Below are 47956 nucleotides of genomic sequence, written 5' to 3'. Positions count from 1 at the left end.
CCGGCGGGGCCGAGGCGGACACCCTGTCCGGCGGGGCCGGCGACGACGCCATGGCCGGCGGCGAAGGCAACGACTCGATCGACGGCGGGGCCGGCGACGACACCGGTCTCGGCGGCGGCGGCGACGACACCGTGGCCGGCGGCGAGGGCAACGACGCGCTCTCGGGCGGCGACGGCAATGACGCCTTGTCCGGCGGTTCGGGCACCGACACCCTGGTCGGCGGCGGCGGCGACGACGCGCTGGCCGGCGGCGACGGCGGCGACGCCCTGTCGGGCGGCGAGGGCGACGATTCGGTGGCCGGCGGCGACGGCGACGATACCCTGGCCGGTGGCGCCGGGTCGGACGCGCTGTCCGGCGGAGCCGGCAACGATCAGGTCGCCGGCGGCGACGGCGCCGACGCGGTTTCCGGTGGAGCCGGTGCCGACACGCTCTCCGGCGGCGGCGGCGACGACAGCGTCGGCGGCGGCAGCGAGGACGACGTCCTCTCGGGCGGGGCCGGCAACGACGCGCTCAGCGGCGGCGACGGCAACGACCTGCTGTCCGGCGGTGCCGACGCCGATACCCTGTCCGGCGGTGCCGGGCTCGACACCCTGTACGGCGGCGACGGCCAGGATGCCCTGTCCGGCGGCGACGCCGACGACGTGCTGTCCGGCGGTGCCGACGCCGACTCGCTGTCCGGCGGGTCCGGCGACGACACGCTGATCGGCGGTGGCGGCAACGACTCCCTGTCCGGCGGTGACGGGGCGGATTCGGTGGTCGGCAGCGACGGCGAGGACGTGCTGGTCGGCGGCGCCGGGACAGACACCCTGGTCGGCGGTGCCGGGAACGACACCTTCGCGGCCGGCTCGCTGGCCGACCTCGACGGCGACACCATCGCCGACTACGCCGCCGGCGACGTGGTCCAGGTCGACGACCTGGATAGCGGGACCGCCGCGGTCACCCTCAGCCGGGCCAACGGCACGACGACGGTCTCGATCGACTCGGACGGCGACGGCAATGCCGACGCCAGCTTCGACCTGACCGGGCTGTACACCTCCTACACCATGGACGAGGGATCGGTCGTCGGTTCGGCCGAGCTGGTGTTCCACGCCCCGCAGGGCCTGTCGGTCGAGGCCATGGGCACCGTCGACCTGAACAACGACGGCAATCTCGAACAGGTCTGGAAGATCACCAACCCGAACGGCGAGTCCGTCGAGGTGACGCTCGACCTGGCGGGCGTCGACGATCCGCAGGACGCGACCGTCACGGCCGCCAGCGGCACCACCTACCACTGGACCGAGGCCGAGAGCGGGACGCTGCAGATCAGCTGGTCGTGGGACGGCGGAACCACGGTCGACACCGGCAGCGCCGAGGCCTCCGGCGACGCCGCCGACCTGGACGCGCTGCGGGCCGCCGGCTTCGTCAACCCGTACGATCCGACGGACGGCGCCGACACCCTGCTCGGCACCGCCGACGCCGACAGCATCGCCGCCCTCGGCGGCGACGACCTGGTCTCGGCCAAGGCCGGAGACGACGCGGTGGACGGCGGGGCCGGCAACGACACGCTGTCCGGCGGCCTCGGCAACGACAGCCTGTCGGGCGGGCTCGGCAGCGACGTGATGTACGGCCAGGACGGCAACGACCTGGCGATCGGCGGGGCCGGCGACGACACCCTGGTGGGCGGCGACGGCGACGACCTGCTGCGCGGCGGGCTCGATGCCGACGCCCTGTCGGGTGGGGCCGGCAACGACACGCTGTCCGGCGGCGACGGCACCGACCAGCTGCTCGGCGGCGCGGGCAACGACGTGCTGTCCGGCGGCGCCGGCGTCGACACGCTGTCCGGCGGCGTCGGCGACGACACCATCTGGGCGGCGGTCGGCGACGGCCCGATCGACGGCGGCGAGGGCAACGACGTCCTGGTGGTGCTCCAGGGCACCGACCTCGACGGCCTGAGCCACACCGGGTTCGAGACCGCCTGGTTCGTCGACGACTCCGGCAACGTGGTCAGCACCCAGGACCTGACCGGGCCGCCGCAGCTGTTCGGGCCGACCTTCCTGTTCCGTTCGGCCTCCTCGGGCGCCGTGCAGGCCATGCAGATCGACGGCCCCGAGGCCGCCCAGTTCGGCGACGAGCAGGCCCTCGGCTCGGCCTGGCAGCTCGCCGGCAAGGGCGATGTCGACGGCGACGGCACCGACGACTACATGTGGCGGAACACCGACACCGGCGATTTCGCGGTCTGGTCGGCCGACGGGACCGGCCCGGTCGAGCTCGGCAACATCCATTCGATCGAGAGCAAGTACGGGCTGGCCGCCTTCGAGGACTTCAACGGCGACGGCACCGACGACTACCTGTGGCGCGACGAGGGCACCGGCAGCATCGCGGTGTGGACCACCGGCGGCCTGGACGACCTCGCCAAGGGCAACCTGCTCGGGATCGACAACACCTGGCAGATCGCCGCGGTCGACCAGTTCGGCAGCGGCGGCCAGGACATCCTGTGGCGCAACACCGAGACCGGCAACATCGCCATCTGGGAGATGAACGGCATCGACGAGCCGACCCGCGGCAACGTCCTCGGCATCTCCTCGGACTGGGCGCTCAACACCACCGCCGACTTCGACGGCGACGGCGACGCCGACATCCTGTGGCGCAACCAGAACGACGGCTCGCTGGCGATCTGGTCGTCCGAGGGCGGCGGCGAGGTGACCCGCGGCAACGTCATGGGCCTCGGCACCGACTGGGAGGTGGCGGCGGTCGACGACTTCGGCGGCGACGGCAAAGCCGACCTGCTGCTGCGCAACACCAACGACGGCCTGCTGGCGGTCTGGCAGATGGACGGCACCAACGAGCCGGTCCGCGGGATGGCGCACGGCGTCTCGTCGGACTGGTCGATCGCCGCGGTCGACGACTTCGACGGCGACGGCAACGCCGACATCCTGTGGCGCAACGAGCAGGCCGGCGTCATGTCGGTGTGGGAGATGAACGGCGACTCGCCGGAGCAGCGCTACGACTTCGGGTTCGACGGCAACCTGGAGATCCTGGCGATCCGCGAGCTGAACGGCGACGGCGACATGGGCATCCTGGCACAGGCCCCCTCCGGCGACATCGGGGTGTTCATGTTCAACGACGGCGACGTCCCCGACTTCACCCACATCGGCAACATGCCGACGGACTGGGATCTGCTCTAGGCTTCGCCCTTCGGCTGCGCTCCGGAGGGGGATCCCGTGTCCGACCCGCACCAACCGGTCTTCGTCAACGGCCGCTTCCTGGCGCAGCGCCAGACCGGCGTGCAGCGTGCCGCCGCCGAGCTGGTGCGGGCGCTCGACGGTGTGCTGGCCGGAGCCGGCCCGGCGGCACCGCCGGTCGTCGTCCTGGCGCCGCCGGGCGCCGAGACCGACCGGGTCCCCCTGCAGCGCATCGAAGTCCGGCAGGTCGGCCGCTGGTCCGGGTATCCGTGGGAGCAGTGGGACCTGCCGCGGGCGGCAAGCGGGCATCTGCTGATCAATTTCGGCAACGTCGCGCCGCTCCTGCACCGCCGCAACGCCATCCTGATCCACGACGCCTCGGTGTTCGACCGGCCCGACGCCTATGGCTGGCGGTTCCGAGCCGCCATGCGGGCCATGCTGCCGCTGCTGGCGCGCCGGGCCGAGGCGCTGTTCACGGTCTCCGCGTTCTCCGCCGAGCGGCTGGCCCGGCACGGCATCGCCAACCGCCGCGGCTACACGCTGCTGCCGGCCGGCACCGAGCACATGGCCCGCATCCGGCCCGACGCCGGCGCGCTGGCCCGGTACCGCCTCGAACCCGGGCGCTACGTGCTGTTCCTCGGTTCGCTGCATCCGAACAAGAACCTCGCCGGTGCCCTGGAGACGATCCGGCGGGTCGGCGACCCCGGGCTCCGGCTGGCGGTGGTCGGCGCCACCGATGCCCGGGTGTTCACCCCGGACGGGCGACCGGTGGCCGACCCGGGCGACCGTGCGCGGTTCCTGGGCGCGGTCGACGACGCCGCCATGGCGGCGCTGTACGCCGGCGCGCTCTGCCTGCTGTTCCCGTCCTTCTACGAAGGATTCGGCCTGCCGCCGCTGGAGGCGATGGCGCTCGACTGCCCGGTGATCGCCAGCAACCGCGCCTCGATCCCGGAGGTCTGCGACCACGCCGCCTGGCTGATCGATCCGACCGACTGCGCCGGCATGGCCGCCGCGATCGACCGCCTGGCGAACGACCCGGGCGCGCGGGCCCGCCTGATCGAGCGCGGGCGCCAGCGGGTCCGGCACTTCACCTGGCGGGCGTCGGCGCAGCGCCTGGCGGCGACCCTCGGTATCGTCGGCCCGCCCGCCAGCCCTTCCAGCGATTGACCAGCTGGCCGAGATAGTAGCGGGCACGCCCGATCCGGCCGACGAGGGCGAACGCCACCATCGCCGCCAGCGGCTTCAGGACGTGCGGCGCCAGCTCCGCCAGGGTGTAGTCGTTGACCCCCATCACGTAGCCGAGGCCGCGGGCATAGGACGCACCCTTGGCCAGCACCACGGCCGCGTCGCGCTCGAACTTGTTGGGGTGGCCGAACACGATGTCCGGGCGATAGCCGGCACGGCAGCCCAGTGCGAGCCCGCGCAGCAGCAGGTCCTGGCCCTCGCCGGCGCCCCACGGCGCGCCGCTGCCGACGCCGATGCTCTCGCGGAAGCCGCCGACCCGGTCGAAGAACCGGCGGCGGAACACCATGGTCGCCTCGGCGCCGACCCGCCAGACATTGCCGCGGGTCGCGTCCAGCGGCCGGTCGGGCCAGCGCCCCATGGACGGGCGGCCGTGCTCGTCGACGATCCGGCCGGCGATCACGTCGACCGCCGGTTCCTCGGCCATCCGACGGCGGATCGCGTCGAGCTGCCCCGGCGTCGCCCAGCCGTCGTCGTCGGGGAACCAGATCGCCTCGCGACGGGCGTGGGCGAGCCCGACATTGCGGGCATGCGACGCGCCCTTCGCCGCGGCCCGCACCCGCTCCGGCCGCAGGTCGGCGGCCGCCGCCAGCACCGGGCCGAGCCGGTCGTCCGGATTCTGGTCGACCACGACCAGCTCGTCCGCGGCGGTCAGCTGCGGCCGCAGCGAGTCGAGCAGCCGGCCGACCTCCTCGACCCGGCCGACGGTCGGCACCACGATCGACAGCGCCACGGTCGGCGGGGCCACGGTCGGCGGGGCCGCACTCATGGCCGCGGCTTCCACAGCAGCAGCGCGGCGCGTTGCAGGGCCTCCTCGACCACCGACCGGACCAGGGCCGGCGCGAACATGCCCGAGCCCGGCCCGCAGCGCAGCCGCAGCCGGCGCCGGGCGATCACCAGATAGGCGAGGTTGCTGCCGGCCGTGACCAGGGCGGCGCCGATCGCCGCGCCCTCGACACCGCCCAACAGGATTCCCACCGGCACCGTCGCCGACAGCCCGACCGCGCTGGCCGCCTGCACCGCCGTCAGCGGCCGCTCCAGCCCAGTCATCCGCAGCACCGCGCTGACCGAACCGGCCAGCACCGTCGTCGTCTGACCCAAGGTCAGGATGACCAGGACCGCCCAGCCCGACTGGAACTCCGGGCCGTACAGGCCGAGCAGCAGCCAGCCGCCGCCGGCGATCGCCAGGGCGATCGGCATGCCGCTCGCGAACGACACCAGGCTGCCGCGCGCCATCAGGTCCTGCAGGCCGCGGTGGTCCCGGTCGGCGTACCGGCGGGCCACCATCGGCTCCAGGGTCAGGCGCACCGCGTCGACCACGAAGGTGACCAGCACCGCCAGGCGCTGCGCCGTCAGGTAGATCGCCGCCGCCCGCAGGTCCAGCAGCGCCCCGACCAGCACCACGTCGCCGCGCGCAATCCAGTAGCCGAGCGCCTCGGCGAGCACCATCGGGCGGGCGATCCGGTACCAGTCCGTCCGGTCGTCGCGCTGGCGGATCGGCACCACGTCGCCGACCAGCCGCCCGATCCGCCAGGAGTCGATGGCGGCGATCACCGCAAGCCCGCCGACGAACCCGGCGAGCGCGGATTCCACCGACAGCCAGCCGCCGGCCGCCAGCGCCGCCGCCGTGACCCCGGGGATCAGCGACCGCAGGATGTTGAAGCCCAGGAATCCCGCCAGCACCCGGTCGAGCGCCCGCAGGGTCTCGCGGTGCAGGTCCATGGTGCCGTACAGCGCCAGTCCGAGCGCCACGATCGCCACGACGCTCCACGGCACCCCGGTGCCCAGTCCCAGGGCCGCCTCGAACACCATCGCGACCAGCAGGACCGCCGGAACCGATGCCAGGGCGATGGTACGGCGCGCCTCCCCCAGCAGGCCGAGCAACGCCCCCGGCCGACCCTGGTGCCAATAGATCGAGCCGTAGCGAAGCATCGCGCTGTTCAGGCCGAAGCAGGTGAGCGGACCGGCGATCGTCAGCACCGTCACCGCGTACATCACCAGCCCGTACTCGTCGGCCGACAGCAGTCGGGCCAGCAAGACCGTGTAGAGCAGCCAGAGAGCGGTTCCCGCGACTTTCATGAAAGTCACGGCAACCATGTCGTTCAACATGACGGATCCGCCCGTCCAGCATCCTCGATCATCACGGCGAACGTAGCACCGACCCTGTGCGTCGGGTATACAGTTGCAATTCGCCGCAAATTACAGTGACAGCGACGCCGATGCTTTCGATCCTCAAGGCCTGGACTGTCGCGGCGCTGTATCCCCTGGCCCGGGCGCTGCTCGGCGGCCGGCCGAGGCGGTTCCGCGCCAACGGCGTGTGGATGCGGATCGACGTCGGCAACGCCCCGATGAGCCTGCTGCGCGCCTTCGGGCTGTACGAGCTCCGCAAGACCGCCGAGATCGAGCGCCGGCTGTCGACCGGCGACGTGTTCGTCGACATCGGGTCGAGCGAGGGCGACTTCGCGCTGATCGCGGCCCGCATCGTCGGCCCGACCGGCGCGGTGCACGCCTTCGAGCCGGAACCCGGCAATGTCGGGATCATCCGCGACAACGTCGCCCTCAACCGTTTCGACTGGATAACGGTTCATGCGGTCGCCCTGTCCGACCGCGACGGCCAGGCCGACCTGTTCCGCTCCGACGTCACCGGCTGGCACTCGCTGCTCGGCGGGCTCGAACACCGCGACCGCGACGTGGTGCGGGTCCCGGTGGCCCGGCTGGACAGCCTTGCCCTGCCGCGCATCGACATGGTCAAGATCGACGTGGAGGGCGCCGAGGCGGCGGTGCTGGCGGGCGCGCGCGAGAGCATCGCCCGCCACCGGCCGGTGATCCTGCTCGACACCCACCCGTCGCTCGGCGCCGACGTCGCGGCGCTGCGGGCGTTCGCCGACGCGCTCGGCTACGACGTGTTCGATTCCGACCGCCACGACTCCCGGCTGCGGCCGGACGGCATCCCGGACGAGGACGCCGACCTGGTGCTGGTGCCGCGCGCGGTCGCGCCGAAGGGGGCCGCGCCGAAGGGGGCCGCGCCGATGGGGGCCGCGCCGATGGGGGCCGCGTCGTGAGCGACCGGTCGGGCGCGCTGGTCCTCGGCGGGGCGGGATTCATCGGCAGCCACCTGCTGGCCGACCTCGCGGCCCGGGGCGTACGGCCGCTGATCTCGGTCGACCTGGTCGCGCCCGAACGCCCGGTTGCCGGCGTCGACTACCGCATCGGCGACGTACGCCGGCCGATCGCCGGGCTGGTGACCGAGCTGGTGGCGACCCTGTACAACCTGGCGGCGGTGCACCGCACCCCCGGCCACCCTGACCACGCCTACTACGAGACGAACGTCGCGGGGGCGGTGAACGCCTGCCGACTGGCGGCCCAGCGCGGCATCCCGCGGATCGTGTTCACCAGCAGCATCTCGGTCTACGGCACCCGGGAGGAGGCGTGCGACGAGAGCACGGCGCTGCAGCCGAGCTCGGCCTACGGCCGCTCGAAGGCGCTGGCCGAGCTGGTCCACGAGGGCTGGCTCGAGGCCGAGCCGGGATCCCGCCGCCTGGTGGTCCTGCGGCCGGCCGTGGTGTTCGGCCGCGGCGAGCACGGCAACTTCGACCGCCTGCTGCGCCAGCTCGGGCGGCGCGGCTTCGTGTTTCCCGGCCGTCGCGACACCGTCAAGGGCTGCGGCTACGTCAAGGAGCTGGTCCGGGTGATGGCGTTCTGCCTGGCCCGCGACGAGCCGCTGTACCGCGCCAACTTCGCCTACCCCGAGCCCTATACCATCGAGACCATCGCCCGGACCCTGGCGGAAGAGGCCGGGCTGCCGGTACCGCGGCTGACCGCGCCGACCGGCCTGGTGATGACGGCGGCCTTCGGGCTGGAGGTCCTCGCCGCACTCGGTCTGCGTACCGGCATCAACCGCGACCGGGTCCGCAAGCTGCTGGTCAGCACCCATATCCACCCGGCCCGCCTGGTCGCCGACGGCTATCGTTTCGAAACCGATCTCCGCTCGGGTATCCGGGCCTGGCTGGCCGACCGGGACACCCGCTGAGGGCGCCGCGGCGGGTCAGGTCCGCGTTCGCCCGCCGCGCACCGCCACCGGGGCCAGCGGGTGCGCGCTGCGGGCCGTGATCGGCGCCGTCGCCACCGCGCGGTGCCGCACCATGAACACGATCAGGGCGACCGTGAAGATCAGGGTCGGAAAGTACTTCGACGACCCCCAGTAGAACAGCCGCAGGATTTCGTAGACCCCGATCATCCAGGTCGGGTGCAGCAGCATGTACTGGAACTTGCCCTGGGTGTAGCCGTCGTAGATCCGCCCGCTGAGCACGCCGAGAAAGAACCACATCAGGATGCCGAACACCGATCCGAAATCCTGCATCGGCGCGAACACCCCGGAGGTGTTGTTGAACTCCTCGGTCGCGTAGCGGAACGCGTACTCCCAGAACGTCGCCTCCTCGACCTCGACCCACGGAAACAGCGGGAACCGGTAGAACCAGTGCATCGTGTAGGTGCCGTCGAAGGTCGGCGGATACAGCGCGGTCAAACCGGCGCCGTTGTTCAGGGCGGTCAGGTAGTAGCCCCAGATCCGCGACAGCACGAAGTCGGTGTAGCTGTCGTAGTAGTAGCGGTAGTAGGTCCACGACCGGACATACTCGGTCGCCGCGAACAGGGCGATGATGCCGACGATGCCGAGGATCGGCGCCAGGCTCAGCCAGGCCCGCCAGCGCAGCCCGACGGTGCCGAACCAGACGATCCCGATCGGCAGGACCACCTCGATGATCGCCAGGCGCTCGGAGTTGATGACCGCCCGCATGAGCACCGCCAGAAACACCATCGCGGCGAAGGTATGGTCGAACCAGTCGAGCGGGCGATCGGCGATCTTCGACTTGAGCGCATAGAGCGCCGCGAACAGGGCAGCGAGGTTGCTTACCGAGGTGATGCCGGGCACCTGCAGGGTGCGTTCCTTGAGGAGCGCGAACACCGATGCCTTGCCGCTCAGGAACGCGAACACCAGGCCGGGATCGGCGAGCACCGGCAGCACCAGCGCGAAGTTGCCGGAGAACGCGATGAGACCGATCACCAGCATGGCCCGCCGGTAGTGCGAGTGCAGAATCCGTGACGGCGGGGAACTGCGGATCCGCTGGCGCTGCGCGCTGCGGCTGACGTAGCCGACGACGCCGCAGCCGGCCGAGAACGCCAGCAGACCGGCCAGCGCCAGCAGCAGCTGGTCGCCGGTGAAGAACTGCCGGGCCTGCTCGAATTCGAGATAGGTGCTGCGCGGCATGGCGGCGACGATCACGCAGATCGGCACCATCAACAGCAGCGATACCCAGCCCGGGCTGGCCCACCAGTAGGTTCGCACGCGCGCTCCCGGTCGTCGCGGTCAGCGATTGCTCAGGGCGGTATTGTCGACGACCGCTACAGCGTGGTCCAGGCCGGATCCAGCTGGCCGATCAGCGTGACCTCGGGCACCGCGCCGTCGGCCATGGCGATGCTGACGAAGCTGCCGTCGGCCGCCCGCATGAGGATGTCCTCGGTCGCGTCGCCGTTCAGGTGGCCGATCTTGACGATCTCCCAGTCGGCCTCCATGCCGAAGTCGTAGCGGGCCTGCGTGTCGGCGCCGTTCATCTCCCACACCGAGGCGGTGTTGGTGACGTTGTTCCGCCACAGCACGTCGGCCTTGCCGTCGCCGTTGAAGTCCTCGACCGCGGCGACCTGCCAGTCCGCCGAGATGCCGCCGAAGGTCGGGCCGTAGGTCGGCGTGCCGCCGTCCATCTGCCAGACCGTGAACTGGCCGTCCTGGGCGTTGCGCAGCAGCAGGTCGTCCTTGCCGTCGCCGCCGACATCGGCCACGCCGGCAACCGTCCAGGCGCTGTCCAGGCCGTGGACGTCGCCCCGGGTCGAGCCGCCGAGGTCGTTGCCGGTCCACACCGCCAGGCTGCCGGTCCCGGTCTGGCGCCACAGGATGTCGCTGCCGCCGTCGCCGTCGAAATCGCCGAGCTTCTCGATCTGCCAGCTGTTGTCGATGCCCTGGACGACGCCGCGGGTGGCGTTGCCGGCGGCGTCGAAGCTCCACAGCGCGATCGCCCCGGTGTCGCCGTTGCGCAGCAGCAGGTCGGCCCCGCCGTCGGCGTTGAAGTCGGCGGTGTCCGCGACCGCCCAGCCGGCCTCGCCGAGGAACTGCACCGGCCCGCGGCCGGTCGCGTCGGTCCAGACCGCGATCGCGTCGAGCGTGCTGTTGGTCCACAGGATGCCGGCCTTGCCGTCGCCGTCGAAGTCGGCCAGCGCGCCGACCTGCCAGTCGGTGGTGATCCCCTGCACCGCCCCCATGGTGATGCCGGTCTCGCCGAACTCCCAGATCGCGATCGAGCCGGTGCTGGTGTTGCGCAGCAGCACGTCGTCGACACCGTCGCCGTCGAAGTCGGCCGCGCCGGCGGACTGCCAGTCGGAGGCCAGCCCGGTGACGTCGACGCTGGCCATCGGCACCCCGGCCTCGAACTTCATGGCCTGCACGACGCCGTCGGGGTGGACGAAGCCGATCACCGCACTGGTCGGCAGCGGCTGCACGGTCAGGTCGCGGGTCTCGACCACGGTCCCGTTGCCGTCGACGAACCAGGCGGTCTCGAAGCCGCTGTGGCTCAGCGCGTCGAGGTCGGTGCCCTGGGCCACCACCAGCACGTCGTTGCCGGAGCCGCCGGCAAGCGCGCCGTCCATGGTATCGGCGTAGACCGTGTCGTCGCCGTCGCCGCCGGAGAGCACGTCCGGGCCGTAGCCGCCGGACAGCAAGTCGTTGCCGGCGCCGCCGACCAGGGTGTCGGGGCCGTCGCCGCCCGACAGGGTGTCGTTGCCGGCGCCGCCGGACAGCAGGTCGTCGCCGCCGAGGCCGGACACCAGGTCGTCGCCGCCGAGCGCCGCGATGACGTCGCCGAGCGCCGTGCCGACCAGGGTGTCGGCGAACTCGGTCGGGGTGTTCGGCACCACCAGGGCGAGCTGGACCGTGACGCCGCCGAGGCCGTCGTCGACCAGGGTCGCCTCGTTGTAGCTGCCGTTCACCGTGAACACCGCATCGGCGTTGCCGTCGCCGTCGGCGTCGACCGAGACCGTGGTGACGCCGCCCGACTCGGACACCGAGATCCGCGCGACCGCGGCCGAGATCCCCTGGATCGCCAGCACGTCGCTCGGCCCGAGGTCGGCGATGGTGTCGCCGTTCAGGTCGGCGACGGTGCCGGTGATGGTGTCGATGCCGTTGCCGCCGAGCAGGGTGTCGGCACCGGCGCCGCCGACCAGCAGGTCGTTGCCGTCGCCGCCCGACAACAAGTCGTTTCCGGCACCGCCGGACAGGGTGTCGTTGCCGGCGAGGCCCGCGACCACGTCGTCGCCGGCCAGGGCCGCGATGCTGTCATCGCCGGCGCTGCCGGTGACGGTATCGGCGTACTCGGTCGGCCCGCCGTGCGGCCCCGGCAGCAGCTCGCCGCCCGGCTGGTCGCCGCTGACCAGTCGGATGTTGTCGATCAGCGCGCCGTAGCTGTCGGAGGTGCCGTCGGCGTCGGCCCCCAGGAACGAGATGGTGTGGGTTCCGACCCCGAGCTCGAGGGTGAACCAGTCGCTCTGCCAGGCATGGGCGGCGTCGGTCTGGGTGTAGACCGTTTCGCCATCGATCTGGATAGAGAACTGGCTGGTCGCCGCGGTCTGACCCTGGAACGCGCGGGCCGCGAAGTCGAAGGACAGGGCGTGGGTGCCGGCCGTGAAGACCGTGAAGGACTGGCTGACCTTGGCGTTGGTGTAGCCGCCCGCACCGCCCTTCTCGGCGTGGCTGTCGAGTTCCAGCACCTGGTTGCTCGACGACCAGCCCGCGGGAAGGGCCGGTGCGCCGCCCTGCACGCCGCGCTGGATCTCGATGGGCGCGATCCCCGGGGTGCCGGCGTCGAGGTCCTCGGCACTCCAGCCGGCGATCTGGGTGAAGGTGCCCCAGCTGCCGTGGTTGAAGCCGGACACGTCCTCGAAGTCGGCGTTGATCAGCAGGTTGTCGCCGGCCGCCGGCGCGGTGACGCCGTCGACCACCAGCACTTCGATGCCGGAGACGTCGAGGCCGTCCAGGTCGTCGATGTCGTCGAGATACAGGGTGTCCTGGCCCTCGCCGCCGGCGATGCGCGCGCTGCCGCCGTCGTCGTCGTCGTGGTCGTCGTCGTCGTCGTCGTCGTCGTGATCTTGCCGGCCGCCGTCGAAGTAGATGGCGTCGTCGCCGGCGCCGCCGGACAGGGTGTCGGTCCGGCCGCCATACAGGGTGTCGCTGCCGGCGCCGCCGGCCAGCGAGTCGTCGCCCGACCCGCCGCTCAGCAGGTCGTCGCCGTCGCCGCCCTCGAGGGTGTCGTCGCCGCGTCCGCCGAGCAGGCTGTCCGCCCCGTCGGCGCCGTCGAGCCGGTCGTCGCCGTTGTTGCCGGCCAGCAGGTCGTCGCCGCCCTCGCCGTGCAGCGTGTCGTCGCCGTTGTTGCCGGACAGCGTGTCGTCACCGCCGCCGCCATAGACCAGGTCGGCGCCGTTCAGGGCGTCGATGGCGTCGGCGCCGGCGGTCCCGGTGATGGTGTCGTCGTGGTTGGTCGGGCCGCCGAACTGCAGGTCGGTCAGCAGCTCGCGGGCCGGCTGGTCGCCCTGAACCAGCTCGATGTTGTCCAGCAGCGCCCCGTGGCGGTCCTCGGTCCCCTCGCCGACCAGCGAGATGGTGTGGGTGCCGACGCCGAGCTGCAGGGTCAGCCAGTCGCTGGTCCAGCCGACCTCGGGGCTGAGGTTCGAGTATACCGTTTCGCCATCGATCCGGATCGAGAACCCGCTGCTCGCGCTGGGGTCGGAGCCGTAGTCCCGGGCCGTGAAGTCGAACGACAGCGCGTAGGTGTCGGCGTCGAACACCGTGAAGGTCTGGCTGACCACCGCGTTGTTGTTGCCGACCGGTTGGCCGCCCACCTCGGGCCCGGAGTCGAGCTCGATGACGTTGTTGGTCGACGACCAGCCGTCCGGCGATTCCGGCGCGCCGTTGATCCGGCCGTGCTGGATCTCGATCGGCGGGGTGCCGGCGACCGCGGGATCGGGATCCTCGGCGGTCCAGCCCTCGATCGACTGGAACATCGTCCACACGCTGTTGGTATTCAGCGGGCCGGTGCTCTCGAAGCCGCCGTTGATCAGCAGGTTGGTGCCGGCCGCCGGCGCCGTGACGCCGTCGATCACCAGGTGCTCGATGCCGTCGAAGTCGACCCCGTCGAGGTCCTCCGGCGAGCCCAGGTACAGGGTGTCGTCGCCGTCGCCGCCGACCACCGTGTCGCCGGCACCGCCGTACAGCGCGTCGTTCCCGGCACCGCCGGACAGGATGTCGTTGCCGGCGCCGCCCGACAGCACGTCGTTGCCGCCGCCGCCGAGCAGGGTGTCGTCGCCGATGCCGCCGGACAGGGTGTCGTCGCCCGCCGTGCCGGTCCGCGCGACGCCGGCGCCGGCGTTGGTCAGGAAGATGTCGGCCGCCCGGCCGTCGCCGGCGACGATCTCGGCGCTGTCGTAGGTGCCGTCGACCGTCAGGGTGGCGTCGGCGATGCCGTCGCCGTTGTTGTCGATCGCGACCGTGCTCAGGCCGTTCGCCGTGGTCACCGTCACCTGGGCGCGGCTGCCCAGGGAGTCGACATGGATGGCGTCGCCGTCGCCGTAGTCGGCGATGTGGTCGCCGTCGAGGTGCGCCAGCCGGCCGGAGAACCGGTCGGCACCGTCGCCACCGGCCAGGGTGTCGGCCCCGGCGCCGCCCGACAGGGTGTCGTTGCCGGCACCGCCCGACAGCCGGTCGGCACCGGTGCGGCCCTGCAGCACGTCGTCGCCGGCGCCGCCGACCAGGGTGTCAGCGTCGGCCGCGCCCAACAGGGAGTCCGCGCCGTCGCCGCCGGACAGCGCGTCATTGCCGCCGCCGCCGATCAGGGTGTCGTTGCCGCTGCCGCCCGACAGGGTGTCGGCGTCGCGGCCGCCGCGCAGCAGGTCGTCGCCGGCGCCGCCCGACAGCGCGTCGTTGCCGGCGATGCCGACCAGGGTGTCGTTGCCGTCGCCGCCCACCAGCAGGTCGGCGCCGCTGCCGCCGCGCAGCGAGTCGTCGCCGTCGCCGCCCGACAGCACGTCGTCGCCGCCATGGCCGAGCAGGGTGTCGTTGCCGGAGCCGCCATACAGCGAGTCGCTGTCGCCGCCGCCGCGCAACAGGTCGTTGCCGGCACCGCCGCTCAGCGTGTCGTTGCCGCCGCCGCCATGCAGGGTGTCGTCGCCGGCCCCACCGAGCGCCAGGTCGCCGTCGCGGCCGCCGACGATCGAGTCGTCGCCATCGGCGCCGTCGAGCAGGTCGTTGCCGCCGCCGCCGACCAGGGTGTCGTTGCCGACCCCGCCCGACAGGATGTCGTCGTCGCGGCCGCCGCGCAGCAGGTCGTCGCCGCTGCCGCCGTACACCGTGTCGTTGCCGGCGATGCCGTGGACCGTGTCGTTGCCGTCGCCGCCGACGATCAGGTCGGCGCCGCTGCCGCCGCGGATCGAATCGTTGCCGAGCCCGCCCGACAGGGTGTCGTCGCCGCCGTAGCCGTACAGGCTGTCGTCGCCGTCGCCGCCGTGCAGGGTGTCGGCGTCCTGGCCGCCCTTCAGCACGTCGTTGCCGAGGCCGCCCGAGAGCAGGTCGGCGCCGCCATTGCCGGCCAGGGTGTCGTCGCCGACCCCGCCCGACAGGGTATCGGCGTCGGCGCCGCCGGCCAGCGAATCGTCGCCCTCGGCGCCGCGCAGCACGTCGTTGCCGCCGCCGCCGACCAGGGTGTCGTTGCCGAGGCCACCGGACAGGGTGTCGGTGTCGCGGCCGCCGCGCAGGACGTCGTCACCGGCGCCGCCGTACAGCGCGTCGCCGCCGGCAATGCCGATCAGGGTATCGTTGCCGTCGCCGCCGACGATCAGGTCGGCGCCGCTGCCGCCGCGCACCGAGTCGTCGCCGGCGCCGCCCGACAGGATGTCGTTGCCGCCGCCGCCGATCAGGGTGTCGCCGCCGGTGCCGCCCAGCAGGGTGTCGTCGTCCGCGCCGCCCTGCAGCACGTCGGCGCCGTCGCCACCCGACAGCACGTCGTTGCCGCCGCCGCCGCGCAGGGTGTCGTTGCCGGCGCCGCCGGAAAGCGTGTCAGCATCGTTATGACCACGCAACGAGTCGTCCCCGGCGCCGCCGTACAGCAGGTCGGTGCCGCCGCCGCCGACCAGGGTGTCGTTGCCGTCGCCGCCGGACAGGGTGTCGGCATCGGCGCCGCCGTTCAGGACGTCGTTGCCCTCGGCCCCGAGCAGCAGGTCGGCACCGGTCGCGCCGACCAGGGTGTCGTCGCCGCTCTGGCCGTACAGGGTGTCGTCCTGGCCGCCGCCCCGCACCGAGTCGTTGCCGGCACCGCCGGACAGCACGTCGACGCCGCCGCCGCCCTGCAGGGTGTCGTCGCCGGCCCCGCCGTACAACGCGTCGTCGGCGGCCGAGCCGACCAGTTTGTCGCTGCCGGCACCGCCCGACAGGGTGTCGGAGTCGCCGCCGCCGACCAGGGTGTCGTCGCCATCGCCGCCGACCAGCGAATCGGCGCCGCGGTCGCCGCGCAGCGAGTCGTCGCCGGCGCCGCCCGACAGCAGGTCGCCATCGTTCCCGCCCCGCAACGTATCGTTCCCGACACCACCGGACAGCTGGTCGACCCCGCTGTGGCCGAGCAGGGAGTCGTCGCCCTCGCCGCCGATCAGCGTGTCGGCACCGTCCTGGCCGAACAGGGTGTCGTTGCCGGTCATGCCGTCGACCAGGTCGTCGCCCGCCTTGGCCGAGACCAGGTCGTCGCCGCCGAGCGCCGAGATGGTGTCGGCGTCGCCGGTGCCGACCAGGGTGTCGTCGAACTCGGTGGCGCCGAACGGATGGGCGAACGGGTTGACGAAGCCGTCGGCCTCGAGGGCGGCCAGATCCGCCGGGTCGGCACTGGCGGTCGCGGTCACGCTGCGCGCGCCGTCCGGCCCGGTCCAGCTCACCTCCAGAGTGCCGGTGTCGGCCTCGGTCCAGACATAGGTGCCGCCCGGCACCGCGGTGACCGGGCCTTCCTGGCTGTCGGTCGCGTTCAGAAGGTCGACGGTGGCGTCGACGTCGCCGTCGGTCGGGTTGACGATCTTCCAGATCTGCTCGAGGTCGCCGTCGCCGTCCAGGTCGGCGGTGCCCATGGCCAGCAGCTGCAGCGGCGGCGACGTGTCGAGGGTCAGCGTGACCGAGCCGTCGCCGGCGTCGGTCAGGTCGCCGGCGGCGTAGGTGCCGGCCACCGTGAAGGTCGCCTCGGCGTTGCCGTCGCCGTCGGCGTCGATCGCCACCGTCGAGGTGCCGCCGGCCGCCGTCACCGACACCGTCGCGGTGTTGGCGTCGAGGCCGCCGATCTTGATCGTTTCGCCCTGTTGATAATCGGCGATGCTGTCGCCGTCGAGGTCGCCCACCGAAGCCGCGTGGAACTCGTCGGCACCGTCGCCGCCGGACAGGGTATCGGCCCCGGCACCACCACTGAGGACGTCGTTGCCGACGCCGCCGTACAGCTGGTCGGCATCGGCGCCGCCGGCGAGCGTGTCGCTGCCGTTGCCGCCCGACAGCAGGTCCGCCCCGGTGCCGCCGGCCAGCGCGTCGTCGTCTTCGCCGCCGAACAGGACGTCGGCGCCGTCGCCGCCCGAGAGATCGTCGGCGCCCAGGCCGCCGGACAGGGTGTCGTCGCCGGCACCGCCCTGCAGGCTGTCGGCATCCTCGCCGCCCAACAGCGCGTCGTCGCCGGCGCCGCCGTCGATCGAGTCGGCGCCGAGCGCCCCGGACAGCAGGTCGTTGCCGGCCCCGCCGGACAGCGTGTCGGTGCCGGCCCCGCCGCGCAGGGTATCCGCGTCGGCGCCGCCGGCGAGCGCGTCGTTGCCGTCGCCGCCCGACAGCAGGTCCGCCCCGGTGCCGCCGATCAGCGCATCGTCGTCGGCGCCGCCGGCCAGGGTGTCGGCCCCGTCGCCGCCCGACAGGGTGTCGCTGCCGGCCATGCCGGAGACCACGTCGTCGCCGGCCAGCGCCGACACCAGGTCGTCGCCGGCGAGCGCCGAGATGGTGTCGTCGTTCGCAGTGCCGGTCAGGGTGTCGGCGAACTCGGTCGGGATCGCCTTCTCGCTCAGCACGATCTCGGTGGCGCCGCCGCTCGACACCAACTGGGCGCCCAGGAAGCTGCCGGTCACCGTGAACGTTGCGTCGGCGTTTCCATCCCCGTCGGCGTCGACCGTGACCGTGGTCACGCCGCCGGAGACCGCGGTGCCCACGACCGCGCTCTCGCCCAGCGGCGCGCCAATCCGGATCACGTCGCCGGCGGCGTAGTCGGCGATGCTGTCGCCGTCGAGATCCGAGACCGTCGCTGCCTCGAAGGTGTCGTTGCCGGCCCCGCCGACCAGGGTGTCCGCGCCGGCCCCGCCGGTCAGGGCATCGTCGCCGGCCCCGCCGGAGAGCCGGTCGGCATCGGCGCCGCCGGCGAGCGCGTCGTTGCCGTCGCCGCCCGACAGCTGGTCCGCCCCGGTGCCGCCGATCAGCGCATCGTCGTCGGCGCCGCCGGCTAAGGTGTCGGCCCCGTCGCCGCCCGACAGGGTGTCGCTGCCGGCCATGCCGGAGACCAAATCGTCGCCGGCCAGCGCCGACACCAGGTCGTCGCCGGCGAGCGCCGAGATGGTGTCGTCGTTCGCGGTGCCGGTCAGGGTGTCGGCGAACTCGGTCGGGATCGCCTTCTCGCTCAGCACGATCTCGGTGGCACCGCCGCTCGACACCAACTGGGCGCCCAGGAAGCTGCCGGTCACCGTGAACGTTGCGTCTGCGGAACCATCCCCGTCGGCGTCGACCGTGACGGTGGTCACGCCGCCGGAGACCGCGGTGCCCACGACCGCGCTCTCGCCCAGCGGCGCGCCGATCCGGATCACGTCGCCGGCGGCGTAGTCGGCGATGCTGTCGCCGTCCAGCTCGCCGAGATTGGCGGCGTGGAAGGTGTCGGCGCCGTCGCCGCCGGCCAGGGTGTCCGCGCCGGCCCCGCCGCGCAGCAGGTCGTTGCCGGCGCCGCCGGACAGCAGGTCGTTGCCGCTGAGCCCGCTGATGGTGTCGTCGTCGGCGCCGCCGTACAGGCTGTCGGCGCCGTCGCCGCCCGACAGGGTGTCGGATCCGGCCCCGCCGGAAACCACGTCGTCGCCCTTGCCGCCCCAGGCCCAGTCGTTGCCGTCGCCACCGACCACCAGGTCGGCGCCGCTGCCGCCGATCACCGTGTCGTCGCCGGTGCCGCCCGACAGGGTGTCGCTGCCGTCGCCGCCGGACAGGCCGTCATTGCCGGCGCCGCCCAGCACCGCGTCATCGCCGGCACCGCCGTACAGCCTGTCGGCGTCGGCCCCGCCCGACAGCGCGTCGTTGCCCTCACCGCCCGACAGGGTGTCGGCCCCGGCACCGCCGGACAGGGTGTCGTTGCCGGCCATGCCGGAGACCACGTCGTCGCCGGCCAGCGCCGACACCAGGTCGTCGCCGCCGAGTGCCGCGATCGTGTCGGCGTCCGGCGTGCCGAGCAGCGTATCGGCGAACTCGGTCGGGATCGCGGCCTCGCTGAGCACGATCTCGGTGGCGCCGCCCGCGGTCGAGAGCTGGGCGCCCAGGAAGCTGCCCGCGACGGTGAACGTCGCGTCGGCGTTACCGTCCCCGTCGGCGTCGACCGTGACCGTGGTCAAGCCGCCCGCGACCGAGGTCGCGACCGTGGCGCTCTCGCCCAGCGGCGCGCCGATCCGGATCACGTCGCCGTCGGTGTAGTCGGCCAGGCTGTCGCCGTTCAGCTCGTCCAGCGTCGCCGCCTGGAAGGTGTCGCTGCCGGCGCCGCCGGCCAGGGTGTCCGCCCCGGCGCCGCCCGACAGCAGGTCCGACCCGTCGCCGCCGCTCAGCACGTCGGCGCCGGTGCCGCCCAGCAGCACGTCGTTGTCGGCCCCGCCAGCGAGCGTGTCCGCCCCGTCGCCGCCCGACAGCGTGTCGTCGCCCGCCATGCCGGAGACCAGGTCGTCGCCCGCCAGCCCCGACACCAGGTCGTTGCCGCCAAGCGCCGAGATCGTGTCGGCGTCCGGCGTGCCCACCACCGTGTCGTCGAACTCGGTCGGCCCCGGCGGCACGTCGCTCAGCACCAGCTGCGCCACCCCGCCGTCGTCGGTCAGCTCGGCGCCGCCGACATAGGTCCCGGCGACCTGGAACGACACCTCCGCCGTCCCGTCGCCATCCACGTCCAGCGCCACCACCGTGTTGCCGTCGACCTCGGTCAACGTCACCGTCGCCACGTTGGCGTCGACCCCCTCGATCCGGATCGCCTCGCCGGCCGTGTAGTCGGCGTAAACGTCGCCGTCGATCTGGTGGTACTCGGTCACCTGGTAGGTGTCGGTCCCGGCACCGCCGTACAGCGTGTCCGCAGCCCCGCCGCCGTACACCACGTCGTCGCCGTCGCCGGCGCTGACCACGTCGCCGCCCTCGCCGCCCGACAGCACGTCGTTGCCGGCGCCGCCGCTCAGCGTGTCCTCGCCGAACCCGCCATACAGCGAGTCCGCGTCCGCCCCGCCGTCCAGGACGTCGTTGCCCTCGCCGCCGGTCAGCGCGTCCGACCCGCCCTCGCCCGCCAGCGTGTCGTTGCCGGCCCAGCCGCCGAGCGTGTCGTCGCCGGCGCCGCCCGCCAGAACGTCGTCGCCGGTCACCCCGCCCAGAACGTCGTTGCCGTCGCCGCCCGACAGGGTGTCGTCGCCGTCGCCGCCGTCCAGCGTGTCCGCCCCGGCGCCGCCGACCAGCAGGTCGTTGCCCTCGGCGCCCAGCGCCAGGTCGTTGCCCTCGCCGCCCGACAGCGCGTCGTCGTCAAGGCTGCCGTACAGCGTGTCGTCGCCGGCCGAGCCGCTCAGCGTGTCGTTGCCCGCACTGCCCGACAGCGCGTCGTTGCCCAGGCCGCCCGTCACAACGTCGTCGCCGAAACCGGCGAACACCACGTCGTCGCCCGCCAGCGCGTCGATCGTGTCGTTCCCCGACGTCCCCGTCAGCGTGTCCGCGAACTCAGTCGGGCCGACCGGGGCGGTGCCCAGGGTCAGGTCGGTGACGCCGCCGGCGGTCGACAGCGCCGCCGCGGTGAAGCTGCCGGCGACCGTGAAGGTCGCGTCGGGATTGCCGTCGCCGTCGGAATCGATGGTGACCGTGGTCACGCCGCCGGCGACCGAGGTCGACACCGTCGCGCCCTCGCCCAGCGGGGTCTCGATCCGGATGACGTCGCCGTCGCCGTAGTCCTCGATGGTGTCGCCGTCGAGATCGGCGACCGAGCCGGCCGCGAAGGTGTCGTTGCCGGCGCCGCCGTGCAGGGTGTCGGTCCCGGCGCCGCCGACCAGGCGGTCGTCGCTGCCGCCGCCGGACAGCACGTCGTCGCCGGCCATCCCGCTGAGGGAATCGGCGCCCGGGCCGCCGTACAGGGTGTCGTTGCCGTTGCCGCCCGACAGGTCGTCGGCGCCGGCACCGCCCGACAGCACGTCGTTGCCGTCACCGCCGGACAGCGCGTCGTTGCCGTCACCGCCGGACAGGCTGTCGCTGCCGGTGCCGCCGACCAGGGTATCGTTCCCGCTTCCGCCGTACAGCGCGTCGTCCCCGTCGCCGCCGACCAGGGTGTCGTCGCCGCCCTCGCCGGACAGGCTGTCGTTGCCGGCGCCGCCCGACAGCAGGTCGTTGCCGTCGCCGCCGCCGATGACGTCGTCGCCGCCCTGGCCGCCGATGGTGTCGTCGCCGGCGGTACCGGTCAGCGTATCGGCGTTGTCGGTCGGAATCGCGGTCTCGCTGAGCACGATCTCGGTCTCGCCGCCCGGCGTGGCGACCAACTCGGCACCGAGGAAGCTGCCGGCGACCGTGAACGTTGCGTTTGCGGAACCATCCCCGTCGGAGTCGAGCGTGACGGTCGTCACGCCACCCGCGACCGACGTCGAGATGGTCGCGTTGGCGCCCAGCGACCCGCCGATCCGGATGACGTCGCCGTCCGCGTAGTCGGCGAAGTCGTCGCCGTCCAGGTCCCCGACGTTCAGCGCCATGAAGGTGTCGCTACCGGCACCGCCGGCCAGGGTGTCCGCCCCGGCCCCGCCGGTCAGCAGGTCGTTGCCGGCGCCGCCGCTCAGAACGTCGTTGCCCTGGCCGCCCGACAGAACGTCGATGCCGGCACCGCCCTGCAGCGTGTCGTCGCCGGCACCGCCGACCAGCACGTCCGACCCGTCGCCGCCGCTCAGCACGTCGGCGCCGGTGCCGCCCAGCAGCACGTCGTTGTCGGCCCCGCCAGCGAGCGTGTCCGCCCCGTCGCCGCCCGACAGCGTGTCGTCGCCCGCCATGCCGGAGACCAGGTCGTCGCCCGCCAGCCCCGACACCAGGTCGTTGCCGCCAAGCGCCGAGATCGTGTCGGCGTCCGGCGTGCCCACCACCGTGTCGTCGAACTCGGTCGGCCCCGGCGGCACGTCGCTCAGCACCAGCTGCGCCACCCCGCCGTCGTCGGTCAGCTCGGCGCCGCCGACATAGGTCCCGGCGACCTGGAACGACACCTCCGCCGTCCCGTCGCCATCCACGTCCAGCGCCACCACCGTGTTGCCGTCGACCTCGGTCAACGTCACCGTCGCCACGTTGGCGTCGACCCCCTCGATCCGGATCGCCTCGCCGGCCGTGTAGTCGGCGTAAACGTCGCCGTCGATCTGGTGGTACTCGGTCACCTGGTAGGTGTCGGTCCCGGCACCGCCGTACAGCGTGTCCGCAGCCCCGCCGCCGTACACCACGTCGTCGCCGTCGCCGGCGCTGACCACGTCGCCGCCCTCGCCGCCCGACAGCACGTCGTTGCCGGCGCCGCCGCTCAGCGTGTCCTCGCCGAACCCGCCATACAGCGAGTCCGCGTCCGCCCCGCCGTCCAGGACGTCGTTGCCCTCGCCGCCGGTCAGCGCGTCCGACCCGCCCTCGCCCGCCAACGTGTCGTTGCCGGCCCAGCCGCCGAGCGTGTCGTCGCCGGCGCCGCCCGCCAGAACGTCGTCGCCGGTCACCCCGCCGAGCACGTCGTTGCCGTCGCCGCCCGACAGGGTGTCGTTGCCGTCGCCGCCGTCCAGCGTGTCGCCACCGGCACCGCCGACCAGCAGGTCGTCGCCCTCGGCGCCCAGCGCCAGGTCGTTGCCCTCGCCGCCCGACAGCGCGTCGTCGTCAAGGCTGCCGTACAGCGTGTCGTCGCCGGCCGAGCCGCTCAGCGTGTCGTTGCCCGCACTGCCCGACAGCGCGTCGTTGCCCAGGCCGCCCGTCACAACGTCGTCGCCGAAACCGGCGAACACCACGTCGTCGCCCGCCAGCGCGTCGATCGTGTCGTTCCCCGACGTCCCCGTCAGCGTGTCCGCAAACTCAGTCGGGCCGGTGGTGCTGCCGACCGGGCCGATGATCTCGACCACTCCCGGCGCCGCCGGATCGGCGCTCGACGTGGCGCTGGCAGTCTCCACGGTGGACCCGCCGTCCATCGACCAGCTGATCTCGAGGGTGCCGCTGTCGGCCTCGGTCCAGTGGTAGGTGTCGCCCTGCGCGACCAGCAGGGTGGTCTCCTGCGGGTCGCTGGCGCCGACCAGGTCGACCGCCACTTCGACGGACTCGCCGTTCGGGTTGGTGATCTTCCAGATCTGCTCGAGGTTGCCGTCGTTGTTCAGGTCGGCGGTGCCCATCGCCTCGACCGACAGCGCCAGCGTCGATTCGAAGGTGAAATGGGCGGCGCCGTCGGCCGCCTGCTCGATCGAGGCGCCGGAGAACAGGCCGGTCAGGTCGAAGCTGGCGTCGCCGGTCCCGTCGCCGTCGGTGTCGACGGTGACCGTGGTGGTGCCGTCGGCGCGGGTCAGGGTGATCGAGGCGGCCTGCGCGTCGACGCCACCGACCTCGACGACGTCGCCGGCGGCGTAGTCCTCGATGGTGTCGCCGTCGATATCCGCCACCGAGCCGGCCGCGAAGGTGTCGTTGCCGAGGCCCCCGGCCAGGGTGTCGGCGCCGGCACCGCCGATGATCACGTCGTCGCCGTCGCTGCCGACCACGGAATCCTGGCCGTCGCCGCCGTCGAGCGAGTCGTTGCCGCCGCCGCCGATCAGGGTGTCGTTGCCGCTGCCGCCCGACAGGGTGTCGGCATCGCCCTCGCCGTACAGGGCGTCGTCGTCGGTACCGCCGTCGAGCGAGTCCTCGCCGGCACCGCCGTACAGCGTGTCGAAGCCGGCCCCGCCGCTCAGCGAGTCGAGGCCGTCGCCGCCAGACAGCAGGTCGTTGCCGTCGCCGCCGGACAGGGTGTCGTTGCCGATTCCGCCGGCCAGGCTGTCGTCCTCGGTGCCGCCCGACGCCTGATCGTCGCCGGCGCCGCCCGAGACCGTGTCGCTGCCGCTGCCGCCGACCAGGGTGTCGCCGTCGTCGCCGCCGGAGATCTGGTCGTTGCCGGCGCCGCCCGACAGCGCGTCGGTCCCGGCGCCGCCGATCAGGGTGTCGTCGTCGTTGCCGCCCTGGGCCTGGTCGTTGCCGTCGCCGCCGACCAGCGTGTCGCTGCCGCTCCCGCCGGACAGGGTGTCGTCGTCGGTGCCGCCGTCCAGGCTGTCGTTGCCGCCCGAGCCCTGCAGGGTGTCGAACCCGGCGCCGCCGGACAGGGTGTCGTCGCCCTCGCCGCCGTCCAGGCTGTCGTTGCCGCTGCCGCCCTGCAGCGTGTCGGTGCCGGCGCCGCCCGACAGCGTGTCGTCGTCGGTGCCGCCGTCCAGGCTGTCGTTGCCGCCAGCGCCCTGCAGGGTGTCGAACCCGGCGCCGCCGGACAGGGTGTCGTCGCCCTCGCCGCCGTCCAGGCTGTCGTTGCCGCTGCCGCCCTGCAGCGTGTCGGTGCCGGCGCCGCCCGACAGCGTGTCGTCGCCGGTGCCGCCGTCCAGGCTGTCGTTGCCGCCGGCGCCCTGCAGGGTGTCGAACCCGGCCCCGCCGGACAGGGTGTCGTCGCCCTCGCCGCCGTCCAGGCTGTCGTTGCCGTCGCCACCGGACAGCGAGTCGTTGCCGCCACCGCCGGACAGGGTGTCGGTCCCGGCGCCGCCCGACAGGGTGTCGTTGCCAGTGCCGCCGCCGAGGCTGTCGTTGCCGGCACCGCCGCCCAGCGTGTCGGAGCCCTCGCCGCCGCTGCCGGTATCGTCGCCGTCGCCGCCGGCGATGCTGTCGTTGCCGCCGGCGCCGGACAGCACGTCATTGCCGGCACCGCCGGACAGCACGTCGTTGCCCTCGCCGCCCGACAGGGTGTCGTCACCGGCACCGCCGGTCAGGGTCTGGTTCTCGACCGAGCCGAAGCGCAGGTCGGTATAGGTCACGCCGCCGGCGGTCGTGGTGACCACGTCGGCGTCGTTGAACGAGCCCGCGACCGTGAACGTCAGGTCGGTCGAGCCGTCACCGTTCAGGTCGATCTCGACGGTGGTGCTGGTGCCGTCCTGGGACGGCGTGAGGGTGACCGCCGACGGGTCGATCCCGGCGCCCTGCAGACGGATCCCGTCGCCGGTGCCGAAGTCGGCGAACACGTCGCCCGAGGCCTCGGGCGCGGCACCGTTCTCGACCTTGATCACGAACAGGTCGCTGCCGGCGCCACCGTAGATGGTATCGGCCCCGGCACCGCCGTCGAGCACGTCGTTGCCGTCGCCGCCCTGCAGCACGTCGGCCCCGTCGCCGCCGGCCAGGGTGTCGTCGCCGGCGCCGCCGTTCAGGGTGTCGGTGCCGGCACCGCCCAGGATGTAGTCGCGGTAACCGCCGCCGGTCAGGCTGTCGTTGCCGGCGCCGCCGTCGACCCGCAGGCCGGCCGTCGACCAGCTCAGCGAGTCGTCGCCGGCCGTCACCGACCGCGCGACCCCGTACAGGGAGTTGGCATCGACGGTGACGCCGCCGAACTGGATGTTCTCGATCTTGCGGAGCGTGTCGGTCCACTGGTCGAGGCGGACCCGGTCGGCCACCGCCTCGAACGGCAGCTGCTCGCCGTTCGGCAGCACGATCTCCAGGGAGTTGCCGTCGAACCAGAAGGTGGCGTCGTCGAGCGTCAGGCCGCCGTCGAACTGCAGGGTGTCGTTGCCGCCGTCGCTCAGTACCGGACTGAACAGCTTGCCGAGCGGGCTGAGGTACTGGTTCCAGTACTCGTCGCGGATGAAGTCGGTGCCGTCGCCGAGCGAGTACCGGTACAGGTCGTTGCCGCCGCCGCCCAGCATGGTGTCGGCGCCGGCGCCACCGACCAGGGTGTCGTTGCCCGGCGGCTCGTTGATCGCCAGGCCCTTCTGGCCGCCGCTGCCGAGCAGCAGGTCGTCGCCGGCACCGCCGGACAGCAAGTCGGCCCCGGCGCCGCCGTCGAGGGTGTCGTTGCCGGACCCGCCCTGCACGATGTCGTTCGCGGACCCGGCATGCACGTAGTCGTCGCCGGCGCCGCCGTAGACCTGGTCGTTGCCGTCGCTGCTGAGGATGGTGTCGTTGCCGGTCCCGCCGGACACCGTGTCGGCATGCACGCCGGTGTTGACGCTGTCGTCGCCGGCGCCGGCGTCGAAGCCGACCCCGGTCTCGCCGAAGCTGAGGGTGTCGTTGGCCGAGGTCCCGCTCAGGCCGGCCATCATGTCGGCGACGTTGAGCTTCGAGCCGTCGGAGAACTCGATGCTCTCGAGGCGGCGGTCGAGGCTGCGCCAGTTCCGGACGGTGATGCTGTCGGACAGGCCGTCCAGCTCGTTGACGCCGTCGCGCAGACCGATGACCAGGTCGTCGCCGACCAGATTGACCCAGAGGTCGGCCGCCGTGATGCCCGGGCCGAGCTGCAGGGTGTCGACGCCGCCGTTCTCCAGGACCACCGGATCGAGGCCCCCGAGGGGGTTCTGATACTGGTTGTAGTACTCGTCGATGATCGTGTCCTGGCCCTCGCCGCGGGCGAACACGTAGTTGTCGTTGCCGCCGCCGCCGCGCAGCAGGTCGTTGCCGAGCCCGCCCGACAGGGTGTCGTCGCCAGGCTGCTCGTTGATCGTCCCGTACATGCCGCCGGCGCCGCGCAACTCGTCGTCGCCGTTGCCGCCCAGCAGGAGGTCGCCACCCGCCCCGCCGTCGAGCGTGTCGTTGCCGTCGCCGCCGAAGACCGTGTCCGCGCCGGTCGATGCATGCACGAAGTCGTCGCCGGTACCGGCGTAGACCAGGTCGTCGCCGTCCCCGGACCGCAGCGAGTCGTCGCCGTCGCCGCCCGAGATCGTGTCGGCGAAGGCGCCGGTGGTCAGGGTATCGTTACCGCCGTCCAGGAGGATCCCGACCGGCGACGCGGTCCAGGTGATCGAGTCGGCACCGGCGGACCCCTCGAGCCGGGTCATGACCTCGTTGAAGGTCAGCGTGGTGCCGTCGTCCAACGCAATGGATTCGAACCGGTTGAACGGGTTGTCCACGGACTCCCAGCGGACGATGTCGTTCAGGTCGAACAGATCGGTCGCGCCGTCGCGCAGCCCGACCACGAGGCTGTTGCCCTCGAGCGAGAACCAGGTGTCGCTGACCGTGATTCCCGGACCGAAGAGCAGGGTATCGACGCCGCCGTCGGTCGGAACGGGGTCGTTCGCCCCGCCGAGTCCGCTCTGCGGGTGGATGGTGTAGTAGTCGCGGATGATGTCGTGGCCGTCGCCGATCCCGAAGACGTAGACGTCGTTGCCGCCGCCGCCGCGCAGGGTGTCGTCGCCAGCCTCGCCGATGAGGGTATCGTTGCCCTTCGGCTCGTTGTACGAGAACAGGTTGCCGGCGCTGCCGTCGATCAGATCGTTGCCGGCACCGCCATACAGGACATCGGCGCCCGCGCCGCCGTCCAGCGTGTCGTTCCCCGACCCCCCATAGAGGGTCTCGTCGGCAGTTGTGCCGCTGATGGTGGCCATTTTGGTCCCCACTCTTCCCGACTTAAGTATATCCCACAGCTGGCGGCTCGGAAACAACGAATCGGTGGTTTTGCTAAAATTTTAGAAACCGGGCCCTCCACGACACCGCGTAGCGCGCGACGCTTGGCAGGATCGCGCGCAGGCGCTACACGGACGCCACGTCGCCTCACCGGTCCGGATCCCCCGATGGACATCGACCGATACTTCGACTCCGAGTTCGCCGAGCACGCCGCCGTCACCGCCGCGACGCGGGAAGCGCTCGCCGAACCGTTCGCGCGCCTGGTCGCCCTGGTCGCCGGATCGGTCCGGGCCGGCGGCAAGATCCTGCTGTTCGGCAACGGCGGCAGCGCCGCCGACGCGCACAACATCGCCACCGAGTTCGCCGTGCGCTACCGGCTCGACCGCGACGCCATCCCGGCCCTCGGGCTGACCACCGACGGCGGCGTGATCACGGCGATCGGCAACGACCTCGGCTTCGAGCGGGTGTTCTCGCGGCAGGTCGAGGCGCTCGGCCGGGCCGGCGACGTGGCGATCGGGCTGTCGACCTCGGGCCGGTCGGCGAACGTCATCGAGGGGCTGCGGACGTGCCGCGCCATGGGGATCGCGACGGTCGGCTTGGGCGGCGGCACCGGCGGCCGGCTCGCCGAGGTGTGCGACCTGACGCTGATCGTCCCGTCGACCACCACCGCCCGGATCCAGGAGATGCACATCATGCTCGGCCAGATGCTGTGCGGTGCCGTCGAGGTCGAGCTCGGCCTCGTGCCCGCGCCGGCCGCGGAGGGGTCGTGACTGGGGACTCCGATCTCGCCGAGCTCATCGGCCGGCTCGCCGAGGTCCGCGTGCTGGCGGTCGGCGACCTGATGCTGGACCGCTTCGTGTACGGCGCGGTCGAGCGGATCTCGCCGGAGGCGCCGGTGCCGGTGCTGCGGATCGACCGCGAGCAGGCGATGCTCGGCGGCGTCGGCAACGTGGTGCGCAACCTGCGTGCCCAGGCCGCCTCGGTCTGCCTGGTCGCCCTGCTCGGCCGCGACGAGGCGGCGCGCGAGATCAAGGGCCTGCTGCGCGACGACTTCGAGATCGAGAGCCACCTGCTCGAGGAGGACGACCGGCCGACCACCATCAAGACCCGCTACATCGCCGGCGGCCAGCAGATGCTGCGGGCCGACCGCGAGCGGGTGCAGGCGGTCGGCGGGGCGCTCGAGGAGGAGATCATCGCCCGGGCCGAGGCCGACCTCGGCCTCGCCCAGGCGCTGGTGCTGTCGGACTACGGCAAGGGCGTGCTGACCGAGCGGGTCGTGCGGCGCTTGATCGCCGCCGCGCGGCCGCGCGCGGTACCGGTGATCATCGATCCCAAGGGCACCGACTACGGCCGGTATTCCGGCGCCACCCTGGTGACCCCGAACCGTCGCGAACTGACCGAGGCGACCGGCATGCCGGCCGGCACCGATGCCGAGGTGGTGGCGGCGGCGAGCGCGCTGATCGAGCGGACCGGCGTCGAGGCCGTGCTGGTGACCCGCAGCCAGGACGGCATGACCCTGCTGCGCCGCGGCTCGCTCGACACGCCGCTGCATCTGCCGGCCACGGCCCGCGAGGTCTACGACGTCTCCGGCGCCGGCGACACGGTGGTCGCGACGGTCTCGGCGGCGCTGGCCGCCGGCATCGACATCGAGAGCGCGGCGCGCCTGGCCAACGCCGCCGCCGGCATCGTGGTCGGCAAGGTCGGCACGGCGACCGCCAGCTCGACCGAGCTGACCGCCGTGTTCCGGGCCCGCGAACTGGAGACCGGCGAGGCCAAGTCGGTCACCCTGGAGGACGCGCTGAGCCACGTCGAGGCGTGGCGCAAGCAGGGCCTGTCGATCGGCTTCACCAACGGGGTGTTCGACCTGCTGCACCCCGGGCACATCGCGCTGCTGCGCGAGGCCAAGGCGCAGTGCGACCGGCTGATCGTGGCGATCAACAGCGACGCCTCGGTGCGCCGCCTCAAGGGCGACAGCCGGCCGATCCAGAACGACGCGTCGCGCGCCCTGGTCCTGGGGTCCCTGTCGGCGGTGGATCTGGTGGTGATCTTCCCGGAGGACACGCCCGAGCCGTTGCTCGAGGCGCTGAGGCCGGACGTCCTGGTGAAGGGCGGCGACTACTCGATCGATCGCGTGGTCGGCGCCGACATCGTCCGGGCGTATGGCGGCCGCGTCATGCTGGCAGAGTTCCGGGACGGCCACAGCACGACCAAGTCGATCGAGCGGGCCAACAAGGGCACGGCGTAGACCGCGCCGGAAGCGGGGGCCGCGGCAGGCCCGGCCGCGGGCGGCGCGCCGGGTGGGCTCGGCCCACCGGGGCGCGTCGCCGGCCGGTGCGGGGCGTCAGACGGCGACGTACTTCAGCGCGCCGTTCAGGGCCACGATCGCCAGGGTCGCGAAGCCCAGGCCGTAGATGATGGCGGTCTTGGTCAGGTCGGTGGTGTTCATTCTTGCCTCCGCGGGATGTGGGCGGCGGGGCATCCGTCGCCGTTCGCAGTTGCAATATGATCTTCAAGACAGGTCAGTTGTACTGACCTTGTTGGCAACGAATTGATGCCAGCATCGCATCAATACGCAATGTATACAATTAATCGTTTCGCCAAGACGGGTTCGCTGGCCTCAATCGATCACGACGACCTTCGCAGACGCAACATTAAAGCCGGGGATCGGTCAACGCCCGCAGCCGCTGCGCCGCCACCCGCGCCAGGCGGACGGTCACCGCCCGCCGCCGCGCTGCCGACAGCCTGCGCAGCGGCGCCGGCCGAAGGATCGCGGCCTCCCACGCGTCGGCGACGATGACGCCGCAGACATCGCCGTCCGGCAGCAGGTCGCGCGGGAACTCCGGGGCGACGGCGAAATAGAAGGCGTCGCAGAACTCCAGGTATTCCGGCCATTTCGCATCGGACCGGAAATCCGGCACCCCGGACTTGACCTCCACCAGCGCGATCTGGCCGTCGCCGGCGAGCGCCGCCACGTCGGCCCGCCGGCCGTTGGCCAGCGCGAACTCGGTCACCACCGCGCAACCCAGGTCCTCGAGCAGGCGGGCGGCGCCGCGGGTGACCTGCCGGGTGACGTCCGGAACCGAGCCGCCGGCCACCTCGCTGTCGGCCACCTCGCCGTCCGCCGGCCGGTCGGTCACGAGGTGTGCCCGATGGCGCCCCGCAGGTCGGCGTCGGTCAGGTTGGCGCCGCGCAGGTCGGCATCGGTCAGGTCGGCGTCCTGCAGGTTGGCGCCGGTCAGGTCGGCACCGCGCAGGTCGGCCTCGGTCAGGTCGGCGTGCTGCAGGTGGGAGTGCGACATGTCGACACCGCGCAGCTTGGCGCGGATCAGCCGGGCGTGCTCGAGATGCGCGCCCCAACGCTGGACGTTGGAGCCGATGATGTTGATCGGCGACAGCTGCGCCCCGAGCAGGTTGGCGCCGGTCAGGTTGGCGCGCCGCAGGGTGACGCCGCGCAGGTCGGAATAGCTGAGGTCGGCATCGCGCAGGTCGGCGAACGACATGTCGGCCATCAGCAGGTCCATGCGCGACAGGTCGCTGCCGACCAGCACGACGAACTCCATGTTGGCGGCCGACAGGTTGAGCCCGGAGAGCGACTGTCCGCTGGCGTCCCGCCGCGACAGGTCGGCCCGCTTGCCCTGGCGCCCGGAGGACCGGATCCAGACGTCGTGCGCGATCATCATGGTGCGCATTTCCTGGCTGAGCGCGTCGAGCACCTTCGGCAGGCGGGCGCCGGTCAGGTGCAGCGACTCCCGGTCCAGGTTCGAGAACGCCGCACCGGCGAGATCCGCGTCGGTCAGCGTGGTGCCGGAGAACACCGCGTTGTACAGGACCGCCCCGTGCAGGATCGCGCCGGTCAGATTGGCCTCGGTGAGATCGGCGCCCTCCAGGTTCGAGCCGGTCAGGTTGGCGTGGCTGAGGTCGGCGCGGTAGAGCCGGACGTTGCGCAGCACCGCGTCGGTCAGGTCGGTCTGCACCACGAAGGCGTTCGACATCTTGGCGTTCGACATGTCGGCCCGCAGCGCCGTGGCGGTCGCGACATCGGAGGCGGTGGTCTCGAAGCCGGTCGCCACCAGGTTGCCGCGCTCGTCCGGCTTCAGCAGCACCCCGTCGCGCAGGTCGGCCTCGACCATCTTGACGTCCGACAGGTTGGCGCCGCGCAGGCTGGCACCGCGCAGGTCGACGCGGCTGAGGTCGGCCGAGCGGAAATCGGCGTGCCGCAGGTCGCAGGCGAACAGGTTCGCGGCCACCAGCACGGCCTCGCGCAGGTCGGCGTGGGCCAGCCTGGCGCCCGAGAAGTCGGCGCCGGTCAGGTCCTGGCCCTTGAAGTCGAGATAGCCGAGATCGCAGCCGGCGAAGCTGGCCCGCGCGCCGCCGGTGCGCCCGCGCTGGAACAGCAGGTGCCGCTGGCTCATGTCGTCGACCTCGCGCTGCGTCAGCTTGCGCAGGCGGATCGCGGTGGGCCGGTCGTCGCGCGGGAACTCGTGACCGGCCGCGTGGTCGGCGATCGCCCGGGAGATCCCCTGGTTGGCCGCAGTCGTTCCCGGAGACTTGGCGTCCTCGCGCCGATCGGTCATGACCTGTACCGTTCATCCTCTCCCGCCCGACGGCAAACCCTTCTACCGTCGGCAGGTTCCATTATCCTACCGCGGAGTCTTGCCGCCGCGAACACCGGAGAAGATGCCCGTGGCCTGGGATCCCGCGCAGTACCTGAAGTTCGCCGACCACCGGCTGCGGCCGGCCCTCGACCTGCTGGCCCGGGTCGACGCCGATTCGCCGGCCCGCGTCGTCGACCTCGGCTGCGGCGCCGGCAACGTGACGGCGGTTCTGGCGCGACGCTGGCCGAACGCCGCGGTCGCCGGCATCGACCCGTCCGCCAGCATGCTGGAACGGGCCCGCGGCGAGCACCCGGAACTGGCCTTCGAGACCGCCGACGCGGCCCGCTGGACCGCCAGCCTGCCGGTCGACGTGCTGTACTCGAACGCCGCGCTGCACTGGCTCGGCGACCACGACGCCCTGTTCCCCCGGCTGTTCGACCAGGTCGCGCCCGGCGGCTGGCTGGCGGTCCAGATGCCGCGCAACTTCACCGCCCCGTCGCACACCTCGGTGGCCGACGCCGCCCGCGACGGGCCGTGGGCCGACCGGATCCTGCCGATGCTGGCGCCGCCGCCGGTCGATCCGCCGGCCGAGTACGTCCGCCGGCTGGCCCCGAAGGCCGCCGCGCTGGACGTCTGGGAGACCGAGTACCTGCAGATCCTGGAGGGCGACAACCCGGTCGCCGAATGGACCAAGGGGACCTGGCTGCGGCCGTTCCTCGACGCCCTCGACGAGCCGCACCGCTCGGGCTTCGAGGCCGCCTACCGGGCGCGGGTGGCGGCCGCCTATCCGCCCGGCCCCGACGGCCGGACGCTGTTCCCGTTCCGCCGGCTGTTCCTGGTGGCGCGGCGCGCCTGACACCGCCGACCGGCCTACAGCCAGTCGTTGGTCTGAGGGAAGTGGAACGCGACGAAGCGGTAGGTGGCACGCACCGCATCGCGGATCTCGTCGTGCCGGCGCGTCAGCCCGATGTTCCAGACCGGAATGATCTCGTCCCACGTCACCAGCCGCTGGTGCAGCTCGTCGCGCAGCTCGCGCACGTACTTCACCATCGAGTCGTAGCTCTTCAGGATCGCCACGATCTCGCTGGTCTGGGCGTCGACCTGGTCGAACAGGCCGGTGAAGCTGTCGACCGCCGGCCGGATCAGGATCCGGGCCCGGCGGACCTCCTCGTAGAAGTGCTTGTCGTCGCGGTAGAGCCGCTCGACCTGGGCCAGCTTCTCGACGATGCCGCCGGCGATGTTGTAGCGGTCGCGCAGCGCCTCGATGTAGCTCAGCTCGCGCGCGAAGCGGTCGATCATGTCGAGCACCTCGTCGCGGCGGTCGCCGCCCAGCCCGAGGGTCTCGGCGATCTTGGACACGCCGTCGCGGACCCGGTCCTGCATGCCGGCGTCGACCGACATCTTGCGCAGCTCGCGCAGATCCACCACCACCGACTCGTGGCCGACCAGCCAGGTTGCGACCTGGACCATCAGGCGGTTCTTCGCGATCTCGCGATGGTGGTCCTGGACCCGCCAGCTGGCGGTGCCGTCCAGCAGCTCGGACGGGATCGAGTCGCCGGGTCGGATGTCCTTCACGAAGCGCAGGCCCTGGGCGATCTGCACCAGCAGCCGGCCGTCCGAGGAATCCGGCTTGATGCCGAACTCGGACGCCACGTCGTCGATCGGAATGACCGCATCCAGGTCCCCCAGCCGCACGTGCAGCACCGGCGAGCGCTCCCGGCCGGATGCCTCGAACCTGGCATCGGGCAGCTGGAACACGCGGTGCTGGAACACGAAGTGCGTACTGGGATCGGGCCTCGAACGATCGTCTGGCAACGCGGCAGGCATCGGTTCCTCTGGAGTCGTCGCGAGCGACGCGGCAAGAATGTCCGGAATCGATTAACAAGGTCCTAACGATACGACCCGGCTCCGGGAAGAAGTAACTGCCCGCATAGGCGCTTAACGCAAATTTAATCGATCCCGGTCACGATCCCGCCACCCTGCATAGGCAACGGGTGGGGAGCCCCAAATGGCACACGTGCCCATGAAGCTGTTCTCGGTCGAGCGTCGCGCCCAGCGCGCCGGCACGCCGTTCTCCGCGCCGGCGCCGGCAGCACCGGCCGTGGCTCCCGCGAGCGGCGAGGTCCTGGAGGAGCTGCGCGCCCTGCGCGCCGAGATGGCGGAGATGCGTGACGCCATCGCCCAGATGTCCCAGCCGCCGGCGATCGTCGACACCGTCGACGAGGACGCCATGAAACGCGACGTCCGCGTCGAGATCGCGCTGATGGTCCGCAGCATCGGCCGCGCCAAGGCCGAGATCGCAGCGATCAAGAACCCGAACGCCGAAACCGACCAGATGGAGACCGCCTCGCACCAGCTGGAGGCGATCACCGCGACCACCGAGCGCTCGACCAACGACATCATGGCGGCGGTCGACGACATCGAGCAGACCCTGAAGAAGATCACCGCGCTGACGGTCGACGACGGCGAGGTCTCGCCGCTGATCGACCACGCGTCGGAGCGGCTGATCGAGATCATCGAGGCGTGCTCGTTCCACGACCTGACCGGCCAGCGCGTCACCCAGGTCGTCAAGACCCTGCGGTTCATCGAGAGCCGGATCCTGGCGATGATCGACATCTGGGGGCTGGAGGCGTTCCGCGACCTGCCGCTGCCCACCGACAGCGAGGACGAGGTCCAGCACGAGGAGCACGAGCTGCTGAACGGCCCGGCCCTCGGCGGCCAGGGGCTCAGCCAGGAAGACATCGACGCGCTGTTCGACTGACCGCCGGCTGCGGCCGCAGGATCAGCGCAGGGTGAGGCGGTCGACCGGCGCGTAGTCGTCGGTGAGCACCACCGCGTTCGCGACCCCGGGCAGGGCTCCGACCGCCGTCCAGGTCCGCCGGTCGCCGCCCGGCTCGGTCACCGGCGCCGGGTCGATCGGTGCGGGCGACGCCAGCACGATGTACGGCGCCCGCCCGCGCGGACGCATCGGGCCCGACCCGGAGTTCCAGACGACGACGTGCGGGAACACCTCCCCGAGGGTCCGGACCAGGGCCGCCAGGAACTGCGGATCCCGGGCCCAGTCGTAGGCGTTGATCGCGTACACCCCGTCCGGCTCCAGCCGGTCGCGCACCAGGCGATGGAACTCGGCCGTGACCAGATGCGCCGGCATGGTGTGGCCGGAGAAGGCGTCCGAGAACACCAGGTCGTAGCGGGCCGGGTCGCGGCGCAGCACCGCGCGGGCGTCGTCGTCGCGGATCCGGATCCGCTCGCTCGGCCGCAGGAAGCCGATGTCGCGGGCGAACACGGTGACAGCCGGGTCGATCTCGGCGACTGTCGCCTGCACGGCCGGCCAGCGCCCGACCCAGCGCATCGGCAGCGAGTAGCCGCCGCCGCCGATGAAGAACGCGCTCCAGGCGCTGTCCGGGGCGTGCGTGTGCCGGGCCCAGGCGTCCAGGAAGGCGTGCGCCTCGATCGCCAGCCGGCCGGAGCCGTCGCGCGGCTCGACGCTCTGGATCCAGCCGTCCATGAACATGCCGCGGCTCGGGAACCCGGCCCAGGCGGCGGTGTCGACCTCGTCCAGGCAGTAGTACCGGCTCTCGACCCGGCAGTAGGGCGCGGCCAGCAGCGGCAGGCCGGAGCCGGCCAGGACCGCGGCCACCACCAGGACTCCGGCGACCGGCCGCCGCAGCCCCCGGAGATAGAGCGCCGCGGTCAGTGCCTCGGCCACCGCCACGACGACCAGCGAGCCGATCGAGCCGACCCATTGCAGCAGGACGAAGCCGGCCAGCGCGGTGCCGAGGATGGCGCCGCCGGCCCCGAGCGCGAACATCCGGCCGATCACCGCGCCGGTCCGCGCCGGCGCCTCGGCCACGGCCGCCGCGGTCAGCACCGGCGTCACCGCCCCGGCCAGCAGGCTCGGCAGCGCGAAGCACACCCCGGCGACGGCGACGGTCGCCGGCATCCAGCCGAGTCCGGCCGCCTCGGCTGCCGCGTATGCCGGTTCGACCAGCACGACCGGCGTGACGCTGAGCGCCGCGGTGGCGGCCAGCATCTGGAACAGCCGGCGCGGCAGCTCCGGGCGCTCGCGGTCGGCGACCATGCCGCCGATCCAGTGCCCGACGCTCAACCCCGCCAGGACGGTGGCGATCACCGCCGTCCAGCTGAACACCGTCATGCCGACCAGGGGTGCCAGCATGCGCACCGCCACGATCTCCACGACCATCGCCCCGGCGGAGACGATCACCATCGCTGTGGCATGCCGCATGGCCCGGTACCGGTCGCTGGTTCCATTGAATAACAGGGAATTCCGATTACATTTTAGATATCGCTTTCACGCTGAGAGAACCAGGGATGACAGAGCAATCTCTGCCCGCCCGGGAACCTTGCTGCCCGGAGCTACCGACCGACCGGCGCAAGGCCCTGCTGAAGCTCGGGCTGGCGGCCGGGGCCGCGTACTTCGCACCGACCGTGCTGACGATCGACCGCAGCGCCCGTGCCCAGGGTCCGTCATGCGCCAAGAACCCCAAGAAGTGCTGAATCCCCGGACCGCACGGTTGCACGCGGCGCTGTCCCGATTGCAATAGACCGGATTCGGAGTACATTTTAGCCATTGCTTGTACTTCGAGGTCAGCTGCGATGACAGACCTGCCCCGGCCCGCGGAGAACGGCGGGCTTCCGGAGGTATCCGCCGATCGGCGCGCCGCCATGCTGCGACTGGGGCTGGCGGTCGGTGTCGCCTATTTCGCGCCCACAGTGCTGGCGATCGACCGCAGCGCCCGCGCGCAGGGTCCGTCCTGCGCCAAGAACCCGAAGAATTGCTGAGCGCCGCCGTCGAGAAGGTCGATACCGCCGCGCCGATCACGCTGCGCGCGCCGGTTCCGCCGGAGGTCTTGTGCTCGCTCGCCCTGGCCGCACCGGGCTGGCCGCAGCGCATCGGCGTCGCCGGAATCGAGGTCCGGGCCGACCGCGACGGCTACCGCGTCGCCGGTCCCGGGATCGACACCCGGGCCGACGACCCCTGGGAGGCCGCGAACTGGGTGCTGGCCGCCGCCATCGGGCAGGCCGCCGAGGCGACACCGGGCCGCTTCGTCCTGAACGCCGGCGCCGCCCTGATCGCCGATCGCGCCGTGGCGTTCGCCGGCGAGAGCCATGCCGGCAAGAGTTCGCTCGCCCTGCACCTGGCCGCAATCGGCGTGCCGATGCTGGGTGACGACCGGCTGATCGTCGACACCGCCGCCGTGCCGCCGTCGATCACGGCGCTCGGCCTGGCCCGCAAGGTGCGGGTGCCGCTGCCGACCGACTTCGCGCCGGCCGCCCGGCGGCTGGCTTGGGCGACCCGCGTCGGCCACGGCGGCGGCGCCGACGTCCTGGCCTGGGACCCGGCGGTCGACCGGCCCGCCGGCAGGGCCGCGCCGATCGCCGGCATCCTGCTGCTGCACCGCGACCCGGCGGTACACGACGCCCGCTTCGACGACCCCGGACCGGCGGAGGCGGTGGCGACGCTGCTGTCCCTGTGCGGCCGTCACGCCGGCGGCGCCGCCGAGCTGCTGGACGCGGTCGCCGCCCTGGTCCGCCGCGTGCCGGTCCAACGGCTGAGCGCCCCGGACTCGGCGACCGCCGCCTCCGCCCTGCTCGCGGCCCGCCGGCGATGACCCGCTACCGCCGGCATCCCGACGCGGTTGTCACCGAGCTCGAGGGCGAGGCCTTCCTGGTGCGGCGCGACCGTGACGCGATCCTGCGGCTGAACCCGACCGCGGCCGCGCTGTGGCGGGCGCTCGCCGAGCCGACGGCGCGCGACGACCTGGTGGCGCTGTTCGCCGCCGCGTTCCCGGATGTCGCCCCGGAGCGGCTGGCGGCCGACATCGACGGCGCGCTCGACGCGCTCGGCGCCGACGGCATGGTGGTGCCGGCGGATGACCGATGACGCCACCGGGCGTTTCGCCGGCTACTGGCGCCGGGCGCTCGGCCTGGACGCCGACCCGCCCCCCGGGGCCGCAGCCGAGGCGGTCGCCCGGCTGACCCCGGTGTTCGGCCCGGGCCTCGCCCGCTGGCCGGTCGCCGACCTGGTTCCCCCGGATCCGTCGGAGGCCGCGGACGCCGCGTTCCGGCGCCTGCAGCTGGCCCGCCAGGTCGAGACCCTCGCAGCCCTGCGGGCCGCCGGGATCGAGGTCCTTGCGATCAAGGGCCATGAGGCGGCCCGGCTGTACGACCCGCCGTCGCTGCGCATTCTCGGCGATCTCGACCTGCTGGTCCGGCCCGCCGACGCGCCGGCCGCGGCGGGCGCGCTCGCGCGGCTCGGCTTCACGGTCGAACCCAGCCCGCAGGGCGTGCTCGGGGTGACCTCCGACGTCAGCTTCCACCCGCTGGTGTCGCGCGACGGGCTGGTCTCGGTCGACCTGCACACCGCCCTCGACGCGTTCCCGCTGTCGGCGGCGCTGCCGGTGGCGGACGTGTTCGCCCAGGCCCGTTTCGAAGCCGGCTTCGGGGCCGGCGGCGAGCCGCGCCTCGCCCCGCACCATGCCGCCCTCGCCGCACTGTCGAACGCCGCCAAGGAACGGTTCGCGCCATACGCCTGGCGCCACCTCGTCGACCTCGGCCGGCTGGCCCTGCGCGAGCGGATCGACTGGCGGGCGGTCGATCGCGTCGTCGCCGCCGCCGGCCTGGGGCCGGCGCGGGCGACCGCCCTCGGCGCGCTTCGCCTGCTCGGGCTGCCGGCGGAGCGGCTGCCGATGGATCTGGTTCGGTCGGCCGGCGCCCGGCCGCTGGCCCGCGAGCTCGGCGAGCTTCGGGTCGTCCGGCCGGGCCGGCTGGCCAAGGCGGTGCGGGAGATCCGGTGGTGCTATGCGCCGGCGACGATGCTGCGGCTCTGGCGTTTCCGGGTCGCCGGCCTGCTCCGGCCGCGCAGCGGCCTGCCGCCGGGAACGGTGCCGGGGGAGGAATGACGGCGATCTCGGGAAAGCGGAGCGGGGTCGGGAAAGTGGAGCGGGCGACCGGAATCGAACCGGCATAAACAGCTTGGAAGGCTGTTGTTCTACCATTGAACTACGCCCGCAACGGCGCCGCACAATACCCAAGGCGACCGGGGAACGCCACTGCCGAAATCCGCCCGGAAGTGCTGCCGGACGGCGTGGTCGCGACCGCCGGCGGTCCGTGCTACCAGGAAGGCCCAGGCAGCGACCGTGCCAGACCTGCGACCGTGCCAGACCTGCGACCGTGAGCGAACCGACGGCACCACCCGAAGGGACCGGCGCTCCCCGGCCGATCCACCCGGACATCGACTGGCAGGCCCAGCTGCTCGCCGACAAGGTGCTGCGCCGGGTCATGAGCCTGGCCGACGCCGCCGCGGAGCTGTCGGCCTGGCAGGCCGAGGCCCTGGCCGGCCACGACGACTGGCGGGCGGTCGAGCCGCGCGCGCTGATCGTCACCCACATGATGAACAAGCTGCTGGCCCGCGGCTATTGAGACCCAGCGTCGCATTGCGAACGCCCGGCCGAGCCGGCATGAATAGGGTCTCGACCGAGAGATCCCGTTTCGATCCGAAGGACAACCCGATGACCGCTTCCCGACACGCCAGCCTCGTCCTCGCCGCTTTCGCGACCGCCCTGCTGGCGGCCGGCGCCGCCCATGCCGACGGCAACCCGGCCGACGGCAAGAAGGTGTTCCGCAAGTGCGCCGCCTGCCACACCGTGCAGGCCGGCAAGAACCGGGTCGGACCGAGCCTGGCCGGCATCGTCGACCGCAAGGCCGGCACCGTCGACGGCTTCAAGTACTCCGATGCGATGCTGGCGTTCGGGGCCGACGGCGGCGTGTGGGACGAGAAGACCCTGGACGCCTACCTGGCCGATCCGCGCGGCTTCATCAAGGGCAACAAGATGGCGTTCCCCGGCCTCAAGAAGGAGGACGAGCGGGAGGACGTGATCGCCTACCTGAAGACCGCCACCGAGTGACGCCGGGCCTTGCGCGGACGGTGGTCGGCGCGGTAGCCGTCCACCGACGCTTCCGACGGAGGACCGCATGGACCCGCGCACGGCCACCGAGGCCCTGATCCGCCGCTACTACGACGCCTTCAACGCCGGCGACGTCGACGCCATGGCGGCGTGCCTGTCGCCCGACGTGGCGCACGACGTCAACCAGGGCGGCCGGCGGGTCGGGATCGACCGGTTCCGGGAGTTCTGCGCCCACATGGCCCGGTGCTACCGGGAGCGGCTCGACGCCATGACGGTCATGGCCTCGGCGGACGGCCAGCGGGCCGCCGCCGAGTTCACCGTCAGCGGCGAATACCTGGCGACCGACGCCGGGCTTCCGCCGGCGGCAGGTCAGACCTACCGGCTGCCGGCCGGCGCCTTCTTCGAGGTCCGCGACGGACGGATCGCCCGGGTCACCACCTACTACAATCTCGCGGACTGGACGGCCCAGGTCGCGGCCAAGGCCGGGGGCGGCGGCGGGTGAGCGTGCGGCTGGAGACGGTCCCACCGGGTCCGGACCTCGACCGGCTGCTCGGCCCGCTCGCCGATCTCCGCATCGAGGTGTTCCGGGACTGGCCGTACCTGTACGACGGCGACCGCGACTACGAGGCCTGGTACCTGTCCCGGTTCGCCGCCGCCGCCGGCGCCGTGCTGGTCGCCGCGTTCGACGGCGACGCGCTGGTCGGCGCCTCGACCGGCCTGCCGCTGGCGACCGAGCACGCCGACTTCACCGCCCCGCTGGCAGCCGCCGGATACGCCGTCGACCGGCTGTACTACGGGGCCGAGACGATCCTGCGCCGCCGCTATCGCGGCCAGGGTCTGTACCGCCGGTTCTTCGAGCGCCGGGAGGGCCACGCGATCGCCCTCGGAGAGTTCGAGGCGCTGGTGTTCTGCGGCGTGGTGCGGCCGGACGACCACCCGGCAAGGCCGGCCGACGCGACCGCGCTCGACCCGGTCTGGCGGCGCTTCGGCTACGACCGCCTTGACGGCGTGGTCGCGGCATTCCCCTGGAGGGACATCGGCGACGACCGGGAGACCGCCAAGCCGATGCAGTTCTGGATCAAGCGGCTCGCGCACCCTTGAGGTAGTTCGCCACCTCGGTGCGCAGGGTCGCCGACTGCGCGGCCAGATCGGCGGCCGCCTCGGCGACCTCGCGGGCCGCCTTGTCGGTGTCGGACGCCGCCTCGCGGACCATGCCGGTGCTGCGCGCCACCTCCTGGGTGCCGATCGACGCCTCCTGCACGTTGCGCGAGATCTCGGTGGTGGTCGAGGCCTGCTGGTCGACGGCGGCAGCCACCGCCGACGACCGCTCGCTGACGTCGGCGATCGCCGTGACGATCTGGCCGATCGCGGTCACCGCCTCGGCGGTCGCCTCGCGGATCCGCTCGACCTGCTCCTGGATGCGCTGGGTCGCCTGGCCGGTCTGGTTGGCCAGGCTCTTGACCTCGCCGGCGACCACCGCGAACCCCTTGCCGGCCTCGCCGGCCCGCGCGGCCTCGATGGTGGCGTTCAGGGCCAGCAGGTTGGTCTGCTCGGCGATGTCCTGGATCAGGGTCACCACGCTGCCGATCTCCCCGGCCGCCTCGTTCAGCGCCTGCACCAGGTCGTTGGCAGCCTCGGCCTTGGCGTTGGCCTCGGTGGTGGTGCGGCCGGCCTCGGCGACCTGCCGGGTGATCTCCTGGATCGACGCCGACAGCTCCTCGGCGGCCGAGGCGACGGTCTGGACGTTGGCCGAGGCCTCCTCGGTGGCGGCGGCGACCGCGGTGGTCTGGTCCGTGGTGGTGTCCGCGAGCTCGGTCAGATGGCCCGCCGTGCCGCGCATCTGCGCCGCCGCCGACGCCACGGTGTTGACGACCCCGGCGACCCGCTGCTCGAACTGATCGGTCAGGCTCGAGAAGTGCGAGACCTTGGCGGCCATGGCATCGGTCGCGGCGTTGATCCGCCCGGCGCTGAAGGCGAAATGCCCGCCCAGCCCCTCGGGCCGGATCTGGCGGTAGTAGACCCCGTGCGAGACCGCCTCCATGGCCGCCCCGGCCTCACGCACGAAGGCATCGGTGACGTCGATCAGGTGGTTGACCTGCAGCAGCATTCCGGTCGGAGCGCCGGCGGCTTCCACGCCGATCAGCCGGCGCTCGAAGTCGCCGGCCGCGACCGCCGCGCAGACCTCTTCGGTCCGCCCGATCCAGGCCTCGGTCGCCGTGATCAGGCGATACGCCGCCAACGCGGTGAGGGCCGCCAGACCGCCCGCGACACTGACCGCCGCCGACAGCACGGCGGTATCGACCGGCACCGGAAGCCAGGGAAGCGCCGCGGCGACCAGGGACGCAGCGCCCGCCGCCAGGACACAGGGCACCGCCTTAGAGCGAAAGGACGAACTGGTCATAGCTGACTCCCTTGCTCTGCAGCAGGCCGACGAGATGGTCGAATGCGTTGGTCATGCCGTCCTTCCGGTTGTCCGGCTTGTCCTCGATCGCCTTGAGGTCGGCATACAGGCGCTCGACCGCGGCGACCGCCGCCGGGTTCGGAAGCCGGCGATTGGAGTGGTAGCCGATGATCCTGCCGTCGCGATCCAGGCTCGGCGTCACATGCGCCAGCACCCAGTAGTGGTCGCCGTTGCGCGCCATGTTCTTCACGTAGGCGAAGATCTCGCCCTTGGCCTCGATGGTGTCCCACAGCAGCTTGAACACGCAGCGCGGCATGTCCGGGTGGCGGATAATGCTGTGCGGCTGGCCCAGCAACTCGGCTTCCGAGAACCCGGCGATCCGGCGGAACACGTCGTTGCAGTAGGTGATGCGCCCCTTGAGGTCGGTCTTGCTGACGATGATCTCGTCGCGCCCGAACGTCCGTTCCCGGCCCGTGGGCTGCACGTTGTACTTGGTCACTCGGCCTCTCCCGTCGCGGCGCCCGAAGCCGCCGGTCCACGTTCAGTATCCGGATTTTAAGTACAAATGCTTACCAGATCGTCAATTCCGGGCACCGGCCCGCGGGCCGGCGGGGGCGGCCTCACGCGCTGCCGTGCAGGGCCTGGATGCGTTCGGCCAGCGCCACCAGCCGCTTCGCCTCGGCCACGTGCAGCGCCTCGACCAGCTTGCCGTCGACCAGCAGCACGCCCTTGCCTTCGGCCTCGGCCGCGGCGTGCGCCGCGGTGATCCGACGCGCCCAGGCGATCGCCGCTTCGCTCGGCGCGAACGCCGCGTTGGCGGTGGCGATGGTCTTCGGGTGGATCAGCGACTTGCCGTCGAAGCCGAACTCGACGCCCTGCCGGCACGATGCGGCGAAACCTTCGTCGTCGCCGAGGTCCAGATAGACGCCGTCGAGGATCGCCAGCCCGTGGGCCCGGGCCGCCAGCAGGCAGAGGCCGAGGGCGGTGACGAACGGCAGCCGGTCCGGGGTGTGCAGGCAGTGCAGGTCCTTGGCCAGGTCCGAGGTACCCATGACGAAGCCGGCGACCCGCGGGCTGGCGCCAGCGATCCCGGTCGCCGCCAGCACGCCGCGTGGGGTCTCCATCATGCACCACAGCGCCAGCTCGTCAGGGGCGCCGTGCGCCGTCAGCACGGCGTCGGCGCGGCGGACCGCGTCGGCGCTCTCGACCTTGGGCAGCAGCACCGCGTGCACCGGCTGGCCGGCGGCGAACGCCAGGTCGGCATAGCCCCAGGCGGTATCGAGGCCGTTGACCCGGAGCACCAGCTCGCGGCCGCCGTAGCCACCGGTCAGCAGGGCGGCGGCCACGGCCTCGCGGGCCGCCTCCTTGGCATCCGGCGCGACCGCGTCCTCCAGGTCCATGATGATCACGTCGCACGGCAGGTCGCGGGCCTTCTCCAGCGCCCGCGGGTTGGAGCCGGGCATGTACAGGGCGGAGCGGCGCGGGCGCGGGTCGGCAGGCATCACGGGACTCCTCGGGCAGGGCTGCTGGCTCGGAACGCGCGGCACCCTAGCCTCCCGGGCAGCGGACCGGAAGATCCCTGTCCCGGCCCCGCACAACCCGGTGGCAGCGGCCGCCGGGCCGGCTATAGTCGCGGCCATGCCGATCCTCGCCGTCTCATCGCACGTCGCCGTCGGGCACGTGGGCAACGCCGCCGCGGTGCCGCCGCTGGAGCGGCTGGGCCACACCACCTGGCGGGTCGACACCGTGGCGTTCTCCAACCACCCGGGCCACGGCCATCACGCCGGCACGGTGCGCCCAGACCACGAGGTCCGGGACCTGCTGCACGGGATCGGCCGGTTGACCGGCTGGCGCGACTGCCACGGCGTCTATTCCGGCTATCTCGGCGAGGCCGGCAGCGGCTGGGCGATCGCCGATGCGGTCGACGCCGCCCGCGAGGTCGAATCCGGGCTGGTCTACGTCTGCGACCCGATCATCGGCGACCACGGCCGGGTGTTCGTGCGCGACGGGGTGGAGAAGGCGATCCGCGAGCGCCTGGTGCCGCGTGCCACCGCCATCACCCCGAACGCCTTCGAGCTGCAGCGGCTGTCCGGCCACCGGGTCGAGAGCGTCGAGGACGCCCACGCCGCCGCCGTGACCCTGCTGGAATGGGGCCCCGACATCGTCGTCGCCACCGGCATCCCGGACGGCGAGGACCGTCTGGCGATCGTCATGGTGACGGTCGAGGGCATGCGGGTGGTGCGCACGCCGCGGCGGCGCCGCGGTTTCTTCGGCACCGGCGACCTGTTCGCCGGGCTGTTCCTGGCGCACTACCTGGACGGCCGCGACCCGTACCGGGCGATGCGGCGATGCGTCGCCGGCCTGGACGTGGCGACGGCGGCCACCGAGGCGGCCGGTACCGTCGACCTGGCGCTGATCCCCAACCTCGACGCCATCGTCCACGCCGACCGGCCGGATTGAGGGCCGCAGTCGGGGCCGCAGTCGTGGGTCCCGGCCCTCCGCGGCTGCGCCGCTGCGGCCGGGATGAGGGCCGAGGCGGGTTCGCTACCTCCAACCCTCATCCCGGACGAGCGCAGCGAGATCCGGGACCCACCGGCCCACCGACGACGGGCCTGCCTCAGGCCGCCTTCTTCAGGTGCCGGGCGACCAGCTCCTCGGCGATCTGCACGGCGTTGAGCGCCGCGCCCTTGCGCAGGTTGTCGGCCACGCACCAGAACACCAGGCCGTTCTTCACGGTCGGGTCCTTGCGGATGCGGCTGACGTAGACCGGGTCCTCGCCCGCGCACTCGACCGGGCTGACATAGCCCTCGTCGGCCCGGTGGTCGATGATCACCAGGCCCGGGAAGCCCTCCATCGCGGCGCGCGCGGACTTCTCGTCGATTGGCTTCTTCGTTTCGATGAACACCGCCTCCGAGTGGCCGATGAACACCGGCACGCGGACGCACTGGGCGACCACGTCGATGTCCGGGTCGAGGATCTTCTTGGTCTCGACCGTCATCTTCCACTCCTCCTTGGTGAACCCGTCGTCCATGAAGACGTCGATGTGCGGGATCACGTTGAAGGCGATCTGCTTGGTGAACTTCTCCTTCTCGACCGGGTCGTTCACGTAGACGGCGCGGGTCTGGTTGAACAGCTCGTCCATGCCCTCCTTGCCGGCGCCGGAGACCGACTGGTAGGTCGAGACCACGACGCGCTTGATCCCGAAGGCGTCGTGCAGCGGCTTCAGCGCCACCACCATCTGCGCGGTCGAGCAGTTCGGGTTGGCGATGATGTTCTTCCTGCCGTAGCGGGCGAGCGCGTCCGGGTTGACCTCCGGCACCACCAGCGGCACGTCCGGGTCCATCCGGAACGCCGAGGAGTTGTCGATCACCACGCAGCCGGCCTTGCCGGCCTTCGGCGCGTACTCCTTGCTGACGTCGCCGCCGGCCGAGAACAGCGCGATGTCGGTGCCGGTGAAGTCGTACTTCGAGAGGTCCTGGACGACCACCGTCCGGTCCTCGCCGTAGGAGACCTCGCCGCCGGCCGAGCGGCCGGAGGCCAGCGCCACGACCTCGTCGGCGGGGAAGTTGCGTTCGGCAAGGGTGGTCAGCATCTCGCGTCCCACCGCACCCGTGGCTCCGACGACGGCAACCTTGTAGCCCATATCCTCAAACTCCTCTCGAAACCGCACGGCATCGTTCCCGTCGGGGTCCGCCCGGGCCCCCGACCGCCGATCGCTCGCGCGCAGCAGGAGGCCCGACCCCTAGAGGGTGGTCTTGCCGGCTTTCGTGGTGGTGGTGGCGAACGCGCGGACGCGCGGGCAGGGCGAGGGCACGGCGGAAGCGGTCGCTCCGTCGGCGTGCATGCGGATCCCGGACCGGAAAGCCGTCTCGACCATGGCGCGCTTCATACGCCAAATCGCCGGCGATGGAAACGGTCGATTCGTGGGTAGCGGCGGGTGGCTCCCGGTTCATCCCCGGATCGGGTCCGGGGTTGCCCGGGATGACGTCGGGGGAAGGGCCGCGCCCCCTCGTCTCCCCTCTTCTGCCGTCATCCCGGACCGCCGCGCCACACGCGCGGCGGAGCCGGGACCCACGAAACGACGGGCGGTGGGCGACGGATGTTCGCCGGCCGGCCGATCAGCCGCTGACCAGCTTGTCCAGCTCCTTGAGGATGCTGTCGGTCATCACGCCGGTCGACACCTTGGCCTTGCCTTCCTGCATGATGTCGGCGGTGCGCAGGCCGGACGACAGCACGTTGTCGATCGCCTTCTCGACCAGGTCGGCGTCCTCGCCCATGTCGAAGCTGTAGCGCAGCAGCATGGCGAACGACAGCAGCTCGGCGATCGGGTTGGCGATGCCGCGGCCGGCGATGTCCGGGGCCGAGCCGTGCACCGGCTCGTACAGGGCGTGGCGGCGGCCGGTCGTCGGGTCCTCGGCGCCCAGCGAGGCCGAGGGCAGCATGCCGAGCGAGCCGGTCAGCATCGCCGCGCAGTCCGACAGGATGTCGCCGAACAGGTTGTCGGTGACGATCACGTCGAACTGCTTCGGGTTGCGGACGAGCTGCATGGCGCAGTTGTCCGCGTACATGTTCTCGTATTCGAGGCCCTCGCCCTCGCGCTTGTGCAGGTCGGTCATGACCTGGCGCCACAGCACGCCGGACATCATCACGTTGGCCTTCTCGACCGAGGTCACCTTGTTGCGGCGCTTGCGGGCGAGGTCGAAGGCGACCCGGCCGATGCGCTCGATCTCCGGCGTCGAGTAGGCCTGGGTGTCGAAGCCGCGCTTGCCGCCGCCCGGCAGGTCCTCGATGCCGCGCGGCTCGCAGAAGTACACGCCGCCGGTCAGCTCGCGCAGGATCATGATGTCGAGGCCGGCGACCAGGTCGCGCTTGAGCGACGAGTTGTCGGCCATCGAGGCGAACACCATCGCCGGGCGCAGGTTGGCGAACAGGTCCATTTCCTTGCGCAGGCGCAACAGACCGCGCTCGGGCTTCTTCTCGAACGGCAGGTCGTCGTATTTCGGGCCGCCGACCGCGCCGAACAGCACGGCGTCGGCGTCGACCGCATCGGCCAGGGTCTCGTCGGTCAGCGGGGTGCCGGAGGCGTCGTAGGCGGCGCCGCCGACCAGGCCTTCCTGCACGTCGAACGACACCGAGCGCTTCTTCGCCATCCAGTCGACGACGCGCAGGGTCTCGCGCACCACCTCCGGGCCGATGCCGTCGCCCGGCAGCACGAGCAGTTTCTTGTTGGACGCCATGACGCTCCTTTACCCCCGATCGCGGTCCTGGATGAGCGATTGCTTATCCGAACCGCCGGGGCGTGGCAAACGGGGAAAACCGCAACGCGGGACCGCGCGCGGCGACGGAGAAGCGGATCAGGCCCAGGGCTGGGCCGTCTTCCGCTGCTCCTCGAAGTCCGAGATGCTCTTCTCGCGCTGCATGGTCAGGCCGATGTCGTCGAGCCCGTTCAGCAGGCAGTGCTTGCGGTGCGGGTCGATCTCGAACGACACGCTCTCGCCGTTCGGGCGGCCGATCGTCTGGTTCTCCAGGTCGATCTCCAGGACCGCGTTCGAGCCCTTGTTGGCGTCGTCCATCAGCTCGCGCAGCTGCTGCCTGGTCACCTTGATCGGCAGGATGCCGTTCTTGAAGCAGTTGTTGTAGAAGATGTCCGCGAAGCTGGTGCTGATCACGCAG

33 protein-coding genes and 1 tRNA gene (1 of these 34 running past the window's edge) are annotated in these 47956 nt (G+C 72.3%); 18 read left to right on the top strand and 16 right to left on the bottom strand.

Annotated features, from left to right (window positions below):
* Both IE246_RS01745 and IE246_RS01740 read left to right on the top strand, forming a co-directional pair.
* Positions 1–3164 (top strand): FG-GAP-like repeat-containing protein (locus tag IE246_RS01745; protein WP_189987186.1); only part of this gene is annotated, 3164 nt, incomplete at its 5' end.
* A gap of 36 nt (positions 3165–3200) precedes the next feature.
* On the top strand, positions 3201–4328 hold the full coding sequence (locus tag IE246_RS01740) for a glycosyltransferase family 4 protein (RefSeq protein WP_189987185.1): 1128 nt from the start codon (positions 3201–3203) through the stop codon (positions 4326–4328).
* On the opposite strand, the gene IE246_RS01735 is transcribed toward IE246_RS01740, so the two are convergent.
* Both IE246_RS01735 and IE246_RS01730 read right to left on the bottom strand, forming a co-directional pair.
* Positions 4249–5172, bottom strand: a complete 924-nt coding sequence (locus tag IE246_RS01735; RefSeq protein ID WP_189987184.1) for a glycosyltransferase family 2 protein — start codon at positions 5170–5172, stop codon at positions 4249–4251. The two genes, IE246_RS01740 and IE246_RS01735, sit on opposite strands and share 80 nt — an antisense overlap.
* On the bottom strand, positions 5169–6500 hold the full coding sequence (locus IE246_RS01730; RefSeq protein ID WP_268245265.1) for a lipopolysaccharide biosynthesis protein: 1332 nt from the start codon (positions 6498–6500) through the stop codon (positions 5169–5171). Before IE246_RS01730 ends, IE246_RS01735 begins: the two co-directional genes overlap by 4 nt.
* A gap of 122 nt (positions 6501–6622) precedes the next feature.
* On the opposite strand from IE246_RS01730, the gene IE246_RS01725 reads away from it, so the two are divergent.
* Together IE246_RS01725 and IE246_RS01720 are read left to right on the top strand one after the other, a co-directional pair.
* Positions 6623–7465, top strand: a complete 843-nt coding sequence (locus IE246_RS01725; RefSeq protein WP_189987182.1) for an FkbM family methyltransferase — start codon at positions 6623–6625, stop codon at positions 7463–7465.
* Positions 7462–8433 carry an NAD-dependent epimerase/dehydratase family protein gene (locus IE246_RS01720; protein WP_189987181.1) on the top strand — a complete coding sequence of 324 codons (972 nt, stop codon included), beginning with the start codon at positions 7462–7464 and terminating at the stop codon, positions 8431–8433. The genes IE246_RS01725 and IE246_RS01720 overlap by 4 nt, the downstream gene beginning before the upstream one ends.
* Before the next feature lie 15 nt (positions 8434–8448).
* On the opposite strand, the gene IE246_RS01715 is transcribed toward IE246_RS01720, so the two are convergent.
* Both IE246_RS01715 and IE246_RS01710 read right to left on the bottom strand, forming a co-directional pair.
* Complete coding sequence (locus IE246_RS01715) at positions 8449–9747, bottom strand: hypothetical protein (RefSeq protein WP_189987180.1); 1299 nt, start codon at positions 9745–9747, stop codon at positions 8449–8451.
* Positions 9748–9803: 56 nt separating this feature from the next.
* Positions 9804–27341, bottom strand: a complete 17538-nt coding sequence (locus IE246_RS01710) for a calcium-binding protein (protein WP_189987179.1) — start codon at positions 27339–27341, stop codon at positions 9804–9806.
* Between the two features lie 186 nt (positions 27342–27527).
* Between IE246_RS01710 and IE246_RS01705 the strand changes: the two genes are divergently transcribed.
* The gene (locus IE246_RS01705) at positions 27528–28130 is read left to right on the top strand and encodes an SIS domain-containing protein (RefSeq protein WP_189987178.1); all 603 of its coding nucleotides are present in this window, start codon (positions 27528–27530) and stop codon (positions 28128–28130) included.
* Complete coding sequence (rfaE1, locus tag IE246_RS01700; protein WP_189987177.1) at positions 28127–29605, top strand: D-glycero-beta-D-manno-heptose-7-phosphate kinase; 1479 nt, start codon at positions 28127–28129, stop codon at positions 29603–29605. Before IE246_RS01705 ends, rfaE1 begins: the two co-directional genes overlap by 4 nt.
* A 406-nt stretch (positions 29606–30011) precedes the next feature.
* Here the strand turns inward: rfaE1 and IE246_RS01695 are convergent, their stop codons facing one another.
* Entirely contained in the window at positions 30012–30497 is a 486-nt protein-coding gene (locus IE246_RS01695; RefSeq protein ID WP_308434472.1) for an MmcB family DNA repair protein, read from the bottom strand.
* The gene (locus tag IE246_RS01690; RefSeq protein WP_189987176.1) at positions 30494–31933 is read right to left on the bottom strand and encodes a pentapeptide repeat-containing protein; all 1440 of its coding nucleotides are present in this window, start codon (positions 31931–31933) and stop codon (positions 30494–30496) included. Before IE246_RS01690 ends, IE246_RS01695 begins: the two co-directional genes overlap by 4 nt.
* Before the next feature lie 103 nt (positions 31934–32036).
* Here IE246_RS01690 and IE246_RS01685 point away from each other — a divergent pair, with 103 nt between their 5' ends.
* The gene (locus IE246_RS01685; protein ID WP_373297839.1) at positions 32037–32810 is read left to right on the top strand and encodes a methyltransferase domain-containing protein; all 774 of its coding nucleotides are present in this window, start codon (positions 32037–32039) and stop codon (positions 32808–32810) included.
* Between the two features lie 14 nt (positions 32811–32824).
* Here IE246_RS01685 and IE246_RS01680 read toward each other — a convergent pair whose 3' ends face one another.
* Positions 32825–33727, bottom strand: coding sequence for a hypothetical protein (locus tag IE246_RS01680; RefSeq protein ID WP_189987174.1), 903 nt, complete (start codon positions 33725–33727; stop codon positions 32825–32827).
* 235 nt (positions 33728–33962) lie between these two features.
* Between IE246_RS01680 and IE246_RS01675 the strand changes: the two genes are divergently transcribed.
* Positions 33963–34715: a protein phosphatase CheZ gene (locus IE246_RS01675; RefSeq protein ID WP_189987173.1), complete on the top strand. Its 753-nt coding sequence runs from the start codon at positions 33963–33965 to the stop codon at positions 34713–34715.
* 21 nt (positions 34716–34736) lie between these two features.
* Here IE246_RS01675 and IE246_RS01670 read toward each other — a convergent pair whose 3' ends face one another.
* Positions 34737–36200, bottom strand: coding sequence for a fused MFS/spermidine synthase (locus IE246_RS01670; protein ID WP_189987172.1), 1464 nt, complete (start codon positions 36198–36200; stop codon positions 34737–34739).
* Positions 36201–36286: 86 nt separating this feature from the next.
* On the opposite strand from IE246_RS01670, the gene IE246_RS01665 reads away from it, so the two are divergent.
* The 5 genes from IE246_RS01665 (at position 36287) to IE246_RS01645 (ending at position 38877) form a co-directional block, all read left to right on the top strand.
* Complete coding sequence (locus IE246_RS01665; protein ID WP_189987171.1) at positions 36287–36472, top strand: hypothetical protein; 186 nt, start codon at positions 36287–36289, stop codon at positions 36470–36472.
* 99 nt (positions 36473–36571) lie between these two features.
* Entirely contained in the window at positions 36572–36757 is a 186-nt protein-coding gene (locus tag IE246_RS01660; RefSeq protein WP_189987170.1) for a hypothetical protein, read from the top strand.
* Positions 36751–37587: a hypothetical protein gene (locus tag IE246_RS01655; protein ID WP_189987169.1), complete on the top strand. Its 837-nt coding sequence runs from the start codon at positions 36751–36753 to the stop codon at positions 37585–37587. Before IE246_RS01660 ends, IE246_RS01655 begins: the two co-directional genes overlap by 7 nt.
* Positions 37584–37859 (top strand): PqqD family protein, encoded by a 276-nt coding sequence (locus IE246_RS01650; protein ID WP_189987168.1) that lies wholly within the window; start codon positions 37584–37586, stop codon positions 37857–37859. Before IE246_RS01655 ends, IE246_RS01650 begins: the two co-directional genes overlap by 4 nt.
* Positions 37849–38877, top strand: coding sequence for a nucleotidyltransferase family protein (locus IE246_RS01645; RefSeq protein WP_189987167.1), 1029 nt, complete (start codon positions 37849–37851; stop codon positions 38875–38877). Before IE246_RS01650 ends, IE246_RS01645 begins: the two co-directional genes overlap by 11 nt.
* A gap of 36 nt (positions 38878–38913) precedes the next feature.
* On the opposite strand, the gene IE246_RS01640 is transcribed toward IE246_RS01645, so the two are convergent.
* Positions 38914–38987, bottom strand: a tRNA-Gly gene (locus IE246_RS01640).
* A 161-nt stretch (positions 38988–39148) separates the two neighbouring features.
* On the opposite strand from IE246_RS01640, the gene IE246_RS01635 reads away from it, so the two are divergent.
* The 4 genes from IE246_RS01635 (at position 39149) to IE246_RS01620 (ending at position 40983) form a co-directional block, all read left to right on the top strand.
* Positions 39149–39397 (top strand): hypothetical protein, encoded by a 249-nt coding sequence (locus IE246_RS01635; RefSeq protein WP_189987166.1) that lies wholly within the window; start codon positions 39149–39151, stop codon positions 39395–39397.
* Positions 39398–39486: 89 nt separating this feature from the next.
* A complete protein-coding gene (locus IE246_RS01630) occupies positions 39487–39882 on the top strand; it encodes a c-type cytochrome (RefSeq protein WP_189987165.1) in 396 nt (131 codons plus the stop codon).
* Positions 39883–39949: 67 nt separating this feature from the next.
* Positions 39950–40384, top strand: a complete 435-nt coding sequence (locus IE246_RS01625) for a ketosteroid isomerase-related protein (RefSeq protein WP_189987164.1) — start codon at positions 39950–39952, stop codon at positions 40382–40384.
* On the top strand, positions 40381–40983 hold the full coding sequence (locus IE246_RS01620; RefSeq protein ID WP_189987163.1) for a GNAT family N-acetyltransferase: 603 nt from the start codon (positions 40381–40383) through the stop codon (positions 40981–40983). Before IE246_RS01625 ends, IE246_RS01620 begins: the two co-directional genes overlap by 4 nt.
* Here the strand turns inward: IE246_RS01620 and IE246_RS01615 are convergent.
* From IE246_RS01615 to IE246_RS01605, 3 genes are all read right to left on the bottom strand, one after another.
* Positions 40961–42283, bottom strand: a complete 1323-nt coding sequence (locus tag IE246_RS01615) for a methyl-accepting chemotaxis protein (RefSeq protein WP_189987162.1) — start codon at positions 42281–42283, stop codon at positions 40961–40963. The genes IE246_RS01620 and IE246_RS01615 overlap by 23 nt on opposite strands.
* The gene (locus tag IE246_RS01610) at positions 42258–42782 is read right to left on the bottom strand and encodes a PAS domain-containing protein (protein ID WP_189987161.1); all 525 of its coding nucleotides are present in this window, start codon (positions 42780–42782) and stop codon (positions 42258–42260) included. The genes IE246_RS01615 and IE246_RS01610 overlap by 26 nt, the downstream gene beginning before the upstream one ends.
* Before the next feature lie 121 nt (positions 42783–42903).
* A complete protein-coding gene (locus IE246_RS01605) occupies positions 42904–43785 on the bottom strand; it encodes an HpcH/HpaI aldolase/citrate lyase family protein (protein WP_189987160.1) in 882 nt (293 codons plus the stop codon).
* Between the two features lie 136 nt (positions 43786–43921).
* On the opposite strand from IE246_RS01605, the gene pdxY reads away from it, so the two are divergent.
* Positions 43922–44743 (top strand): pyridoxal kinase, encoded by an 822-nt coding sequence (gene pdxY, locus IE246_RS01600; protein ID WP_189987159.1) that lies wholly within the window; start codon positions 43922–43924, stop codon positions 44741–44743.
* Positions 44744–44900: 157 nt separating this feature from the next.
* Here the strand turns inward: pdxY and IE246_RS01595 are convergent, their stop codons facing one another.
* From IE246_RS01595 to leuD, 4 genes are all read right to left on the bottom strand, one after another.
* Positions 44901–45926 (bottom strand): aspartate-semialdehyde dehydrogenase, encoded by a 1026-nt coding sequence (locus IE246_RS01595; protein WP_189987158.1) that lies wholly within the window; start codon positions 45924–45926, stop codon positions 44901–44903.
* Between the two features lie 99 nt (positions 45927–46025).
* The gene (locus IE246_RS28095; protein ID WP_268245261.1) at positions 46026–46160 is read right to left on the bottom strand and encodes a hypothetical protein; all 135 of its coding nucleotides are present in this window, start codon (positions 46158–46160) and stop codon (positions 46026–46028) included.
* Between the two features lie 241 nt (positions 46161–46401).
* Positions 46402–47520: a 3-isopropylmalate dehydrogenase gene (gene leuB, locus IE246_RS01590; protein WP_189987157.1), complete on the bottom strand. Its 1119-nt coding sequence runs from the start codon at positions 47518–47520 to the stop codon at positions 46402–46404.
* A gap of 117 nt (positions 47521–47637) precedes the next feature.
* Positions 47638–47956 carry the 3' portion of a 3-isopropylmalate dehydratase small subunit gene (gene leuD, locus IE246_RS01585; protein WP_189987156.1) on the bottom strand. It continues 287 nt past the right edge of the window, so 319 of the gene's 606 nt are visible here — the last part of the coding sequence; its start codon lies off the right edge, out of view; its stop codon occupies positions 47638–47640.

Source organism: Thalassobaculum fulvum (assembly GCF_014652915.1).
Classification (GTDB): domain Bacteria; phylum Pseudomonadota; class Alphaproteobacteria; order Thalassobaculales; family Thalassobaculaceae; genus Thalassobaculum_A; species Thalassobaculum_A fulvum.
The sequence above is the reverse complement of the archived record's forward strand: the minus strand, read 5'-3'. Positions and strand labels throughout refer to the sequence as shown.

Bases quoted from the DNA above. Each gene is read 5' to 3' on its own strand.
- IE246_RS01735 (WP_189987184.1), bottom strand. From the start codon at position 5,172: ATGAGTGCGGCCCCGCCGACCGTGGCCCCGCCGACCGTGGCGCTGTCG.
- IE246_RS01730 (WP_268245265.1), bottom strand. From the start codon at position 6,500: ATGGTTGCCGTGACTTTCATGAAAGTCGCGGGAACCGCTCTCTGGCTG.
- IE246_RS01725 (WP_189987182.1), top strand. From the start codon at position 6,623: ATGCTTTCGATCCTCAAGGCCTGGACTGTCGCGGCGCTGTATCCCCTG.
- IE246_RS01710 (WP_189987179.1), bottom strand. From the start codon at position 27,341: ATGGCCACCATCAGCGGCACAACTGCCGACGAGACCCTCTATGGGGGG.
- IE246_RS01705 (WP_189987178.1), top strand. From the start codon at position 27,528: ATGGACATCGACCGATACTTCGACTCCGAGTTCGCCGAGCACGCCGCC.
- IE246_RS01690 (WP_189987176.1), bottom strand. From the start codon at position 31,933: ATGACCGATCGGCGCGAGGACGCCAAGTCTCCGGGAACGACTGCGGCC.
- IE246_RS01685 (WP_373297839.1), top strand. From the start codon at position 32,037: ATGCCCGTGGCCTGGGATCCCGCGCAGTACCTGAAGTTCGCCGACCAC.
- IE246_RS01675 (WP_189987173.1), top strand. From the start codon at position 33,963: ATGGCACACGTGCCCATGAAGCTGTTCTCGGTCGAGCGTCGCGCCCAG.
- IE246_RS01670 (WP_189987172.1), bottom strand. From the start codon at position 36,200: ATGCGGCATGCCACAGCGATGGTGATCGTCTCCGCCGGGGCGATGGTC.
- IE246_RS01665 (WP_189987171.1), top strand. From the start codon at position 36,287: ATGACAGAGCAATCTCTGCCCGCCCGGGAACCTTGCTGCCCGGAGCTA.
- IE246_RS01660 (WP_189987170.1), top strand. From the start codon at position 36,572: ATGACAGACCTGCCCCGGCCCGCGGAGAACGGCGGGCTTCCGGAGGTA.
- IE246_RS01650 (WP_189987168.1), top strand. From the start codon at position 37,584: ATGACCCGCTACCGCCGGCATCCCGACGCGGTTGTCACCGAGCTCGAG.
- IE246_RS01645 (WP_189987167.1), top strand. From the start codon at position 37,849: ATGACCGATGACGCCACCGGGCGTTTCGCCGGCTACTGGCGCCGGGCG.
- IE246_RS01630 (WP_189987165.1), top strand. From the start codon at position 39,487: ATGACCGCTTCCCGACACGCCAGCCTCGTCCTCGCCGCTTTCGCGACC.
- IE246_RS01625 (WP_189987164.1), top strand. From the start codon at position 39,950: ATGGACCCGCGCACGGCCACCGAGGCCCTGATCCGCCGCTACTACGAC.
- IE246_RS01615 (WP_189987162.1), bottom strand. From the start codon at position 42,283: ATGACCAGTTCGTCCTTTCGCTCTAAGGCGGTGCCCTGTGTCCTGGCG.
- IE246_RS01605 (WP_189987160.1), bottom strand. From the start codon at position 43,785: ATGCCTGCCGACCCGCGCCCGCGCCGCTCCGCCCTGTACATGCCCGGC.
- pdxY (WP_189987159.1), top strand. From the start codon at position 43,922: ATGCCGATCCTCGCCGTCTCATCGCACGTCGCCGTCGGGCACGTGGGC.
- IE246_RS01595 (WP_189987158.1), bottom strand. From the start codon at position 45,926: ATGGGCTACAAGGTTGCCGTCGTCGGAGCCACGGGTGCGGTGGGACGC.
- IE246_RS28095 (WP_268245261.1), bottom strand. From the start codon at position 46,160: ATGGTCGAGACGGCTTTCCGGTCCGGGATCCGCATGCACGCCGACGGA.
- leuB (WP_189987157.1), bottom strand. From the start codon at position 47,520: ATGGCGTCCAACAAGAAACTGCTCGTGCTGCCGGGCGACGGCATCGGC.